The 57,671-nt window shown below is 46.7% G+C and carries 59 protein-coding genes and 8 pseudogenes (2 of these 67 only partly in view); 45 read left to right on the forward strand and 22 right to left on the reverse strand.

Annotated elements, in window-relative coordinates; all coding sequences use genetic code 11:
* The 7 genes from PXT33_RS12145 to PXT33_RS12175 all read left to right on the forward strand — a co-directional run.
* Window positions 1–173, forward strand: partial view of a DUF3846 domain-containing protein gene (locus PXT33_RS12145; RefSeq protein ID WP_291018193.1) — the 3' portion only. Its footprint begins 268 nt before the window's first position; the window shows 173 of its 441 coding nt (coding positions 269–441); its start codon lies off the left edge, out of view; it ends in the stop codon at window positions 171–173.
* Between the two features lie 30 nt (window positions 174–203).
* Complete coding sequence (locus PXT33_RS12150; RefSeq protein ID WP_350339883.1) at window positions 204–662, forward strand: PcfB family protein; 459 nt, start codon at window positions 204–206, stop codon at window positions 660–662.
* Window positions 663–664: 2 nt separating this feature from the next.
* Window positions 665–2,425, forward strand: a complete 1,761-nt coding sequence (locus PXT33_RS12155; protein WP_345786158.1) for a VirD4-like conjugal transfer protein, CD1115 family — start codon at window positions 665–667, stop codon at window positions 2,423–2,425.
* A 134-nt stretch (window positions 2,426–2,559) separates the two neighbouring features.
* A complete protein-coding gene (locus tag PXT33_RS12160; protein WP_015565202.1) occupies window positions 2,560–2,718 on the forward strand; it encodes a Maff2 family mobile element protein in 159 nt (52 codons plus the stop codon).
* A gap of 64 nt (window positions 2,719–2,782) precedes the next feature.
* Window positions 2,783–3,145, forward strand: coding sequence for a helix-turn-helix domain-containing protein (locus PXT33_RS12165; protein ID WP_332376653.1), 363 nt, complete (start codon window positions 2,783–2,785; stop codon window positions 3,143–3,145).
* Window positions 3,105–3,482 carry a TnpV protein gene (locus PXT33_RS12170; RefSeq protein ID WP_002584333.1) on the forward strand — a complete coding sequence of 126 codons (378 nt, stop codon included), beginning with the start codon at window positions 3,105–3,107 and terminating at the stop codon, window positions 3,480–3,482. Before PXT33_RS12165 ends, PXT33_RS12170 begins: the two co-directional genes overlap by 41 nt.
* A 51-nt stretch (window positions 3,483–3,533) precedes the next feature.
* Window positions 3,534–4,025, forward strand: a complete 492-nt coding sequence (locus tag PXT33_RS12175) for a nucleotidyltransferase domain-containing protein (protein WP_002584332.1) — start codon at window positions 3,534–3,536, stop codon at window positions 4,023–4,025.
* A gap of 118 nt (window positions 4,026–4,143) precedes the next feature.
* Here PXT33_RS12175 and PXT33_RS12180 read toward each other — a convergent pair whose 3' ends face one another.
* Window positions 4,144–4,950 (reverse strand): helix-turn-helix transcriptional regulator, encoded by an 807-nt coding sequence (locus PXT33_RS12180; RefSeq protein ID WP_002584331.1) that lies wholly within the window; start codon window positions 4,948–4,950, stop codon window positions 4,144–4,146.
* Between the two features lie 483 nt (window positions 4,951–5,433).
* On the opposite strand from PXT33_RS12180, the gene PXT33_RS12185 reads away from it, so the two are divergent.
* From PXT33_RS12185 to PXT33_RS12200, 4 genes are all read left to right on the forward strand, one after another.
* Window positions 5,434–5,622, forward strand: coding sequence for a hypothetical protein (locus PXT33_RS12185; protein ID WP_002584330.1), 189 nt, complete (start codon window positions 5,434–5,436; stop codon window positions 5,620–5,622).
* The gene (locus PXT33_RS12190; protein ID WP_002584329.1) at window positions 5,619–5,960 is read left to right on the forward strand and encodes a DeoR family transcriptional regulator; all 342 of its coding nucleotides are present in this window, start codon (window positions 5,619–5,621) and stop codon (window positions 5,958–5,960) included. The genes PXT33_RS12185 and PXT33_RS12190 overlap by 4 nt, the downstream gene beginning before the upstream one ends.
* Window positions 5,953–6,249: a DUF3847 domain-containing protein gene (locus PXT33_RS12195; protein WP_002584328.1), complete on the forward strand. Its 297-nt coding sequence runs from the start codon at window positions 5,953–5,955 to the stop codon at window positions 6,247–6,249. Before PXT33_RS12190 ends, PXT33_RS12195 begins: the two co-directional genes overlap by 8 nt.
* A gap of 746 nt (window positions 6,250–6,995) precedes the next feature.
* Entirely contained in the window at window positions 6,996–8,456 is a 1,461-nt protein-coding gene (locus tag PXT33_RS12200; protein WP_002584327.1) for an Lsa family ABC-F type ribosomal protection protein, read from the forward strand.
* A gap of 453 nt (window positions 8,457–8,909) precedes the next feature.
* On the opposite strand, the gene PXT33_RS12205 is transcribed toward PXT33_RS12200, so the two are convergent.
* Both PXT33_RS12205 and PXT33_RS12210 read right to left on the reverse strand, forming a co-directional pair.
* Window positions 8,910–10,085 (reverse strand): IS91 family transposase, encoded by a 1,176-nt coding sequence (locus tag PXT33_RS12205; RefSeq protein WP_041253954.1) that lies wholly within the window; start codon window positions 10,083–10,085, stop codon window positions 8,910–8,912.
* Window positions 10,082–10,929: pseudogene (locus PXT33_RS12210) on the reverse strand (tyrosine-type recombinase/integrase). The gene PXT33_RS12205 and the pseudogene PXT33_RS12210 overlap by 4 nt, the downstream one beginning before the upstream one ends.
* A gap of 277 nt (window positions 10,930–11,206) precedes the next feature.
* Between PXT33_RS12210 and PXT33_RS12215 the strand changes: the two are divergent.
* The 13 genes and pseudogenes from PXT33_RS12215 (at window position 11,207) to PXT33_RS12275 (ending at window position 23,024) form a co-directional block, all read left to right on the forward strand.
* Window positions 11,207–11,752: an AAA family ATPase gene (locus tag PXT33_RS12215; RefSeq protein WP_332376657.1), complete on the forward strand. Its 546-nt coding sequence runs from the start codon at window positions 11,207–11,209 to the stop codon at window positions 11,750–11,752.
* A gap of 196 nt (window positions 11,753–11,948) precedes the next feature.
* Window positions 11,949–13,529 (forward strand): MobQ family relaxase, encoded by a 1,581-nt coding sequence (mobQ, locus tag PXT33_RS12220; protein ID WP_002584325.1) that lies wholly within the window; start codon window positions 11,949–11,951, stop codon window positions 13,527–13,529.
* A gap of 65 nt (window positions 13,530–13,594) precedes the next feature.
* The gene (locus PXT33_RS12225; protein ID WP_002584324.1) at window positions 13,595–14,239 is read left to right on the forward strand and encodes a CHC2 zinc finger domain-containing protein; all 645 of its coding nucleotides are present in this window, start codon (window positions 13,595–13,597) and stop codon (window positions 14,237–14,239) included.
* Window positions 14,208–15,545: a virulence-associated E family protein gene (locus tag PXT33_RS12230; RefSeq protein ID WP_002584323.1), complete on the forward strand. Its 1,338-nt coding sequence runs from the start codon at window positions 14,208–14,210 to the stop codon at window positions 15,543–15,545. Before PXT33_RS12225 ends, PXT33_RS12230 begins: the two co-directional genes overlap by 32 nt.
* A gap of 241 nt (window positions 15,546–15,786) precedes the next feature.
* A complete protein-coding gene (locus tag PXT33_RS12235) occupies window positions 15,787–15,984 on the forward strand; it encodes a hypothetical protein (RefSeq protein WP_002592708.1) in 198 nt (65 codons plus the stop codon).
* Complete coding sequence (locus PXT33_RS12240) at window positions 15,985–17,655, forward strand: recombinase family protein (RefSeq protein WP_002584321.1); 1,671 nt, start codon at window positions 15,985–15,987, stop codon at window positions 17,653–17,655. It begins immediately after the preceding gene.
* Between the two features lie 91 nt (window positions 17,656–17,746).
* Window positions 17,747–17,830, forward strand: a pseudogene (locus PXT33_RS12245) (Maff2 family mobile element protein); the annotation flags it as partial.
* 209 nt (window positions 17,831–18,039) lie between these two features.
* Entirely contained in the window at window positions 18,040–18,906 is an 867-nt protein-coding gene (locus PXT33_RS12250) for a VirB6/TrbL-like conjugal transfer protein, CD1112 family (protein WP_347070334.1), read from the forward strand.
* Window positions 18,907–18,919: 13 nt separating this feature from the next.
* Window positions 18,920–19,285, forward strand: coding sequence for a PrgI family protein (locus tag PXT33_RS12255; protein ID WP_347070335.1), 366 nt, complete (start codon window positions 18,920–18,922; stop codon window positions 19,283–19,285).
* Window positions 19,257–21,650, forward strand: coding sequence for a VirB4-like conjugal transfer ATPase, CD1110 family (locus PXT33_RS12260; RefSeq protein ID WP_347070336.1), 2,394 nt, complete (start codon window positions 19,257–19,259; stop codon window positions 21,648–21,650). The genes PXT33_RS12255 and PXT33_RS12260 overlap by 29 nt, the downstream gene beginning before the upstream one ends.
* A gap of 27 nt (window positions 21,651–21,677) precedes the next feature.
* Window positions 21,678–22,021, forward strand: a pseudogene (locus PXT33_RS12265) (C40 family peptidase); the annotation flags it as partial.
* 15 nt (window positions 22,022–22,036) lie between these two features.
* Window positions 22,037–22,303 (forward strand): DUF4315 family protein, encoded by a 267-nt coding sequence (locus tag PXT33_RS12270; RefSeq protein ID WP_291016615.1) that lies wholly within the window; start codon window positions 22,037–22,039, stop codon window positions 22,301–22,303.
* Window positions 22,293–23,024 carry a DUF4366 domain-containing protein gene (locus PXT33_RS12275; protein WP_291016618.1) on the forward strand — a complete coding sequence of 244 codons (732 nt, stop codon included), beginning with the start codon at window positions 22,293–22,295 and terminating at the stop codon, window positions 23,022–23,024. The genes PXT33_RS12270 and PXT33_RS12275 overlap by 11 nt, the downstream gene beginning before the upstream one ends.
* Before the next feature lie 37 nt (window positions 23,025–23,061).
* Here the strand turns inward: PXT33_RS12275 and PXT33_RS12280 are convergent, their stop codons facing one another.
* On the reverse strand, window positions 23,062–24,285 hold the full coding sequence (locus tag PXT33_RS12280) for an ATP-binding protein (protein ID WP_291016621.1): 1,224 nt from the start codon (window positions 24,283–24,285) through the stop codon (window positions 23,062–23,064).
* A gap of 161 nt (window positions 24,286–24,446) precedes the next feature.
* Between PXT33_RS12280 and PXT33_RS12285 the strand changes: the two are divergent.
* Window positions 24,447–24,725, forward strand: a pseudogene (locus tag PXT33_RS12285) (DNA topoisomerase III); the annotation flags it as partial.
* Window positions 24,726–24,814: 89 nt separating this feature from the next.
* A complete protein-coding gene (locus PXT33_RS12290; protein WP_015536560.1) occupies window positions 24,815–25,096 on the forward strand; it encodes a DUF6061 family protein in 282 nt (93 codons plus the stop codon).
* Between the two features lie 776 nt (window positions 25,097–25,872).
* Here the strand turns inward: PXT33_RS12290 and PXT33_RS12295 are convergent.
* The 6 genes from PXT33_RS12295 to PXT33_RS12320 form a co-directional block, all read right to left on the reverse strand.
* Window positions 25,873–26,799: a serine protease gene (locus PXT33_RS12295; protein ID WP_005924705.1), complete on the reverse strand. Its 927-nt coding sequence runs from the start codon at window positions 26,797–26,799 to the stop codon at window positions 25,873–25,875.
* A 210-nt stretch (window positions 26,800–27,009) separates the two neighbouring features.
* On the reverse strand, window positions 27,010–27,717 hold the full coding sequence (locus PXT33_RS12300) for a hypothetical protein (RefSeq protein ID WP_015536562.1): 708 nt from the start codon (window positions 27,715–27,717) through the stop codon (window positions 27,010–27,012).
* Window positions 27,718–27,728: 11 nt separating this feature from the next.
* Window positions 27,729–28,121, reverse strand: coding sequence for a hypothetical protein (locus PXT33_RS12305; protein WP_223383318.1), 393 nt, complete (start codon window positions 28,119–28,121; stop codon window positions 27,729–27,731).
* A gap of 156 nt (window positions 28,122–28,277) precedes the next feature.
* The gene (locus PXT33_RS12310; RefSeq protein WP_223383317.1) at window positions 28,278–28,664 is read right to left on the reverse strand and encodes a hypothetical protein; all 387 of its coding nucleotides are present in this window, start codon (window positions 28,662–28,664) and stop codon (window positions 28,278–28,280) included.
* Between the two features lie 171 nt (window positions 28,665–28,835).
* Window positions 28,836–29,531, reverse strand: coding sequence for a DUF4367 domain-containing protein (locus tag PXT33_RS12315; protein WP_005924698.1), 696 nt, complete (start codon window positions 29,529–29,531; stop codon window positions 28,836–28,838).
* The gene (locus tag PXT33_RS12320; RefSeq protein WP_223383315.1) at window positions 29,524–30,063 is read right to left on the reverse strand and encodes an RNA polymerase sigma factor; all 540 of its coding nucleotides are present in this window, start codon (window positions 30,061–30,063) and stop codon (window positions 29,524–29,526) included. The genes PXT33_RS12315 and PXT33_RS12320 overlap by 8 nt, the downstream gene beginning before the upstream one ends.
* A gap of 80 nt (window positions 30,064–30,143) precedes the next feature.
* Here PXT33_RS12320 and PXT33_RS12325 point away from each other — a divergent pair, with 80 nt between their 5' ends.
* The 10 genes and pseudogenes from PXT33_RS12325 (at window position 30,144) to PXT33_RS12380 (ending at window position 40,692) form a co-directional block, all read left to right on the forward strand.
* Window positions 30,144–30,467 carry a DUF3847 domain-containing protein gene (locus PXT33_RS12325; protein WP_055191833.1) on the forward strand — a complete coding sequence of 108 codons (324 nt, stop codon included), beginning with the start codon at window positions 30,144–30,146 and terminating at the stop codon, window positions 30,465–30,467.
* A 269-nt stretch (window positions 30,468–30,736) separates the two neighbouring features.
* Window positions 30,737–32,322 (forward strand): annotated as a pseudogene (mobQ, locus tag PXT33_RS12330) (MobQ family relaxase).
* A gap of 898 nt (window positions 32,323–33,220) precedes the next feature.
* On the forward strand, window positions 33,221–33,460 hold the full coding sequence (locus PXT33_RS12335) for a replication initiator protein A (RefSeq protein WP_005945119.1): 240 nt from the start codon (window positions 33,221–33,223) through the stop codon (window positions 33,458–33,460).
* Window positions 33,461–33,683: 223 nt separating this feature from the next.
* Window positions 33,684–33,866, forward strand: a complete 183-nt coding sequence (locus tag PXT33_RS12340; protein ID WP_005945116.1) for a hypothetical protein — start codon at window positions 33,684–33,686, stop codon at window positions 33,864–33,866.
* 93 nt (window positions 33,867–33,959) lie between these two features.
* Window positions 33,960–35,585, forward strand: a complete 1,626-nt coding sequence (locus tag PXT33_RS12345) for a recombinase family protein (protein ID WP_242699672.1) — start codon at window positions 33,960–33,962, stop codon at window positions 35,583–35,585.
* Window positions 35,572–37,393: pseudogene (locus PXT33_RS14855) on the forward strand (DNA topoisomerase). The gene PXT33_RS12345 and the pseudogene PXT33_RS14855 overlap by 14 nt, the downstream one beginning before the upstream one ends.
* On the forward strand, window positions 37,393–38,310 hold the full coding sequence (locus PXT33_RS12365; protein ID WP_291018007.1) for an LPD16 domain-containing protein: 918 nt from the start codon (window positions 37,393–37,395) through the stop codon (window positions 38,308–38,310). Before PXT33_RS14855 ends, PXT33_RS12365 begins: the two are co-directional and overlap by 1 nt.
* Window positions 38,300–38,491: pseudogene (locus tag PXT33_RS12370) on the forward strand (transposon-transfer assisting family protein); the annotation flags it as partial. The gene PXT33_RS12365 and the pseudogene PXT33_RS12370, both read left to right, overlap by 11 nt.
* A gap of 121 nt (window positions 38,492–38,612) precedes the next feature.
* Complete coding sequence (locus PXT33_RS12375; protein ID WP_332376697.1) at window positions 38,613–40,088, forward strand: AAA family ATPase; 1,476 nt, start codon at window positions 38,613–38,615, stop codon at window positions 40,086–40,088.
* 214 nt (window positions 40,089–40,302) lie between these two features.
* A complete protein-coding gene (locus PXT33_RS12380; protein WP_291018014.1) occupies window positions 40,303–40,692 on the forward strand; it encodes a hypothetical protein in 390 nt (129 codons plus the stop codon).
* A 320-nt stretch (window positions 40,693–41,012) separates the two neighbouring features.
* Here PXT33_RS12380 and PXT33_RS12385 read toward each other — a convergent pair whose 3' ends face one another.
* On the reverse strand, window positions 41,013–41,543 hold the full coding sequence (locus PXT33_RS12385) for a hypothetical protein (RefSeq protein WP_332376698.1): 531 nt from the start codon (window positions 41,541–41,543) through the stop codon (window positions 41,013–41,015).
* Window position 41,544: 1 nt separating this feature from the next.
* On the opposite strand from PXT33_RS12385, the gene PXT33_RS12390 reads away from it, so the two are divergent.
* Entirely contained in the window at window positions 41,545–41,901 is a 357-nt protein-coding gene (locus tag PXT33_RS12390; RefSeq protein ID WP_332376699.1) for a TnpV protein, read from the forward strand.
* A 368-nt stretch (window positions 41,902–42,269) separates the two neighbouring features.
* A pseudogene (locus PXT33_RS12395) lies at window positions 42,270–45,558 on the forward strand (N-domain protein, SNF2 family); the annotation flags it as partial.
* Here the strand turns inward: PXT33_RS12395 and PXT33_RS12400 are convergent.
* The 10 genes from PXT33_RS12400 to PXT33_RS12445 form a co-directional block, all read right to left on the reverse strand.
* Window positions 45,553–45,693 (reverse strand): hypothetical protein, encoded by a 141-nt coding sequence (locus PXT33_RS12400; RefSeq protein WP_332376700.1) that lies wholly within the window; start codon window positions 45,691–45,693, stop codon window positions 45,553–45,555. The pseudogene PXT33_RS12395 and the gene PXT33_RS12400 sit on opposite strands and share 6 nt — an antisense overlap.
* Window positions 45,684–46,241 carry a hypothetical protein gene (locus PXT33_RS12405; protein WP_347070341.1) on the reverse strand — a complete coding sequence of 186 codons (558 nt, stop codon included), beginning with the start codon at window positions 46,239–46,241 and terminating at the stop codon, window positions 45,684–45,686. The genes PXT33_RS12400 and PXT33_RS12405 overlap by 10 nt, the downstream gene beginning before the upstream one ends.
* 103 nt (window positions 46,242–46,344) lie before the next feature.
* Window positions 46,345–47,346, reverse strand: a complete 1,002-nt coding sequence (locus PXT33_RS12410) for a hypothetical protein (protein WP_347070342.1) — start codon at window positions 47,344–47,346, stop codon at window positions 46,345–46,347.
* Window positions 47,286–47,639: an AAA family ATPase gene (locus PXT33_RS12415; protein ID WP_347070343.1), complete on the reverse strand. Its 354-nt coding sequence runs from the start codon at window positions 47,637–47,639 to the stop codon at window positions 47,286–47,288. Before PXT33_RS12415 ends, PXT33_RS12410 begins: the two co-directional genes overlap by 61 nt.
* Window positions 47,620–47,787 carry a hypothetical protein gene (locus PXT33_RS12420; RefSeq protein ID WP_298637539.1) on the reverse strand — a complete coding sequence of 56 codons (168 nt, stop codon included), beginning with the start codon at window positions 47,785–47,787 and terminating at the stop codon, window positions 47,620–47,622. The genes PXT33_RS12415 and PXT33_RS12420 overlap by 20 nt, the downstream gene beginning before the upstream one ends.
* Window positions 47,780–49,828, reverse strand: a complete 2,049-nt coding sequence (locus tag PXT33_RS12425; RefSeq protein ID WP_298637538.1) for a DEAD/DEAH box helicase family protein — start codon at window positions 49,826–49,828, stop codon at window positions 47,780–47,782. Before PXT33_RS12425 ends, PXT33_RS12420 begins: the two co-directional genes overlap by 8 nt.
* Window positions 49,819–51,444, reverse strand: coding sequence for a hypothetical protein (locus PXT33_RS12430; RefSeq protein ID WP_347070344.1), 1,626 nt, complete (start codon window positions 51,442–51,444; stop codon window positions 49,819–49,821). The genes PXT33_RS12425 and PXT33_RS12430 overlap by 10 nt, the downstream gene beginning before the upstream one ends.
* Window positions 51,441–52,658 (reverse strand): DNA-directed RNA polymerase subunit alpha C-terminal domain-containing protein, encoded by a 1,218-nt coding sequence (locus PXT33_RS12435; RefSeq protein ID WP_347070345.1) that lies wholly within the window; start codon window positions 52,656–52,658, stop codon window positions 51,441–51,443. Before PXT33_RS12435 ends, PXT33_RS12430 begins: the two co-directional genes overlap by 4 nt.
* A 14-nt stretch (window positions 52,659–52,672) precedes the next feature.
* Window positions 52,673–53,674: a YafY family protein gene (locus PXT33_RS12440; protein WP_298637536.1), complete on the reverse strand. Its 1,002-nt coding sequence runs from the start codon at window positions 53,672–53,674 to the stop codon at window positions 52,673–52,675.
* 163 nt (window positions 53,675–53,837) lie between these two features.
* Window positions 53,838–54,068, reverse strand: a complete 231-nt coding sequence (locus tag PXT33_RS12445) for a hypothetical protein (RefSeq protein ID WP_291018896.1) — start codon at window positions 54,066–54,068, stop codon at window positions 53,838–53,840.
* A 221-nt stretch (window positions 54,069–54,289) separates the two neighbouring features.
* Between PXT33_RS12445 and PXT33_RS12450 the strand changes: the two genes are divergently transcribed.
* A complete protein-coding gene (locus PXT33_RS12450; RefSeq protein ID WP_347070346.1) occupies window positions 54,290–54,529 on the forward strand; it encodes a helix-turn-helix transcriptional regulator in 240 nt (79 codons plus the stop codon).
* Window positions 54,530–54,788: 259 nt separating this feature from the next.
* Here the strand turns inward: PXT33_RS12450 and PXT33_RS12455 are convergent, their stop codons facing one another.
* A complete protein-coding gene (locus PXT33_RS12455) occupies window positions 54,789–55,124 on the reverse strand; it encodes a hypothetical protein (protein ID WP_332376703.1) in 336 nt (111 codons plus the stop codon).
* Window positions 55,125–55,448: 324 nt separating this feature from the next.
* On the opposite strand from PXT33_RS12455, the gene PXT33_RS12460 reads away from it, so the two are divergent.
* From PXT33_RS12460 to PXT33_RS12485, 6 genes are all read left to right on the forward strand, one after another.
* Window positions 55,449–55,577 carry an XRE family transcriptional regulator gene (locus tag PXT33_RS12460; RefSeq protein WP_347070347.1) on the forward strand — a complete coding sequence of 43 codons (129 nt, stop codon included), beginning with the start codon at window positions 55,449–55,451 and terminating at the stop codon, window positions 55,575–55,577.
* A gap of 60 nt (window positions 55,578–55,637) precedes the next feature.
* A complete protein-coding gene (locus PXT33_RS12465) occupies window positions 55,638–56,075 on the forward strand; it encodes a sigma-70 family RNA polymerase sigma factor (RefSeq protein WP_332376705.1) in 438 nt (145 codons plus the stop codon).
* Window positions 56,076–56,210: 135 nt separating this feature from the next.
* Entirely contained in the window at window positions 56,211–56,354 is a 144-nt protein-coding gene (locus PXT33_RS12470; RefSeq protein ID WP_291018905.1) for a hypothetical protein, read from the forward strand.
* Entirely contained in the window at window positions 56,344–56,664 is a 321-nt protein-coding gene (locus PXT33_RS12475) for a helix-turn-helix domain-containing protein (protein ID WP_291018908.1), read from the forward strand. Before PXT33_RS12470 ends, PXT33_RS12475 begins: the two co-directional genes overlap by 11 nt.
* A gap of 510 nt (window positions 56,665–57,174) precedes the next feature.
* The gene (locus PXT33_RS12480; protein ID WP_298637534.1) at window positions 57,175–57,420 is read left to right on the forward strand and encodes a hypothetical protein; all 246 of its coding nucleotides are present in this window, start codon (window positions 57,175–57,177) and stop codon (window positions 57,418–57,420) included.
* Window positions 57,398–57,671, forward strand: the start of a protein-coding gene (locus PXT33_RS12485) for a hypothetical protein (RefSeq protein ID WP_291017575.1). Its footprint extends 752 nt past the window's final position; the window shows 274 of its 1,026 coding nt (coding positions 1–274); its start codon is at window positions 57,398–57,400; the stop codon falls past the right edge of the window. The genes PXT33_RS12480 and PXT33_RS12485 overlap by 23 nt, the downstream gene beginning before the upstream one ends.

Consider the following 57,671-nt stretch of genomic DNA (forward strand, 5'->3'; position numbering starts at 1 on the left):
ATTTTGCATCCCTCACCCCGGAATTGGCTGAAAAGTTTGAGAAGAAATTTCACCAGCCCGAAGATTTTATCCGGCTGGGACATCGGATGATGGTCATTCGTGTACCCGATGAGGCAGTCCGCCCTGAGAAAAACAAAGCTGCGCCATCGAAGAATGCAGGTCTTGACCGCTGATTCCTATTTTCTGCACAGGGGGTGATGCAAATGCAGGAAGAAATCGAGCAGAAATCATTCAACATTATGATCTCCACCACAAAGCTGTCCGCCCGGACACTCCTGCGGGCGGTAAAGGCAGCGCTTCGGCTGTACCAATCCAAGGCATCCCAAGGCAAGCAGAGCGTCCGTACCCTTCTGCGGCAAAACCGGGGCGTATCCAGCGTGGAGATCAGCAAGACCGGCATCCGTGGCTTGGAACGCTATGCCAAAAAGTACGGCATCGACTATGCCATCCGCAAAGACACCTCCGAAGTGCCGCCCCGGTATCTGGTCTTTTTCAAAGCCCCGGATGCAGAAGCATTTCAATCGGCGTTCAAGGAGTATTCGGCATCTCTGCTGAACAAGGATAAACGCCCCTCGGTTCTGGCACGATTGCAGGAGTTGGTGCAGGCGGCGGCAGAACTCCCCGGCAAAGTCCGGCACAAGGAACAGGAGCGTGGACTGTGACCATGAAAAAGCTGACAAAGCTGCTGGCGCTCTATCTGCCCTATCTTCTGCTGGGGCTGGTGGCAACCAACTTTGGCGAGGCGTGGCGGCTTGCCGAGGGCAAGGAGCTGGGTGAACGCATTATGTCCATAATGGGCACCATCCCGGTGGCGTTTGCAAACCCTCTGCCCAGCCTGCATCCGCTGGATTTGCTGGTGGGTTTGTGCTGCGGCGCAGGGTTACGGCTTGCAGTCTATTTGCGTGGAAAAAACGCCAAAAAGTACCGCCATGGCATGGAGTACGGCTCTGCCCGGTGGGGCAATGCCAAGGACATTGAGCCGTTCATGGCTCCTAAGTTTGCCGACAACATCATCCTGACTAAAACAGAACGGTTGATGATGTCCAACCGCCCGCCTGACCCCAAGAACGCCCGAAACAAAAACGTGCTGGTAGTGGGCGGTTCCGGCAGCGGTAAGACGCGGTTTTGGCTGAAACCGAATCTGCTTCAGTGCCACAGCTCCTATGTCGTCACCGATCCGAAAGGTAGTATCGTGGTCGAGTGCGGGAACGCACTTCTGAAAAACGGCTACAAGCTGAAAATCCTGAATACCATTAACTTCAAAAAGTCGATGCACTACAATCCCTTCGCCTATGTCCACAGCGAAAAGGACATTCTGAAGCTGGTTACGACCCTGATGACCAACACCAAGGGCGAAGGGTCCGGCGGGGACCCCTTCTGGGAGAAAAGTGAACGTCTTTTGCTGACCGCCCTGATCGCCTATCTGCATTATGAAGCCCCGGTGGAGGAGCAAAACTTCGCTACTCTGCTGGAAATGCTCAACACCATGCAGGTGTTGGAGGACGACGAGGAATACCAGAACCCGGTGGATCTGCTGTTTGAAGAACTGGCAAAAAAGAAGCCCAACAGCTTTGCCGGTCGGCAGTACAAACTTTACAAGCTGGCTGCCGGAAAGACCGCAAAATCCATCCTGATTTCCTGCGGTGCCCGGCTTGCGCCCTTCGACATCCAAGAATTGCGTGACCTCACCATGTACGATGAGCTGCAACTGGACACGTTGGGTGATAAGAAAACGGCGCTGTTCCTCATCATGTCGGACACGGATTCCACCTTCAACTTCCTCATCAGCATGGTCTACACCCAGCTTTTCAATCTGCTGTGCGATAAAGCAGATGATGTGTACGGCGGCAAGCTGCCCGTCCATGTGCGGTGCCTGATCGACGAGTGTGCCAACATCGGGCAGATTCCCAATCTGGAAAAGCTGGTGGCCACCATCCGCAGCCGTGAGATCTCCGCCTGTCTTGTTTTGCAGGCGAAAAGCCAGCTAAAGGCTATCTACAAGGACAATGCGGATACCATCATTGGCAACATGGACAGTCAGATTTTTCTCGGCGGCTCGGAACCCGGTACACTGAAAGACCTGTCCGAAATTCTGGGAAAAGAAACGATTGATTCTTTTAACACTTCGGACACGCGCGGTAATTCGCCATCCTACGGAACATCGTTCCAAAAACTTGGTCACGAATTATTGAGCCGGGACGAGCTGGCGGTGTTGGACGGCGGCAAGTGTATTTTGCAGCTGCGTGGTGTCAGACCGTTTCTTTCTGACAAGTACGACCTGACCCAGCACCCTAACTACAAGCTGACCTCGGATTACGACCCCAAAAACACCTTCGATATTGAAAAATATCTGAACCGAAAAGAAAAAATCAATCCCAATGATGAATTTGTTGTGATTGACGCTGATTCGCTTCCGTCTGCCTGACCCGGTAGGCGGTTTTATTTTTGATCGGAGAGGTACACCAGCAAGCCAACTTCCGCCGCAGTTTGCGGCTTCAATATGCAGCTTCAGGTGTGTACGGACGGTCTACAACTTTCATTTATAAAGGAGAAACGACTATGGAATTCTTTAACTCTGCTATCGAAGTCCTCCAGACCCTCGTTGTTGCCCTCGGTGCCGGTCTCGGCGTGTGGGGTGCTATCAATCTGCTGGAGGGCTATGGTAACGACAACCCCGGCTCCAAGTCTCAGGGCATGAAGCAGTTCATGGCTAATTAAAGGGAACAAAAAGAAAGGAAAAGCCAATCCAGACGGTATCAGCGGCAGGCTACAAGAATAAATTGTGATTTCACAAGATTGGTGCTATAATAAGAGAAAAGTTCCTGCCGGGGCAGCCGCTCCGGTGGTATGGATAGAAAGGCAGGAAAACAATATGCACATCAGCTATAAACCACTCTGGCACACACTGTTAGAGCGTGATATGAGAAAAGAGGATTTAAGGCTTGCCGCTGGTATGACAACAAATATGATTGCCAACATGAGCAAAGAGGGAAAGCACATCAGCATGGATACATTAGCCCGTATCTGCGAAACGCTGAATTGTGAGATTACCGATGTGATTGAGTTAGTACCAGACGAGCCTGCTTCCACAGGAGGTAAGGAACATGAGCGAATTGAAACCAAGAATAAAAGAAAATGGAATTGATTATATCCTTGTTGGAGATTACTACATCCCGGACTTGAAGTTGCCGGAGGAACACCGCCCCATCGGAAAGTACGGACGGATGCACCGGGAATATTTAAGAGAAGTCTGCCCAGCCAGATTACACACATTGACCCTGACCGGGGAATTGTGGACATATCTTGCAGACCTGAACGAACAGGCACAGAAACGGTTAGACACCATCATGGAGCAGATGAAAGCTGCCGAGGGCGTGACCGAGGAATTGAAGCGTACCCGTCAAATGGAATGGGTGCAGCGTTGCAATAACATTCACAACCGGGCAGAAGAAATTGTTTTACATGAGATGATTTATTCATAACGGTATGGTAGAATGATTATTACAAATTAGAAGTTGTAAAGGAGACTTTGTATGGGTAGAAAAGAAATAACAACAAAAGAAGATTTAATGAAAGTAATAGAATTATTCGAAAATACTGGAATTACATACTGGTTGGATGGCGGATGGGGTGTAGATATTTTAGCTGGTAAACAAACAAGAATTCATAGAGATATAGATATAAATTTTGATGCTCAACATACGGAAAAATTGTTAAATGTGCTTTTGAATCTGGGCTATAAAATTGATACAGACTGGAAACCGGTTAGAATAGAGTTATATAGTGATGAACTTGGTTACTTAGACATTCACCCGTTCGTTTTAAGTGAGGACGGAACTTCAAAACAAGCTGATTTAGAGGGTGGCTGGTATGAGTTTGAAAAAGATTACTTTGGTAGTGCTTTTTTTGAAGGAAAAACAATTCCTTGTATATCCTTAAAAGGCCAAAGAGTTTTCCATTCAGGTTATGAATTAAGAGATAAAGATAAGCATGATATTTCAATTCTTGAAAGTTTATCAAAATAACATTGCTGTAATTTCTAAGATAAATTCCACTTTATCGCTTTGAAATTTTAACTGAATAAGTATAGCACCAACCGCTGCTACATGGAAGCAAACACAACCATGCAACAGCGGTTTTTCTTTACCGTTTTTTCCTTTGACTGATAGGAGTTCCTGTTTTCTTTGATTTTTGTAGAATCCGAATGAGCCAGCGAAATTCTTCGTCTGACAGATTTTTATAGTTGATGCCGAGCTGCTTGCAGTAAAGGACAACCAGCTTTTCATCCCGACTGCCCTTGAAATTTTCAACCGCTTCCAAATTTTCTTTCAATTCATCGGCAACGGTGGTCTGGGGCGCACTCTCGCTGTCCTTTTTGTGGGCTTCCCGAATATCCCGGATAATGAGATTGAGGTCATCAAGAACCATGTGGCTGAAATATTCATCATCGCTGATATGGGCGGCTTGCAGCACTTTCAAATGCGGGTCGTCTTCGCCGGGGCGATACCGTTCAATGATTTCATGCCGGACAGTATCGACAAGGGCGTTGAGGTTTTGAATCTGCATGGTGGCAATCCCATCTACATAAATCTCAATGTCCGCAAGAAACTTGATAAAGTCCTTATGAGTGGCAAGCTCACAGAGCAGACGGTTGTTAATCCGACCGCCTTTCAGAAGTGCCACCATCTCATCATTCAAATGCAGCTCTGTTAGTGGCGTGTTGATCTGCTCCCGGTTCTCTGTCCGGCACAGCAGATAATCAACGGAAACCCCATAGAAGTCTGCCAGCGTGATAAGGTTGCCATGATTGATTTCCTTATAATCCTCTTTTTCATAACTGCCAAGAGCTGATTTGGAAATGCCCGTCAGCTCTGATAATTCTTCCAGATTTAAGCCTTTGTCCTTGCGGAGTTCCCAAAGGCGTTCCTGTATGCTTGTCGCTCCTTTCATGGGCGCACGCTCCTTTCCGGCGGTTTCATTACTGCCGCTTAACTGGATTATATCATACTTTCCGCAATCGTGGAAATTTCTGATTTTTACCCTTAATTCCTACTTTGTGGACATACGGCACAGGGCACAAAAATGTTCTATGATACAGGTAGTTCATCGATGGATTATTCCAATCGAATGACCAGCCTGTGTGGGATATGCTTCCCCGGCGATGTAGCGCCATGACTTTTGGCAGGGATATGGAGGAACCCTGACCGAAACGAGCGTACCAAAGGGAGCAATACGCCGCTGTGAGATTCAGGGGAGGAACGACACCGGGGAGAACTGGCGAACTGATACCGAAATGATACCGAAACACGACAATCTGATAGGGGGATAGTCTACCCTATTGCTGATACTTCTGGAGATTTTAGACGGCTCTATGACCGTAATTTTGCCGAAAATCGCCCCGAAACTATACACTAAAACGGGAGGAAACGCAATATGCCGAGAATGAGCAAAAAGAGGAAGCATGAGCTTTCTTTTTACCTCAATGACCGGGGGCGTGTCACTTACAACGAATTATGCCGGAAATGCAAGCATGGGTGCAAGCAGAGCTTCCGGGCGGTTGTGGTTGACTGCCCCCGTTATTTATCCAAAAGAGCAAAGAAAAAGGAGGAACACACCGAATGAATTTTGAATTTATGACGATAGGCACACCGTTGCCGCCCTGTATGCCCTTTCCCAGAGCGTTGACAGGATTTCCAGTCAGCAGCACCGCAAAGGTCATGTACTGCCGGATGTTGGACGCTATGCTATCCAACGGACAGGAGGACGAGAACGGAATCCTGTTTATCTGCTTCCCTGTCACAGCCATTGCCGCAGTCCTGTCCCGCAGCCCCATGACGGTCAAGCGTTCTCTGAATGAACTGGAAACCGCCGGACTGATCATGCGAGTGCGTCAGGGCGTTGGAGAACCAAACAGGATTTATGTGCTGATACCGGGAAAGGAGGACGCTGCCCTTGCCTGATACCTCAAAGCTGGAAAAGCTCAACCGAGAGTTGGAAAAGAGTGAAAAGAAACTGCGGAAAGCCATCAATGATGAAAAGGCATTGCAGCACCAGCTAAAGCAGCTTACCCGAAAAGAACGGACACACCGGCTCTGTACTCGTGGCGGTATGCTGGAAAGTTTTCTGCAAGAGCCGGAACGCCTGACAGATGATGATGTCATGCTGTTGTTGACACTCATTTTTCACAGGCAGGACACGCAGGAACTATTGAAGAAACTGCTGGAACGTGAGAAGCCGGAAACCCCTTAGTTTACTAAGGGCGCAATTATACACCACCCAAAGGTTGGTGCATTGCGTTCTCCGAAGGCTCCTTGCCGGAGGGCTGTGATTTTTCGCAGTCATGGTCTGCTCCAAATCATACAGGGGACGCTACGCTTCCCCTGCGCTGGCTACCGCCAGCTACCCTTTTGTGGACTTGTCATCTGGGGACACCTTGCGTTGCAAGCTGTTCCCAGCCGACAAGTTTCATAAAATATGCTATCTTTTCGATAGGCAATAAAGTATAATAAAGTCAGCAATAAATCGGAATTTTACGGTCAGTAAGGAATGCGTAAAGTTATATGATTGTATTATAAGCGATTTGTTAAATTTTTATAACCACTTGTATTTGCCTGCGATTTATGGTATAATATTTTGAAATTTAGAAAGAGGTGGGAAGATGATTAACTTTTCTTGCAAATAAAATCAAAATATGCGGTAGTGCTATACTTTGGCATTATTGTGTCTATTGCAAGAAAGTTATATGTCTATCTTACTCAATATAGTGCTGTTGCCACTTTTGCTTAGTGGTGTTATTTTATGCTATGACGAGCTGCAAGGATAAACTTTCTTGTGGCTCTTATTTTGTTTTGGAGGTGCTTTATGAATAGTGCAGAACAGATAGTTACACATGATTCACTCCGTATAGTGTCGGTTCCTTTTGGTGAAATCTATACGTAGTAAACATTCACCGAACCGACTTTGTATCGTATGACATGCAAAGGAGGATAATATTTATGTCAATGATTAAAATTGAAAACCTTACGTTTTCATATCCGACAAGTTATGATAATGTTTTTGAAAATGTCAGTTTCCAGGTTGATACCGATTGGAAGCTTGGTTTTGTGGGCAGAAACGGACGAGGTAAAACAACCTTTCTGAATCTTCTGCTTGGGAAATATGAGTATAGTGGAAAAATCCTATCATCCGTACAGTTTGATTATTTTCCTTATCCCGTTTCAGATAAGAATCGTATTACAGAGGATATATTGCAGGAGATTTGCCCACTTGCGGAAGAATGGGAACTTATGCGAGAACTTTCTTATCTTGATGTTGATGTCGATGTGCTTTGGCGACCTTTTGAAACACTTTCCAACGGAGAGCAGACAAAGGTTTTGATTGCCGCTCTTTTTCTTAATGAAGGGCATTTCCTACTGATTGATGAACCTACCAACCATTTGGATGCCAAAGCGAGAAAAAGTGTGGCGGCATATCTGAAAAAGAAAAAGGGATTCATCTTAGTTTCTCACGATCGTCGCTTTCTTGACGATTGTGTTGACTATATTCTATCGATTAACCGAGCGAATATCGAAGTGCAAAGAGGAAACTTTTCATCATGGATGTCAAATTTTGAGCGACAGCAAGAATTTGAACTGGCTCAGAACGAACGTTTGCAAAAGGACATCAGACGATTACAGCAGTCGGCAAAACGCGCTGCAGTATGGTCTGAACGTGTAGAAGCTTCCAAAATTGGGGCAGCAGATAAAGGTTATGTCGGTCATAAAGCCGCCAAAATGATGAAGCGTTCAAAATCTATAGAAGCGAGACAACAACAGACAATCGAACAAAAATCAGCATTGCTGAAAAATATGGAAACCGCAGAAGCCCTCAAGATACAACCGCTTAATTACCATACAGATTTGCTTGCATCATTATCGAATGTAGTAGTTTATTATGATGGCATTTCAGTTTGTGAACCCGTTTCGTTTGAAATAAGACAGGGAGAACGCATTGTGCTTGATGGAAAGAACGGCAGTGGCAAAAGTAGCCTGTTAAAGTTGGTAGTCGGGCAGTCCATAGATTATACGGGTACAGTAACACTTGGCTCTGGGCTTGTAATTTCTTATGTGCCACAGGATACATCGTATTTATGTGGAACCCTTTCCGAGTTTGCAGAAGAAAACAACCTTGATGAAAGTTTGTTCAAGGCAATTCTTAGGAAAATGGACTTTGAGCGTGTACAGTTTGAAAAGGATATTAAAGACTTTTCTGGCGGGCAAAAGAAGAAAGTCCTAATTGCGAAAAGCCTTTGTGAAAAGGCACACTTGTATGTATGGGATGAACCGCTCAACTTTATTGATGTGTACTCACGTATGCAGATTGAACAACTCATAACGGAGTTTGCCCCGACCATGCTCCTGGTAGAACATGACAGTGTTTTTCGAGATACTGTGGCAAGTAAAATTGTGAATATCTAAATTGGTTCTTCCGCAATTTTACGTTTTTCGCTTTAATAAAAATGGAGAATGCTGATTTACACTGGCATTCCAGTATTGAAAAATTACAAAATACGGATAATTGCGTAAGAACCTCTAAATTAAAATAATTGTATGGGTTAATTCCAGCTTTACAGAGACTCAAATTCCAGTTTGTAGAATTAAGAAAATCGTTAAGGAAAGAATCGAAGGTGGTGCAAACGAAAAAGCAGTATTGAGACTTTTCATTAACTGCCCTTTCGTTTGCATCAATTTCGATTTTTTCTGGTTGAACAAAGCGCGTCAACTCTATATGGACTTTTAATTCTGACACTCTATTTATAATAGGATAGCATGTACACATAGAAACACATAGAATTTATAATTCAGTCCTGTATTATGACACCAGAAATAAGCCTCCCTAAGGAAGCTAAAAAAATATACAGTTATGATACGTTAACAGAGCATATGTGGTTTTGGTTTTATAAAATGTTGTTCTGTAGGCAGAGGAATAATCTTACCACCACAGGAAGAGCACTTGCATATATCTTTATTATAAAGAAGACGGATAATGGCAGGTGCATCCATATCTTTCAGCTTGGAAATATATTTTTTGCAACCAAGGATGTTTCTGCATAGGGTAATCTTTTTCTTCTTATTTCTGGATGAAAGAAGACCATAGTGCCTGATACGTACAAAACGTTTTGGAGGAACATGCATTAAAAATCGACGGATAAATTCCTCGCCGGATATGGTGATCTCTTTCCAAAGCCCTTGGTTTTTGTAATCTTTAGCAGAAAATGTAACTGTAGATTCTGTCATGTCTTTGATACGGTAGTTGCTGATAGCAATCCGGTGGGTGTATTTTCCAAGGTATCTGATGACAGATTCGGCACCGTCAAATGGTTTCTTGCAATAAGGAATCCATTCCTTTGCATAGCAGGTATTTAACAATTCCTTGAAAGTATAGTGATTTTTGTAAGGTGCAGCCGATCCATGAAATTCAAGCCTGTCATTTTCCCAGAGCTGCTTAAGTTCAGCCATGTATTTTCCACGAAATGTTTTTGAGATTACCTTAATCGGAAGGAAAAAATCTTTCCCATTGTCTTTCCAATGATTTTTCACATCCAGCCCTCCACCAAGAACAATCGCATGGATATGAGGATGAAAGTTCATGGTACTTCCCCATGTATGGAGGATACAAATATAGCCGATATCAGTCCCAAGATATTTACTGTCAGCAGCAAGTTCACTGAGAGTATCTGAAGCCGCATGATAAAGAGCAGCGTATAAGAATTTCTGGTTGCTGTAGATAATGGGATTGAGTTCTTCCGGAACTGTAAAAACCACATGGAAATAAGGAGCATCTAAGATATCCTCCCGCCGTGCATCTACCCATTTTTCTTTTGGAAACTCCTGACACATAGGACAGCATCTGTCACGGCAGGAGTTATAGTGGACTGATATGCAGCCGCAGTCCTCGCATACGCTTACATTCACACCAAAGGCGCCGGTTTTGCAATTCATGATGTGATAAGCGGCCTTTCGCTGAGCGGGAGAAATACTATGTGTGGATTCAAAAGATGAATAAAAACGATGAAAAACATCCTGAATCGTACAATCCTTACTCATGATTCACCACCTTCCGGGTTGTCGAACGGGCTGCGGATACCAAGAAGTGTCTTGTTGCTCACATGAAGGTAAACATCTGTAGAGCGAGGATCAACATGTCCCAGAAGTGACTGGATATATTTTATATCTGTGCCACTTTCGAATAAGTGGCTGGCAAAACTATGACGGCACGCATGAGAGGAAACATGACGGGTAATGCCGGCGAGTTTAGCACTTTTCTTAAAGAACTGGTTAACACCGGTTATATCAAGATATCCACCGGTCCAGGAACTTGGAAAAAGGATATCTTTAGGGCGACCACATTTGTACCAATACTCAGTGAGAAGGTCTAAATTTTTTGAGACAGAATCGTATACCTGTCAATTCTGCCTTTGGTTTCACGAACATGAATTGTCATGTTGGTACGGGAAATGTCATCATAATGGAGATGAACGACCTCCGATACACGTAATCCAGAAGAATACATAGTTGCAATAATCGCTTTATGTTTCAGATTCGGAGTGGCATCAATGATTGCATTTATTTCATCGCGGGACAGAACAGCAGGAAGATTGCGCTCTCTTTTCATAGCTGGAACAGTGTCATCATCCCAGACAGTCTTCAGCACCTTTTTATATAAGAACTTTATTGCAGACCGATAGTGATTGTGAGTTTCAGGAGACCTTCCTTCCAGACGTTTGGCTGTAAGAAAACTTTCCGCATCTTCAAGCGTAAGATCAGAAACGTTTTTTCCAATCCAACGAAGGAAGTAACTGACATCAGAGCAATACAGTTGAATAGTTCTTTCACGCAGGTTACGTTTTTCCGCTTCATTGCGGATAGATTCAAAAATATCTTTATACATAATAAAACCTCCAGAATAAGTAGTGTTAATAATTACATCTACCTATTCGGAGGTGCATTAGCGTCATAATTCCGATTGCGGAAGAGACTGGAAAATGTTATTCTTATCATAGGCAGTGGAGCTTTCTTAGTTCAGTTGTTTCGTGTGGTAACTTAACAATAACGGATTATGAAAAGTAATTCCACTGCTTTTTAATAAAAATAAAACTGCGCCACAGCCTTGGCAGGCCATCGCGCAGCGATTTTGTTCAATCGTAATTTGTGGAGGTAAAATATAGATGAATCAAGGTAAAATTATTGTAATCACAGGTGCGCCGGGGACAGGAAAAACTACAACGGCATCTGCTGTTGCAAAAGAATCAGATTTGGAAAAGTCTGTGCATATGCACACAGATGACTTTTATCATTATTTGAGTAAAGGGGCAATACCACCGCATTTGCCAGAATCAAATGAGCAAAATTTGATTGTCATTGAAGCGTTTTTAGAAGCTGCGAAGCGATATGCTCGTGGTGGATATGATGTAATTGTTGACGGTATTATCGGACCGTGGTTTTTAAAGCCGTGGCAAAGTCTTGTTCGGGAACATTATGAGGTGCATTATATTATTTTAAGGGCAAGTAAGGAAGAAACCTTGAAGCGAGCTGTTGAACGCTCAAAGTTAGACCGAAAGACAAATATCGAATTGGTAGAAACCATGTGGGAGCAATTTTGCAATCTGGGAATATATGAATCGAATGTTATAGATACGACCACTTATTCCATTCAAGAAACTGTTTCCGCAGTACAAGAAAAAATCGCAAGTAGGGCAGCGTTGTTGTCTTAGATTGTTTTGGTGCAATTCCAGTTTGTTAGCTTTACATCGGGTCAACTTGTCCCGAACTTTTACAACTAAATACCCGCCGCTCACACAGTGGCACACCGAGCAGGAAATCTGAAAAAGGTCTCCTGCTTTTTTTCTGCCCAAAATGAGGTGGTAAAACGCCACCCCATCCACCAATTAGCGAAAGGAGGGACACGAAATGCCTTGTCCACACAACGAAATCACGATTGTTCAGCGCAGCCAGCGGCAGTCTGCGGTTGCCGCCGCTGCTTACCAAAGCGGCGAAAAGCTGTTCTGTGAATACGACCAGCAAGTAAAGCACTACCCGGAAAAGCGTGGTATCGTCCACAATGAAATCCTGCTCCCGGCAAATGCTCCACAGGAATATGCAGACCGCAATACTTTATGGAATGCCGCCGAAGCGGTGGAAAAGCAATGGAACTCCCAGCTTGCAAGGCGGTGGGTGCTTACCATTCCCAGAGAGATACCGCCCGACCAGTACGCTGTCCTTGTACGGGAGTTTTGTGAACAGCAGTTTGTTTCCAAAGGCATGATTGCTGATTTTGCCATCCATGACCCCCATCCGCCGGGACACAATCCCCACGCCCATGTCCTGCTGACCATGCGGGCAATGGATGAACATGGAAAATGGCTTCCCAAGAGCCGCAAGGTTTATGACCTTGACGAGAATGGGGAACGGATAAAGCTGCCGTCCGGCAGGTGGAAAAGCCACAAGGAGGATACGGTGGACTGGAACGACCAGAAGTATTGTGAAATCTGGCGGCATGAATGGGAGGTTATCCAGAACCGCTATCTGGACGCCAATGACCGCCCGGAGCGTGTGGACTTGCGTTCCTATGCCAGACAGGGGCTTGATATAGTCCCCACTGTCCATGAGGGGACTGCTGTCCGGCAGATGGAAAAGCGAGGTATCCAGACGAATATCGGCAACCTGAACCGGGAAATCAGAGCCGCCAACCGCCTGATGAAGTCCATCCGGCAGCTTATCCAAAACCTCAAAGGCTGGATTACCGAGCTGGGAGAAAAACGGAAGGAGCTGCTTGCACAAAAGGCGGCGGAGGAAGCGACACTTCTTCCCAATCTGCTGATGAAGTATATGGAGATACGAAAGGAAGAACGGAAGGACTGGACAAGGGCTGGACAGAACCGGGGAACTTCACAGGACTTAAAGGCAGTCAGCGAAGCCCTGTCCTATCTCCGGCAAAAGGGGCTTTCCACTGTGGAGGACTTAGAAGCGTTTCTGGAATCTTCCGGGAAATCAGCCGCAGATTACCGCAATCAGATGAAGCCAAAGGAAGCCCGGAGCAAAGTGATTGACGGGATTCTTGCCAGCCGGACAGACTGCAAGGAATGTAAGGCTGTCTATGAGAAGTACCAGAAGATATTTTTTAAGAAAATAAAGGGGAAATTCAAACAGGAACACCCGGAGGTTGCCCGGTATGAGAAAGCCGCTGACTACCTTGCCAAGCACCCGGACGATAAGGATAAAACGAAAAATGAGTTGCAACAGGAGCAGGAAACGCTTCTCAGCGAAATCGCAGAGCTGAAAGTACCACTGACCGAGGTACAGGAGGATTTGAAGAAGCTGCGGGACATCCGCTACTGGGTACGGAAAGCCACACCCGGCACAGAGGAAAGCAAAGAGCCGCCCAAGAAGCAGCCCATCAAAGAAGTCTTGCAGGATAAGACTGACGAGAAAAAAGCACAAAGAACCGCCCCGGCACAGGAGAAACACAGACAACAGGATATGGAACTTTAACAGGCACTTGCCATTTTCAATTAGAGAATGTCAGGTGCTTTTCTTATTTTCAAGGAGGGATAGATTTGAATGTATTCGAAGCTGTGAAGCAGTCCGTCACAACAAGACAGGCTGCGGAGTATTATGGAATCCATGTAGGTCGGAACGGGATGGCTTGCTGCCCGTTCCATAACGATAAAACCCCAAGCATGAAGCTGGATCGGCGTTACCATTGCTTCGGCTGCGGTGCGGATGGGGATGTGATTGATTTTGCCGCCGCCCTGTATGGGCTGGGAAAGAAAGAAGCCGCCGTACAGCTGGCACAGGACTTCGGGCTTTCCTATGAGGACTGGAAACCGCCGGGAAAGGTAAAAAAGCCCAAGACCCGGCAGAAATCCCCGGAGGAACAGTTTCAGGAAGCAAAGAATCGCTGCTTCCGTATTCTTGCCGATTATCTCCATCTGCTGATGGCATGGAGAACGGACTACGCCCCGCACTCCCCGGAGGAAGCCTTTCATCCCCGGTTTGTGGAAGCCTTACAGAAGCAAGCCCAAGTGGAATATCTGCTGGATGTGCTGCTGTTCGGGGAAACAGAGGAAAAAGCGGATTTGATTACGGACTACGGAAAGGATGTGATACAGCTTGAACAGCGAATGGCAGAACTTGCAGCCGCAGACGCAGCAAGAACTAAAAAACACTATGAACGCCATGCAGCCGCCCCAGAGCGTTGAGGAAATCAAGGCGGGGCTGGAAACCACCGAGAAAGGCGGTGTCCGTCAGAGCATACGGAACTGCCTGACCGTATTCCAACGTGACCCTCTGCTTTCAGGGGCTATCGCATACAACATCCTGACTGACCGCAAGGACATCATAAAGCCCATCGGTTTTCACAGAGAAAGCACCGCCCTGAACGATACGGACATGAAGTATCTGCTTCTTTATCTGGAAGAAACCTACGGGCTTACCAATGAGAAAAAGATTGATAACGCCATCGGGATTGTGGCGAATGAAAACAAGTACCATCCCATCCGGGACTATCTCAATACCCTTGTGTGGGACGGGACAGAGCGAATCCGCTTCTGCCTGCGGCACTTTCTGGGGGCTGACGCAGACGATTACACCTATGAAGCGTTGAAGCTGTTCCTGCTGGGTGCAATCTCACGAGCCTTTCAGCCGGGGTGCAAGTTTGAAATCATGCTCTGTCTGGTAGGCGGTCAGGGGGCTGGAAAGTCCACCTTCTTCCGGCTGCTGGCAGTCCGGGACGAGTGGTTCTCCGATGATTTGCGGAAGCTGGACGATGACAATGTGTACCGCAAGCTGCAAGGTCACTGGATTATTGAAATGTCGGAAATGATGGCAACCGCCAACGCCAAGAGCATTGAGGAAATCAAGTCATTTTTAAGCCGGCAGAAAGAGGTCTACAAGATACCTTATGAAACCCACCCGGCAGACCGCCCCCGTCAGTGCGTGTTTGGCGGCACTTCCAATGCCCTTGACTTCCTGCCCCTTGACCGTTCCGGCAACCGCCGCTTTATCCCGGTCATGGTGTACCCGGAGCAGGCGGAAGTTCACATTTTGGAGGATGAAGCCGCTTCCAGAGCCTATATCGGGCAGATGTGGGCGGAAGCGATGGAGATTTATAAAAGCGGCAGGTTCAAGCTGGCTTTCAGCCCCGCCATGCAGCGGTATCTCAAAGAACACCAGCGGGATTTTATGCCGGAGGACACCAAAGCCGGGATGATACAGGCGTATCTTGATAAATACACCGGGAGCATGGTCTGCTCCAAGCAGCTCTATAAGGAAGCCTTGAACCATGCTTTTGACGAGCCGAAGCAATGGGAAATCCGGGAAATCAACGAGATTATGAACCAGTGCATTTCCAGCTGGCGGTACTTCCCAAACCCAAGAATGTTTTCCGAATATGGCAGACAAAAGGGCTGGGAGCGTGAAAACCCGGCAACGGACTCCGGCAACCCGTCTGAAAAAACGATGGACGGTTTTGTGGAGGTCACAGAACAGATGGAGCTTCCATTCTGAAAAGGACAGCCCGTTGCACCCCCTGTTGTTATCCCGTTGCCGAGCCGGTTGCCGGGAAAAACCCCTTATTTCCGGGCTTTTCTCCCTTATAACAACCAAAACAACAAAAAAATAAAAGAAAAGTATAAATAGTAACCATCGCCAGATTGAGATTGTTTGCAAGGTCTTTTGAAGTCCGTTGCCGGACTTCGTTGCCGACACCCTCTGTCTGGCTATTTTCATGTATGGAGGATAACTGCCTATGGCAAAAAACAAAACAGAGATTCATGTGACCACTGTATTTGACGGGGAGCTTGACGCCACTGATGTGTTCGTCAGCCTGATTTCCCAGAAATACGGAAAGACAAATGCAAAAGAATATCTTGCTAAAAAGAAAGATATAGGCTATAATGAAGATGAGGTTCAAAAGAGCCAGATACCGTCTGGATTGTGTGGGTAAATGGCTATGATGAACGAAATGGAATACAGAACAATCGGTTCGGCACTTGCCGGGGGTTATCGTGCGGCGGTCTATTGCAGGCTGTCAAAGGACGATGACCTGCAAGGCGAAAGTGCCAGTATCGCAAACCAGCGTGATATGCTGGAAAAATACTGCGAAAAGCAGGGATGGGAGGTTGTGGCAGTCTATCAGGACGATGGCTTCACAGGTCTTAACATGGAGCGTCCTGACCTACAGAGAATGTTGAGAGCCATTGAGCGCAGGCAGATCAACCTTGTCATCACGAAAGACCTCAGCCGACTGGGGCGTAATTATCTGCAAACCGGGCATTTGATTGAGGACTTTTTCCCAAGAAACGGTGTCCGCTATATCGCCATGAATGACGGCATCGACACCCTGCGGGATAACAACGACATTGCCCCGTTCAAGAATATCCTGAACGAGATGTACAGCAAGGATATTTCCAAGAAAGTCCATTCCTCTTATCTTCTGAAAGCGCAGAAAGGACAGTTTACCGGGTGTCTTGCCCCGTTTGGGTATCGGAAAGACCCGGAGGACAAAAACCATCTGCTCATTGACGAGGAAACCGCCCCGATTGTGCGGCTGATTTTCGGATATGCCCTGAACGGTCATGGTCCGAACTATATCCGCAGACGGCTGGAGAAAGAAAAAATCCCCTGCCCTACATGGTGGAACCGGGAACGGGGGCTTCGCAATACCCGCACCAAATGGGAAAAGAAAGACCCAGAAAACGGGCGGTATATGTGGGACTTCTCCGTTATCAAAGACCTTTTGATGAATCCCGTCTACACCGGGGCGATTGCTTCCCAGAAAAAGGACTACCGCTTCAAAATCGGCACGATTGGGGAAAAGAAGCCGGAGGACTGGATTGTGGTGGAGGGACAGCATGAACCGCTGATTGACAGCATGAGCTTTGACATTGTGCAGAACAAGCTGAAATCCCGCCAGCGTCCGGGGCAGACCAATGAAATCAGCCTGTTTGCCGGACTGTTAAAATGCGGCGAGTGTGGGAAGTCGCTGACGGTACGCTACACAAACGCTAAACATCCCCAGCGGATTTACTCCTGCAAGACCTACAATGCCTTTGGAAAGAACCACTGCACCCAGCACCGGATTGATTATGACACCCTTTACAGCCATGTGCTGCGGAAAATCCGGGAATGTGCCAGAGCTGCCCTGATGGACGGGGAAGCGGTTGCCGACCGCCTGACCAATACCTGTGAAGCCGAGCAGCGGGAACAGCGGGAAGCAATGGAACGCTCCCTTACAAGGGACGAGGAACGGATTGAGGTTCTGGACAAAATGGTCATGCGGCTTTATGAGGATATGATTGCAGGGCGTATCAGTGAGCAGAATTTCAACACCATGCTGGAAAAGACACAGACCGAGCAGACGGAGCTTAAAACAAAAGTGTCCGAGGGCAGAAAGCGGCTGTCCGATGAAGTCCAGCTTGCCAATGATGCAAAACAATGGGTGGAAGCCATTCAGGAATACGCCAACATCACAGAGCTGGACGCAGCCACCCTCAACCGCTTAATCAAAGAAATCGTTGTGCATGAGCGCATTGACGAAGATAAAACAAGACACATTTCTATCGAAATTCATTTTAATCTCAAACCCATCCCGGAGGTGGAACAGGTCACTGCCTGACCTGTCCCGCCGGGACGGTTCTCTTAACAACACCATATAGATTTTTTGTACGCCGCCGCCCGCCATCGAGCAGAGTTTTTACACCTAATTGGGGATGAAACAGCTCATGGCTGGCGGCGGTGTCGCTCTGGTGGGCATCACCCTCATTCCTCTGCTGTCTGGTCTGTTCGGCTAAGAGCCGCAGGCGGGTTTTCCCGCCTGTACATACGCAATCGCTCTATCTTTGCTGTGGATAACAGCCCTTTATCATAAGGAGCGCATTGCGGTACGAATCTCCACCCATCAATGAAAGGCGGTGTCTTATGCAGTTTTTGACCCACATTATTTTTCTCCTGAACCTTCTCAAGACCCTCATCAACCACTTCAGCTAAGGACGGTGACTGAATGGAAACCGTTCTCAAAGCCATTGCCGACTGGATCAAAGGCATCCTGACGGCAGGCATTATGTCAAACCTTTCCGGGTTGTTCGATGATGTGAACACGCAGGTGGGAAACATCGCACAGCAGGTGGGCACTAAGCCCTCCAGTTTTGAGCCGAGAGTGTTCGCCATGATCGAAGCCCTCTCTCGGAATGTGGTGCTGCCCATTGCAGGCATCATTCTGACCTTCATCGCCTGTTATGAACTCATCGAGATGATCACCCAGCACAACAACATGGCGCAGTTTGAGCCTGCCCTCATCATGCGCTGGATTTTTAAGACCGCTGTTTCGGTCTGGCTCATCAGCAATACTTTTGATATTGTGATGGCGGTATTCGATGTCACCCAGAAGGTAGTGTCCGATTCCAGCAGCATCATTGCCGGAAACACCCGTGTCAACGACATTGGGCTTTCCATGCTGCAATCCAGCCTGATGCAGATGGATGTCGGACCCCTGTTCGGGCTTTTCCTGCAAAGTTTCTTCATCGGCATCACCATGCGCATCCTGTCCATCGTGATTTTTGTCATCGTCTACGGAAGAATGATTGAAATTTACTGCATGGTGAGCCTTGCTCCCATTCCCATGGCAACATGGGGCAACCATGAACAGTCGCACATGGGACAGAATTACCTGAAATGCCTGTTTGCGCTGGGCTTTCAGGGGTTTCTAATCTTGATTTGTGTTGCCATTTATGCCGTTCTGATACAGTCGGTAGCGATTTCCGGGGATGCCATCAACTCTATCTGGAGCATTGTGGGCTACACCGTTCTGCTCTGTTTCAGCCTGTTCAAGACCAGCTCCGTGACAAAATCTGTCCTCGGAGCGCATTAAAGGAGGTGCTTTATTGGCTGCTTATATTTCCGTTCCCCGTGACCTGACGAAAGTGAAATCGAAGGTCGCATTCAATCTGACGAAACGGCAACTGCTTTGTTTCGGCACAGCGGCTCTCATTGGAGTGCCGCTGTTTTTTGTTCTCCGGGATTCCGGCGGCAACACTGCTGCCACCCTCGGCATGATGGCGGTGATGCTGCCGGCGTTCTTCCTTGGGATGTACGAGAAAAACGGTCAGCCCTTGGAAAAGCTGCTGTCGTACTATGTGCAGTCCCGGTTTGTCCGCCCGAAGATTCGCCCCTACAAGACCAACAACTACTATTCGATTTTGATGAAGGGAGGCGTGACCCATGATCCCGTTTTGGAAAAAGACCGGTAAGCACAGCAAGCCCCAGTCTGCGCAGAAGCGCAGGCAGAACACAAAGCCTGCTGTTCCCCGGACCGCCCAGCAGTCCATCCCCATGCAGCGGATGTTCGAGGATGGCACCTGTCGGGTGAAGCCCAACTATTACACCCGCACCATCCAGTATCAGGACATCAATTACCAGCTCGCCCAGCAGGAGGATAAGACCGCCATTTTTGAGGAATGGTGCAGTTTTCTGAACTTCTTCGACAGCTCCATCAAATTTGAACTGTCCTTTGTGAACATGGCAACCGACAGCACCGAGTTTGAAAAGAGCATCCGCATTCCGTTCCAGAAGGATGGCTTTGACGATGTTCGTGCCGAGTATTCCCAGATGCTGCGCCAGCAGCTTGCCAAGGGCAATAATGGTCTGACCAAGACCAAGTTCATCACCTTTGGCGTGGAGGGCGAGAGCATGGCACAGGTCAAGCCCCGGCTTGACCACATCCAGAATGACCTGCTGAACAACTTCCACCGGCTGGGTGTGCAGGCAAAGCCCTTGAACGGTGCCCAGCGGCTGAAACTCATGCACGATATGTTCAATATGGACGGTGCCAGCAAATTTCATTTTGACTGGAAAGACCTTGTGAAAAGCGGACTTTCGGTGAAGGATGCCATTGCGCCCACCGCCTTTGCCTTCAAAAACTCCCGGACGTTCCAGATGGGCGGTATTTTTTGTGCCGCCAGCTTTCTGAGCATCACGGCATCCGACATCAGCGACCAGCTGCTGAAGGATTTTCTGGACATGGATTCCAGCCAGATCGTCACCATGCACATCCAGTCCGTTGACCAGAACCGTGCCATCAAGACGGTGAAGCGCACCATCACCGAACTGGACCGCAGTAAGATCGAGGAGCAGAAAAAAGCTATCCGTGCCGGGTATGATATTGACATCATTCCGTCGGATTTGGCAACTTACGGACGGGATGCGAAAGCCCTGCTCAAAGAGTTGCAGAGCCAGAACGAGCGGATGTTCCTAGTCACTTTTCTGGTGCTGAACACCGGGCGCACGGAACAGGAGTTGGAAAACAATGTCTTTCAGGCCAGCTCCATCGCCCAGAAGCACAACTGCAATCTGTGCCGGTTGGATTTCCAGCAGGAGCAGGGGCTGATGAGCAGCCTGCCGCTGGCAGATTGCCAGATCGAAATTCAGCGGGGACTGACCACCAGCAGCACGGCCATCTTCATTCCGTTCACCACACAGGAACTTTACCAGTCTGGCAAAGAAAGCCTGTATTACGGCCTGAACGCCCTGTCCAACAACCTCATCATGGTGGATCGTAAAAAGCTGAAAAACCCGAATGGCTTGATTCTCGGCACTCCGGGAAGCGGCAAAAGTTTCTCGGCAAAGCGTGAAATTGCCAACGCCTTTCTGGTGACGGACGATGATATTATTATCAATGATCCCGAAGGCGAATACTCGCCGCTGGTGAACCGGCTGAAAGGTCAGGTCATCAAAATCAGCCCCAACAGCACCCAGTTCATCAATCCCATGGACATCAATGCCAACTACTCCGAGGAAGATAACCCGCTTTCCCTGAAGGCTGACTTTATTCTTTCTTTGTGTGAACTGGTGGTGGGCGGCAAAGAAGGGCTACTGCCGGTGGAGAAAACCGTCATTGACCGCTGTGTGCATCTGATCTACCGCAAATATTTTGCGGACCCCTGCCCGGAGAATATGCCCATCCTTGAGGATTTGTACAACGCCCTACTCCAACAGGACGAGAAAGAAGCCCATCATGTTGCCACCGCACTGGAAATCTATGTGAAAGGCTCCCTGAACCTGTTCAACCACCGCACCAATGTGAACGTCAACAAGCGCATCGTCTGCTATGACATCAAGGAACTGGGCAAGCAGATGAAGAAACTCGGTATGCTCATCGTGCAGGATCAGGTCTGGGGACGTGTCACCGCAAACCGCAGCAGCGGAAAGTCCACCCGGTATTATATGGACGAGATGCACCTGCTTCTGAAAGAGGAGCAGACTGCGGCGTATTCCGTGGAGATCTGGAAGCGTTTTCGCAAGTGGGGCGGCATCCCGACCGGATTAACACAGAACGTGAAAGATCTTCTTTCTTCTCGTGAGGTCGAGAATATTTTTGAAAATTCCGACATGATCATCATGCTGAATCAGGCGGCAGGAGATCGCCAGATTCTCGCAAAACAGCTCAACATCTCGCCCCATCAGCTTTCCTATGTGACCCACTCCGGCGAGGGCGAAGGGCTGCTGTTCTTCGGCAATGTGATTCTGCCCTTTGTTGACCGGTTCCCCACCGATCTGGAACTCTACCGCATTATGACCACCAAGTTGGGTGAAGTCTCGGAGGGTGCGCAGAAATGAGTGAACCGAAGCTGAACATCAAAGAGGAAGAAATATGTCGGTACGCCCTACGTCTGGGGCGGTTCCACCCCGAAACCGGCTTTGATTGCAGCGGCTATGTCTGCTGGGTCTACAACCAGAACGGCTACGATGTGGGCAGAACCACCGCCAACGGATTATGGCAGAAAAGCCAGCACATTTCCGAAGCAGAAGCAAAGCCCGGTGATCTGGTGTTCTTCAAGGGAACCTATGACACCCCCGGTATGAGCCATACCGGGATATATCTCGGCAACGGGATGATGGTGTCTGCCGGCGATCCAATCAAGTACGCAAACATTCACTCGTCCTACTGGGAGCAATATCTCGCAGGTTTTGGACGGCTTTCAAAATGAAACGGAGGATTATTTATGGGTGAAAGACTGGAAAGACTCAAGGTGATGCTCAAAAAAGAGCAGGAACGCCGCATCAAGCTGAACAACCGCATTGCGATTCTGGAACGGCGCATTCAGGAGGAATCGGCGGCAGAGGTTGCCGACATGGTGCGCACTGCAAACGTGACCCCGGAACAGCTTGCGATCCTGCTGCGGCAGGCGGCAACTACGCCCCCGACCCCGGCTGCACTGTCCGCAGTCGGCGCAGAATTCGACAAGGAGGATATGGAAAATGATGATTAAGAAATTCGGCGCACTGCTGCTGTCGGCGGTGCTGTGCATTGGCATTGCGGTTCCCGCTTTTGCCTTTGAGGGCGATACTGCCACGGTGGAACAGCCTGTTCTGCCGGAAGTCGTGGAGGAAGATGTTGTCACCATCACGGATGAAACCTCCGGCGCACTGACCCCGGAGGGCAATCTGACGTTGGTGGACGATTACTACACCAATTATTCGGATGGCAGCGGCCAGCAGTTCATCACGCTGGTGTCGAAGTCTGGTGCGACATTTTATCTGGTAATCGACCGAAATAGCAAAGGCGCACAGACCGTACACTTTATGAACCTGGTGGATGAAGCCGACCTTCTGGCTCTGATGGAGGAAGAAGCTGCCGATGCCTACACTGCGGAAAAAGAAGCGGCGGCACAGGCGGAACTGGACAGGCTGAAAGCCGAGGAAGAAGCCAAGAAGGCTGCGGAAGCAGCGGCGTCATCCGGCACGGAACAGCCCAAGGAAAATAAGGTCACAAAAATCGCATCCGGCTTTCTGGGCGTGGTGGTGCTGATTGCGCTGGCGGCAGGCGGCGGCTTCTATTTCTATCGCCAGCAGATGCAGAAGAAAAAAGCCGAAAAAGAAGCCCTTGACCCCGATGCAAACTACACCGAGGACAAGGGCGATTTTGAGATCCCCACCGATGTGCCGGACGAGGACGAAGCCCCGGACGAGCAGGACACTGAACCCATCTGATTTTAAGGCGGCGTTTGCCGCCGTACATAATTACGATTCAAATCGTCCAGATTGGAACGATATAGTTGTCCCGGTCGATCACGCCGACTTTGGGCTTCATGCAGACAATGGCACCTTTTCCGCGCGGAACGGATGCCTTGTCCAGCAGCGAGAACACCTTTGTCAACTCTGTTCCGGGATTGGAGGTCTTTTTGATCTCGATGGGATTCAGGACGCCATCCTGCTCCAGCACGATGTCGATTTCCTTGGCATCCTTATCCCGGTAATAGTACATGAACGGCTCCCTGCCGGTGTTCAGATAGGTTTTGGCGATTTCGGAAACGACATAGTTTTCAAGAATTGCCCCATTCATGGCACCGCATTCCAGAACCTCGGCACTGCTCCACCGGGTCAGGTAGCAGACCAGCCCGGTATCGTAGAAATAGAGTTTCGGAGTTTTTACCAGACGCTTCAGCAGGTTGTTGGAGTAAGGGTGCAGATAGAAAATGATTCCAAGCGTTTCCAGAATGTGCAGCCAGTCTTTAGCCTGTTTCTGGTTGATGTCCGCATCCTGCGCAATGTCCGAAACGTTCAGCATCTGAGAACAGCGGGCTGCAACCGCCGTCATAAAACGCAGGAACTTCAACGCATCAATGGCATCTGAAAGCTCTTTGACATCACGTTCGATATAGGTAGACAGGTAGCTGCTGTAAAAAATCTGACTGTTCGTATTCTTTCCGCTTGCAATGGCCGGCATGGAGCCTTGATAGATCCGCTCAAAAATGCCCTTGGTGTCCACCGACTTGCTTTGTCTCTCCCGCTTCAGCAGGTCATCCAGATCAACCCGGAACGGCTCTGTTTCCGCTCCGTTCAGCTCCGACTGCGAAAGCGAGGTCATGGACAGCACGGCAACACGCCCTGCAAGAGATTCCTGTACTCCGCGCATCAACTTGAACACCTGCGAGCCGGTCAGCCAAAAGGCCCCCGGCTCCTGATGGGTGTCGGCATATACCTTAATATAGGTAAATAGCTCCGGGGCGTACTGTACCTCGTCGATCAGAACCGGTGGCTTATGCAGCTGCAAAAACAGCTCCGGGTCATTTTTTGCCAGTGCCCGATCGTTCAAATCATCCAGTGATACATAGCCACGGGAACTGCCCTCCATAAGCTTTTTCAGCATAGTCGTCTTGCCAACTTGTCGGGGACCCGTCACAAGAACGACCGGGTATTCCTGTGTGACTTGCTCCACAACTTTTTCCAGACTTCTTTGAATATACGCCATCTCATTCACCGCCTTTATGCTTCGGCTGATTTTTCTTGCAATTCCATTTTAGCCGAAACGGTTGTAACTTGCAAGCACATTTTGCAATCCATAGAAACTTATAGAGGAGTTGATGCTTATTGCCTTATCGCTTAGTTGTCAGCGAAAAGCCCTCCGTTGCGATGGCTTACGCAAAAGTCCTTGGTGTAACCAATCGCAAAGACGGCTATCTGGAGGGCGGCGGCTATCTGGTCAGCTGGTGTATTGGTCATCTGGTGGAGCTGGCACCGCCCAACATCTACGATGAAAAGTACGTCAAGTGGAGCATTGCCGATTTGCCCATCCTGCCGCAACAGTGGCAGTATCTTGTGTCTGCATCCACCAAGAAGCAGTTTGGTGTTCTGAAAGACCTGATGAACCGCCCGGATGTTGACAGCATCGTCTGCGCGACAGATGCAGGATAGTGCGGTTGGGTGACTCAAGAGAAAGAAAAAAGAGACCTCATCTCGTCAAAAAACTAAATCATAAAAGCATCAAAGAGGGCATTCAAATGAAACAAAATCGAATTTTTGACCAGAATAGTTCTCAAAAAGCACGTTCTTGGCACTATAATATGGACACCAACCGAGCGGAAGCCCAGTTCGCTGATGGCTCTGCCATTGCCATTGACTGCCTTGCCATCGAGGACGAATACGGCAATACCCCGGCACAGCGAGCTGAACTTGATTGGCTACTATACAACAAGCCCTTGGAGTGCGTCCAGCTTGTGCTGAGTGGTGAGATTGAGCATTATCTCTCACTTGGCTGTGACCATGGCAAACTGAAAGACTAACCTCTAAATAGGCCAAACAACCCGCTACTTGCAGTCGCTGCAAATGGCGGGTTGTTTGCTTATTTTAAGTTTTTCCTTTGCTCATAGTAGTGCAAAATCAATGTAGTGCAAAATCAATGGCCCAACGGTCAAAGAAATCACAAATATCAGGCAAATCTACTGGTTTCTTATAAATGTCATTCTAAAATTCAATGGATTTTGCTATTTCTAGCACTTGTTTTTTCGACACGAAAGTCGATTTAACCCTATATTTTATGTATCTCTCGATGATTTCAAGTTTGCCATTTTGGGGGCTTGATTATTGAGAAAATTCTAAATTCCAAAAAGGTCTATCATTTTCATCAATCGCATCGTTATTGAGAATAAGCACTGCACCACCACTTAACAGAGGAGGCAGCTGTAAATAGCTTATATTATTTATTGAGAAAATGAAACGCTATTGCAACAGTTGAATACTGTATATTTTATCAAATTGATACGGATCTGATAGCAACACCTTACCGTTTGATATCACAAGAATGCTTTCGCCTTCTTTAAGATACGACAACTGAAGATTTCCTTTCAAGTAGTTTGATACGCCATAAATTATATAATTGTCATCCGTATCATATAATTGATTTTTTGCAGTCGCATAAATACAATTGTTCTTCAGGTCAACTTCTTCAATTATAAGTTCCGATTTTTTTCTTCCGAATGTATTCGATTGAAATAGAATGCAGAGAACCACTGCCACAAATGCTATGCCAACCATAATCTTCCGTTTGCATTTCATTTTATCAACCTCTGTATGAAAGGAACAGCGTATAAAGCGATTGTGTTATTCTCAATGCCCCTGTATAAGAAGTTGGATATGAAGAACCATCAATTGTGCTTCCATCTTTATGGATTCCGATAGCTACATACCCAGCTCCAGAAATATATTCTACAAGAGGACCACCACTAAAGCCACCTGTCAAATCCCAATCGCCCTTGAGATATTTTGAAGTCTGACTTCTAATATACCCAGAAGATTTACACATCCGATATCTCGCATCGGCACCATTTATTTGGCTCGGATAGCCATAAGCATACACCAACTGTGATGATGAATAATTGCTAGACTGCCAATGTAACCCAAGCCATCCCGTTTTCGTTCCTAAATTATTCTTGAGCGTAATAATCGCCCAATCCTCCGAACTTGTTCCAGCAAGATAAGAATCACTAACAATCATCGAACTTGCCGATACATTTTCGCTTCCAAAAGGTTTACTATTATCAGATCGAGCAGGTGCGACATTTACCGACTTAACGTAGGCTTTTTCCTTTATACTGTATAGATTATGTGCTGCTGTTGCAAGTGCATTAGGCCCAATCATAAATCCAGAACCATAATTTGTCCCTCCATTATTGGTCGTTATCTGTAGGCATACCGTACTACAATATGGTGTTGCCGTTGGATTATCAACAACAGTGATATCATTGCTTCCGATAATCGCATACAGATCGGATAGATCAATATCCGAAATCTTTCCATTTGGAAAATAGCCTGCAGTTGTCTCTCCATCCGTGAAGGAATTGGTTTCAACTATAATTTCCTCTATAGATTCTTCTTTTGTATCAAAATCGTATCTATGGTATCTCTCGATATGAGATTTGCTTCCATCACTTTGATTATCTGCAAAAGCAGTCAGCCCAGAGTTAAGCTCCATTGAAGAAAGAGCCACAATCCCACTTGCTTTCAAAAAAATTCTACGAGATATTTTTTCACTAGCTATTTTAATTTTCCTTCTTTACTTTTAGAGTATACACAAGATTTCTTATACATCAGTTGCTCTGCATTGGAAACACCTCCGTAAAATTTTTCATACGTTAGAGCCATCCTTATTTTAGATTTCAACTTTTACTTTCGCAAAAAAATAAATACCACTGATTTTTTATCCAATAGCCGTGCTAAGATTTATCTCTATGGGATTCAACACATGCGTCTGCTGGCACAACCAAGCCCAATTATTCACTGTAGTAGTAAACAAGTCGTCATAGTTGTTGTCATATGCAAAATCAAATGTGTCATGAACGGTAATCAAGTAATACATTATAGAATTACCAATCATGAAGCCTGTTCCAGAGGTGCTTACCCTATGCAATGCATAGAATAAATCTGCATTATCAGACTTTTGAATTGTAAAAGACCAACTTCCTCCACTAAAATCTTTCAAGCCACTATTAAGTACTTTGTTTTTATAATTATTAAAAACTGTTGTCGTGTTTAACTTGTCAAGCAATGGCGTCGAAGAATCCGTCACACTCTCAGAATAGTCAATATTATATACAGAGAATTCAACCATAAGAGCCGCACATTCATATCCCTTATCCCGTGCAATTTGCGCAGCTGCCAACCATGCAAGCTGTGTATTATTTAACAAATTTCCAGATGCACGTGTTTGATCTTCATCTTTCATCTTATCGATAAACTTATTTAATTCATCTATCGACATTCCCGAAAAATCAACATGATACTTATCATTCATGCTTTGAATAACAGGATTGCTAGCTTTACGGCTGCTTATGTTAGCAGCATAAGACACAGTATTTATCGAAAACAAAAAACACACTGAAAGAATTAATGATACGAACCTCTTCATAACGAACCTCCTTAAATTCTGTACTCTACTATATAAATTGTGTGCTTCTCATCATCCCAGACAACGAGACTAAAATTCACATCTTCAGAATGTAAAAGCAATGTATTCATTTCGGCTTCCGAGCGTAGTTCCTTATGCTGACTATTATCATAAAGAAAAAAATTTCCACTTGCAATTTCAGGAATCACAAAATCTAATCCAAAATATGACGACACATTTTTTAATATAGAAGATATGGTTGGAGAATCATTAATTTTCTCCCATGAATCGAGTTGATGAATAATTTTGGCTGCATCCACATCGTAGTATACCGCTAACATTATCCCATCATTTTGCAATCCGCCATAAGCCTCATATATCAACGATTCAGAGTATGTTGCTTTTCCAATTTTGAATTGTTTCAAATAATCTCGTTTTTCATATTTGCTTTTTCTTCCAAGCATAAAGCCCAAAAGCAAGCACAGTGCGACTATAGCTAGGTATCGGATAACTCGCGTTGGTCTCGCCTTTATAATTACCTCACACCTTTCTAACTTGCTGAAATATATAACAAACTCCACTTATCTACTGGTACTTCCGGTAATGGTTTCGCTCCGTCCATCGGAATAGCTAAAGGTCGCAGAATACTCAAGCCTATAAGATTTTCCGGGCTTAGTGTTAAAGCTACTGCTCACCATGCAGGTTGAGGTCGTGCTGCTGTTTGAGCAGCTACTTACTTTTTGCCATGTTCCAATTGTCCCCTTTTCATAGAGAACGCCTGAAACGCTGATTTTCTTTACTCCAGTTCGAGTCTGGGCATCAACCTGATAGTATGTTTGGTAAATAGATCCGTTGACCGTACTATCGCCTACATACCGTTCAGACTTTTCAGCGGCCATTGCGGTGCAGGCAAAGCTCAAGAGAATCACCGCTGAAACAACAATGGACAACAAACGCTTTTTCGACATAGACATACACCTCCGTTTTTTTGCTCCCATCAAGAGCCTTTGTATAATCAACGCAATTCGCATTCGCTTCGTTTCAATTTTCAGGAGAAAATTTTTCAAATTTTCCATCTTTGTAAGTTCAGACAAAAAGAAAGCCAGACATTTGTGAACTCTCACAAGTGTCCAGCTTTCTTAACGGATACCTTCCGCAATTTTCATAATCTCATCGTATGGAATGTTTCCCATAACGGTATGTGTAATCCCCCGATGTTCCCAACTTAGAGTATAAACATTCTTTCCATGTTCATCCGTACTGGTTCCAAGTACACCATCTGCTTCTCCGACCTTTACGGTTTCGTACACTGTATGCTCATTATCAAACAGGGACTGCTGCCCTGGCTGGATAATTGAGCAACGGACTGTGTAGCTTTCCTCTGTTTCTTTTGACGAGTAAACATGTAAAAAGTTTTCTGCTCGCTCAAATTTCTGCACATCGTCCATTTCAAAGCCGTTCGGCACATAATGGTCGCTGTATCCATCCGGGAGCCACTCCAGCGGTTCGCCATCCACCTGATAAGTCAGCTGCATCTCAATGGGCAGAAATTTTTGAATCATCGTATAGACTGCCCTGCGGAAATCAGCGCTGACCGCAAGAGCACCAACCGTCAGCATTACGAGTGTCAATGCCGCAATTAGTACTCGTTTCAACACTGGGTGGTGCTTTTTCTTCTTTAAGGCCTCTGTCATTCGTTCGTCCCATTGGGACGTATCTGGGTAGATTTCCTCAAACTGCTTTGGCGTTGGAAGCGAATCCAGTTCTCTTTGCGCATCTGCACGAAGTGCCATCATCAAAGCCGCATCAAATGAAATGTCTGTCCGCTCACTCATGGCTGTTCATCTCCTTCCATAATAGTTTTCGTCCTCGAAAGAGCCGTGTTCGTACCACTTCATCCGTTAATCCCAGCGATTTTGCAATCTCACGGTTTGTATATCCCATTGCCAAAAGGCGTAGCGGATCACGGTACATCGGTTTCATTTGGCCAATCAGTTCTGTTAGACGTTCAATGTTATCGGTGCTAACTGCTGCATCATCCGGCACCGGAGCGGCATCTGGTTCGTTTGGGACATCTTCCAGCAATTCTTCTCGTTGTTTGCGAAGCATATCATATGCACGGCTTCTACTACAACTAACGAGATAAGCAGCGAGTTCGTGACAGTTTTCTCGATGAATTTTAGAAAAATTTTTTGCAACGTACAAAAATACCTCTTGTAGCACATCCTCTGCCAGATACGAATCATCCATGATTTTGTAAGCGGTATGGTAAACCAGCCGTTTGTATGTATTGTACACCTCGGTAAAATCTTCTTCAAAGTTTCGATCATCAAGCACACTTAGATATAACGCAAGCAACGCAGTCACCTCTATTCACATTGATTGTGTGTAGTGTACCACGAACCAATAAAAATGTCGAATACAACCAACTTTTGAAAAGGAGCGTGATGCCATTGACCCAACCGAAAACCGATCTCGCCTATCTCCGCAGCGAGAAAGCCAAAGCAGAACAGCAGCTGCGCTACTACCAGCACCGGGAGAAAATTCTGGAACACCAGATACCGGAGCTGACCCGCAAGGCCCGTGTGCATCGGCTGTGTACCCGTGCCGGAATGCTGGAAAGTTTTCTGATTGCGCCGGAAGAACTCACCAACGATCAGGTGATGGAGCTGCTGAAAATCTCGTTCCGCCAGCCTGAAGTCGTGCTGGCACTTGCAAAGATGGTGCATGATGTTCACGAACGCAGCAACGTCCAAAAACCTTTAGAATAAAGGGCGCAATTATACACCGTTCCGGTGAAATTGCGGTCTTGCAGACGGCTCGATGAAATCGAAGCTGGCGTTTGTGCGCCAGCCCGATTCCATCCCAAGGAAAACTGCATTTTCCTTGCGCTGCTTTGCAGCTATCCTTTTGCGGCTCCCGCCTGAGATCGAAGCGCATGGCACTCCGTTCTAAGGCGGCGAGCAAAACCGAATACAATTCCAGACCGTTCACCAAGAGCAATCTTGCTGGGCGGTCTTTTTGTTTGGGGGTGATGCCTATTCCGTGTCCGCATTTCAAAATTACCATCGTCAAGCGCAGCCAAGGGCAGTCCGCTGTTGCCGGGGCCGCTTACCAAAGCGGCGAACGGCTGTTCAGCGAGTACGACCAGAGAACGAAATTCTACAACAAGAAGAAAGAACTTGTCCACGCTGAGATCATGCTGCCATCCTATGCGCCGCCCGGATATGCAGACCGGGCGACCCTCTGGAACGCCGTAGAAGCTGTGGAGAACCAGTGGAACTCCCAGCTTGCCCGGCGCATCGTGCTGGCGTTCCCGGTGGAGGTGCCGAAAGAACGGTATCTGTCCATGATAAAGGAGTTCTGTCAGGAGCAGTTTGTTTCCAAAGGGATGATCGCTGACTTCGCCATCCACGACAAGGAGATGGAAACCCACACGCCCACATTCTGCTGACCATCCGGGCAATGGATGAACACGGCAAGTGGCTTCCAAAAGCCAGAAAGGTTTACGACCTTGACGAGAACGGCGAGCGCATCCAACTTCCCTCCGGCAACTGGAAATGTCACAAGGAGAACACGGTGGACTGGAACGACCAGAAGTACGCCGAAATCTGGCGGCATAGCTGGGAAACCATCACCAACCGCTATCTGGAAGCAGCTGGCAGGCCAGAACGTGTTGCCCTGCGCTCCTTTGAGCGGCAGGGCATCCAGCAGATACCGACCGTGCATCTCGGCCCCGCTGCACACCAGATGGAAAAGCGTGGAGTAGAAACCTTTCTCGGCAATCTGAATCGTGATATTCGAGCCGCCAACAGCCTGATGCAGTCCATCCGCAGTGCCATCCGTGGGCTGCAACGCTGGATCGCAGACCTGAACGAAAAGAAGCAGCTTCTTCTGGACGCTCTGGAAAAGGCAAAGGAACCCACATTGTCCGACCTTCTGGTGGACTATTTCAATCTCCGCAACGAACAGCGCAGCGATTGGTCTGGCAAGGCAAAACTGAAATGCACAGTCCGGGACTTTGAGGAAGTCAAACAGACGGTGGACTATCTGAAAGCCCATTCCCTGAACACCATCGAGGATTTGAACCAAGCCATTGACAGCTTAAACCAGACCGCCGCCCCTCTCCGCAGGCAGTTGAAGCAGAACGAGAACCGGATGCGTTCGATTGCCCAGATCAAAGACGCTGCCGCCGTCCATGCCAAGCTGAAGCCCATCCACGATACCTTTATAAAGAAGAACTTCAAGCTGACAAAGAATGCCTATGCCAGCCAGCACAAGGAAGAACTGGACGCTTTCAATAAAGCTGTCCGCACTCTGATGAAACTGAACGGCAGCACAGCGGTAGATTTTTCGGCATTGGATGCCGAATTTTCTGCGCTGCAATCCAGCAGCGCAGAACTGCGTACCCAACTGGAAACCTTGCAGCCGGACATCTCCGCCCTGAAAAACATCCGCAAATATATCGACATGGTGCTGAATAAGCAGCAGCTTTCCGCACCGGGCGGTAAGATGCCGGAGAAGGAATCGGTGCTGAAACAGCTGGAGCAGCTTCAGCAGCTTCAGCAGAAAAAGTCCAACTACAAAACGATTTCTACCACCCCAAACCGCGAAGAATCGCTCTAAACGATCTTTCTGTCACCGATATGCCGTTGCAATCAGTGGCAGAAGTACATAATTCATTTGTTTTTTGCTGGCTTTTGGCTATTCTCGCTGGCTAGTGAGTAGAGGCGTACTTTTAAGGCAGAAATTTTCTCCAACACCCCCCATTTTAGGCCACTTTTTCTGTTAATAGTAGAAGCGCCTCTTTGAAAGCCGGTCATTTGTGACCTTTTTGTTAATTCTCAAAAAGATGGTTGTCTTTGGGCTGTTTTCGTTGCCTACCTATTGAGAGGATTTTTTCAAAAGCGGAGATTTGGTCTCAAGAATTACAATTCAATTACAAGTTTCTCACCAATGCTACGAAACAGGCGTTCTCGATGCCTACCAAGTGTAGGGCATCTTTTTCAAGACCATTCTCGGACTATTATGACGTTTTGTTTACAAAATTGCTTGCAATGCTACGAAATGGCCTTTTTCATCGGCTACCAAGTAGAAGGATGTTTTTCGTCCGTCAAAGTCCAGAAATCTTCCATATGTTCCTTGACAAGTGAATAGTTCAATCGTCCGGTACTTCACAAAAGGTACTTCTGTAACTCGCAGCCCGGTCATAACGAAGACGGGGTGGCTGAAATGCCAATGGTGCGGTGCAAGCCCGCCGCCGGACGATTCCCCACTCCTAGGGAAGTCGAGGACCAATATGGGAGACCTTAACTTATTAACGCAGTTGAGCACTTGTTTCGTGCTTTTCTGCGACTGGAGAATTGGAACCCTCCAATTCTCGTTACATACTCTTTGTTCCTGATTTCTGCTTCAGCTGGAGGTGATCAACATTTCAGAATATCTTACCACGCAAACTCCGCTGCCGCCGTTTCTCCCATACCCATGCTTCCTTTTGGAACTTGACCTGAGTCAGACTGCAAAAATGACTTATGTGTTGCTACTCGACCGTGCCACACTCTCGCAGAAAAATCTCTGGATAGATGAACGTGGATTCGTGTTTGTCATTTTTACGATTTGCTCTTTGGCTGAGCAGCTAGGGCGCAGCACTGTCAGTGTTTCCAGTGCGCTTAAGGAATTGGACGCTGCGGGATTGATTGAGCGCAGACGAACGCGGTTTTCTTCGCCCAATCACATCTTTGTGAAAATTCCAAATGTTGAATAGTTCTGCGTTTTTCACGATTCAAGAACCGCCAAAATCACGATTCTGTGATGCAGATTCTTAATGGCATCTGCAAAAGATATTTTTCCTATGCAGTATAGCAGCCTTTAAGACTGTATCGAAGAAAACTTTCACCTAACCAACGTAATAAAACAAAAAGAGAAAAACGAATAGAATCCATCCATTCCTTTCCGTATTTGCACCACATGAATGAGGAGGTCTGCCCTTGAACAAAGAAAAATCTGAGAAGAAGCCCACCACACGCAAACGTGCGCCGAGAAGTCCGAAGTCCGTGCGCCTGATCGTGGAACGCCATTATATCGGCAATGTGCCGATGAATACGCTTTTTCAGCGGCTTGTGGAAGAAGAAATTCGTAAAACTGCCGAATCGTATCTCGCCGCTGGCTAATTGGACGTTTTACTGCGGAAAAGGGCTTGCATCGTCACGCAACATCCGCTACAATGTGATTGATGAGGTCTCTTTTCCATTATGGAGGTACACATGGAAAAGGACAAAAAAGTAACTGCTTTATACTGCCGACTGTCAAAAGATGACGGTTCAAACAGCGAAAGCCTGAGCATCCGCACTCAAAAGTCAATGCTTATGGAGTATGCCACACGCAACGGTTTCGGGAATTGCCAGTACTATGTTGATGATGGTTACAGCGGTACGAACTCTGACCGCCCTGCCTTTCAGGAACTTCTGGATGATATCCGGGAAGGAAAGGTGGCAACAGTCATTACCAAAGACCAGTCCCGACTTGGACGCAACCACATCGAAACCGGAACGTATATGGAAATCTTCTTTCCTGAACACGGTGTCCGCTATATTGCAATCAACGATGGTTATGATTCCAACGAGCAATCTCAGATGGATATTGCCCCGTTCCGAAACATCATCAATGAAATGTACGCCAAAGACACTTCCCGAAAAATCAAGAGTGCCCTTCGGACACGCAAGAAAAGCGGAAAGTATATCTCCAGCGGCGCACCGTTTGGCTACCAGAAAGACCCTGCCGACCACAATCACCTTGTGATCGACCCGAACACCGCCCCCGTTGTTGAGTATATCTATTCAATGGCAGAGGAAGGGCTGGGGCTTCACCGCATCGCCAAGCGGCTCCACGATGAAAAAGTCTTGAAGCCGTGTTACTACAAGAAAGAGATGTTTGGCCGCTTTATTGATGATGAAAAGATGTATGATTGGGACAGTGCCTATATCAGTCAGGTTCTGCACAGCCCAGTCTACGCCGGACACATCATCTACGAAGCCAAGCCCACCGTGTCCATGAAATCCAAAAAGCGGCGTTATATTCCGTTTGAAGAACGCGCTATCGTTCCGAATACACATGAAGCAATCATCCCACAAGACCGTTGGGAGAACGTGCAGCGAATCCTTTACAGCCGTTCCAGTAGTTTTATGTGCGATAAGACCGACTACGACAATATCTTCAAAGGCATCGTCCGCTGTGCAGACTGCGGCAGAACGATGTTAGTCAAGGTCGAGCACAGGCGCAAACGTAACAGTGTTCTGGATCAGACCTTTTATTGTTGCAGCACTTATCGGAAATATGGTGCGAAAGCCTGTGACTCGCATAATTTGGAAGCCCGTGTTCTGCATGAAGCTGTCTTTGCGGACATTCAGGCACACGCAAAGGCCGCTGTGAGCAATCGGGAAGCCCTTGTGAAGAAGATTGCAAATCAGATGCACCTCCGGGTGTCCTCTGACCGGGCGCAGCACAAACGGGATTTGAAGCAGTGTAAAGCACGAATCGCAGAAATCGAAGACCTGTATGCAAAACTTTATGAGGACGTATCAAAGGGACTTCTCCCGGAGAAACGTTTTCAAATGCTTGCAGATCGCTACGACAAAGAACAGGCTGAACTGACCGAAAAGATTGAGCAGTACGAGCGGGAAGGCCGTGCTGAACACGATCAGCTGGACAAGATTCAGGATTTTATTGATGAAGTCAGCAAGTACGCTGGCATCACCGAACTGAACTATAAGATTCTGCATCAGCTGATTGACAAGATTCTGGTATCCAAAGCGGAAAAGGTCGATGGCGAATACGTCCAGAAAATCCAGATTTTCTACCGCTTTATCGGCCCATTGGATGCCATCGAGTAACAAAGTCAGAAAAGTCACCTCCGAGAACTATCCTACAGACGCAGGGCGCGAGGGAGAACTGATCTTCCGCTTGGTGTACCAGCAAGCAGGCTGCAAAAAGCCCTCTTCTCGCCTATGGCTGTCCAGCATGGAGGAAAACGCTATCCGGGAGGGCTTCGCCCACCTCAAACCGTCAACTGAATACGATGCGCTGTACAATGCAGCACTCTGCCGGGAACGTGCCGACTGGATGGTCGGTATCAATGCGTCCCGGCTTTTTCGTGTCTGTACGGTCAACCGCTGGCGGTGGGGCGTGTTATGACCCCGGTGCTTGCTATGACGGTAGTGCGGGAAGCCGCCATCGCCGCCTTTGTGCCGAAAAAGTTCTACACCGTAGAACTTGAACTGACCAGCGGATGCACGGCATCCAGCCGCCGCATTCCCGAAAAATCCGTTGCCGAAAACCTGCTGGAAGCCTGCCGAAAGGAGATGGTAGCAACGATCCAGCGCATCACCCGCAAGGAAAAGTCCGAGAGTCCGCCGCCGCTGTACGACCTAACCACCCTTCAGCGGGATGCTAACCGCCTGCTGGGGTACAGCGCACAGCAGACGCTGGACTATGTGCAGAGCCTGTATGAGAAGAAACTTACCACTTATCCCAGAACTGATAGCTGCTATATCACCGACGATGACGAGGAAATGCTGGAGGAACTGACCGAGGAGTTGGAAGGTTTTCTCGACATTGCCCCGGAAGATGTGGACGAGGCTGTGCCCCGGACACGGCGCACCGTCAACAGGGAAAAAGTCACCGACCACCACGCCATTCTGCCCACTCGCAGTATGCTGCAAGCCGATCTGGACTCACTGCCCAAGGGGAGCAGAACGTCCTGAAGCTCATCATCGCCCGGACGCTGATGGCAGTCAGCAAGCCCTTCCGTTATCTGGAAACCCTGCTGACCACCGAATGTGCCGGGGAGGAATTTACCGCCAAAGGCAAGGAGATTCTGGAGGAAGGCTGGAAAGCAGTGGAGCGCAAGGTGTTGGCAGACATCCTGAACCGGAAACAGGAACTCACCGCCCTGCCCAATGCGGCAGAAAACGAGTGCGGCATCCTCAATGCAGAGCTGAAGGAGGGTCAAACGTCCCCACCGAAGCATTTTACCGAGGACACCCTGCTGCACTCGATGGAGACCGCCAGTGCGGACAGTATGCCGGAGGGTGTGGAGCGTCAGGGCATCGGAACCCCAGCGACCCGTGCCGCTACTATCGAAAAGCTGGTGGCGAAAGGTTTTCTGGAACGCAAAGGTGACAGGAAAACGAAAGTGCTGCTGCCAACCGACAATGGTAAAGCCCTTATCACCGTAATGCCCGAAGAAATCCAGTCACCGGAAATGACCGCCGACTGGGAAACGAAACTGTTGCGCATCGAGCGCGGCGAGATGGAGCTGGAAGAATTTATGACCGAAATCAAAGATATGATCTCCTCGCTGGTCAATACCACCGAGGCTATGAAGGGAGCAAATGTGCTTATGAAGAACAAAATCGTTGGTGTCTGCCCGAACTGCGGCAAGTCTGTTGTGGAGCGCGAAAAGGGCTATTTCTGTGAGAACCGGGAGTGCCGTTTCGTGCTGTGGAAGGACAATGCGTTCTTCAAGCGTCTGGGAAAGCGTCTGGATTCCCATGTTGCGGACAAGCTGCTGCGGGATGGTCGCATCCGCCTGAAGGACTGCCGCAGTGCCAAGGGCAAGACCTACAATGCTACCGTCCTGCTGTCCACCGAAGCGGATGGCCGCAGCAAGTTTTCTCTGGAATTTGAGGGTGGCCGCTGATGGATCAGAAAACGGAAGCCCTCTATCTCATCAACGGAGACAAATTTCTGCATCTGCGTGAAAATGGCGCAGGGGTCGGCTTTGCCACCTACAACTGCGCCACCGGTGAACCGCAGGAGTTTGGGCAGATCTCCAAGCAGAATCTGCCTCCGGATGGTCGCAATGCCATTCCCGCCGCCCGGAACTGGTATCTGTTTGAGCTTTCCAGCGATATCCGCAAGGCAATTCAGGAGGTCAGCTTGCAGCACCTCGATACCATCCCGCAGTCTGGTGTCCGCAGGCGGCGTATCTGGGATGACCCCACGATTCCCAGAGATGATGTCCGGCTCATCAACAGCCACTACGATGATCTCTACCGGGTGCCGAATCATGGCGTGATTCAGGTTGACCGTTCCGATGGCAGCAGTTACACGGCACGGGTCGAGCATATGGATGACTATCATTTTGATCTGGGCGAGTATGGGAACGTCTATCACATCTGTCAGTTCGGCGAGATGATGGAGCGCAGCGGTTCGACCGCCTATCCCGAAATCCAGACACAGGACGAGCAGGGCGCATGGGAACTGGGTGGCAAGGGCTACCTTGCCATCCAGAGTTGCGAGGATGGCTGGGATTATACCCTGTATCACAGTGACTTTTCCGTGATGGACGGAGGACAGACCGATGCTCCCGAACTGACGATTCAGGAAGTGCGCGAGGAAATCCTTGAAGCGCACCACATGGAAAAGGGGCGGCGTGTGCTGAAAGACTATGACCTCATCATGGACAAGGTTGCCGAAGCCGAAGAACTGGGGCTGTCTGACCGTCCTTCCACACTGGAAAAGCTGGCAGAACTGGCTGGTGCAAAAGAAAAATGCGATGCCCCGGAATGCAACCCTTTTGGATGTAAGAAAGCGAGGAATGTCCATGAACTTTGACCACGAAGAACTGATGCTGATGATGCTTTACAACACCGGCACCCGGCTGGGGCTTATCCATGAACTGCGGCTCATGCAGTGCTACCTGATGCCGGATGAAACTGCCCTGCGGGAACTGTCCGAGGGCGTTATCGAAAAGCTGAAACTGCTGACCGATGCGGAGTTTTCCAATCTGGAATTTTCCCGGACTGACTTTTGCCGCCTGCAGGCGGCGTACATAAGGACTACCAATTTCTTGAAAACATGATATACTTATTGCTGTACCTTGTTTCCATCAAGGCCCGTGGGAGATGATTGTAGAAATGAATAAAATAACATTAAAAGAAATCCGTTTCAAAAAATTAAAAGGGTTGTCAAACGTAACCATCAAATTCTCAAAGCCTCTAACAGCTATTATGGGCGTCAATGGGTCCGGAAAAACAACTGTAATACATGCATTAGCATGCTTGTACAATCCAGACGGGAACGGTGAGAATCATATATTTCCTGAATTTTTTACTCCAAATACAGATGCTTCATGGTCTGGCAGTGAATTGGAAGCCGTTAACGAAATTATTGGAACCGATGGTGTTCCTACATTGCTTCCACCTAAAAAGTATTACAAGGCGTTCGACCGCTGGGCACCACGTTATCAGACTCGTTCAAAGAGAAACGTATATTATATTGGAATAGAAACCTGCCTCCCGGATATTGAAAAGAAAAACCAAACAACAAAAATTTCATATGTTTCTCAATGCCAAACCAGCAATGTGGCACGAAAAACAATTCAAGGTGCAGCGGGCATTCTAAACAAAAATTATACTGCATTGATGGACAATTGCTATAAAGGAACTCATTTTCCGGGCGTTGAGTTAAGCGATGGTCTCAAATACTCATCACTTAGCATGGGGTCAGGTGAGCAGCGCACAATTAAAATTCTTGAAAAAGTCACTCGTGCAGAAAAATATTCACTAATTTTAGTCGATGAACTTGATTTGCTACTTCATGTATCTGCTTTTCGGAAATTAGTTAAAGAACTCAATAGAATAGCTGTTGAGAAGAAATTACAAATTGTATTCACAACTCACTCATTAGAAATTCTTTCTATGTCTGAATATATCGGAATACAATATATTGAAAATGTAACGTCCCCCACAGGATCAGCAAACTCATTCGTTTATGATAGACTCAGTGAAGAACTGATTTATAACATGTCCGGCGAATGTAATAAACCCGTCAAAATATATGTGGAAGATTCCCTTGCGAAAGATATTGTTCACGAAATTGTTAGAGACTTGCAAATGACATTTCTTGTTGAGATTTGCAAATTTGGCGCAATCGAAAACGCTTTCACCCTTGCCGCAAGCTTTATCATAGAGCAAAGAGATACTAGAAACATCCTTATTGTCACTGATGGTGATAAATACTGTACTGATTCCGAAAGGATGGATCACATTGAGAAAAAATTATGTGGGACAGAAGATGATGCTGAAGACAAACGTCAGGCAGCACTTCAGTTGATTCATCAATTTTCCTTACCCACTAGCACCCCACCAGAAAAATTTTTACATCAAATAATATTGGAAACATTTCCTCAAGATAATAGTATCTATCAAGCTGCTCAAGCGATTCAGGGCGTTAATGATTCGCATGAATGGATTAGTAACATTTGTGATCGATTGGATGAAAGCCAAGAGACAATTATCAGAGAAATTTTTAAATACGCAAGCAGCCATGAACTGTTCCTTTCTTATATTGACAATATAAAGACGTGGCTGAGCCAACACCAAAACATCTAACTGTCTGAGGGTACAATCAAAAGCTGAGATTGATAGTCACTGTGCATCTTCCGAGCCTGTGTTTTTCGCCAACTGATTTTTGCCGCCTACAGGCGGCGTACATAGAAAAAAGTTACAAACCCTAAAAGATGCGGTCTTGATAGCATCACTCCGTTCGTGTTATACTATTATTACTTTACCATTTCAGATTCAAAACAGAAAGCGAGGAAAGCCAATGGACAACGAAAAACGCTCTCCCATCGACCGCCTGCTTTTTGCAACCTTCCTGAAGGGTCGCACATCTTCTCGTGACCTTTTGGATGAAAAAGGCGAAATGACCCCAGAGGACAACCAGAAAATTTTGAACGAGACCAACGAGATCATCAACGATGATTCTACCTACCCGTTCATCAGCTACCTATCCGACCTCCTTGCAAAATCCAAGCCGTCCGATGCCGCAGTCAAACAGCTGCATAGTCTCATCGACCAGATTTCCGCAGCCACCGGGCATGACAGCACAGACATTTTCCGTGTGCTTCTGGCGAAGCTGATTGAAAAGCCCGAAGAACAGCAGACATTCGACACTCTGCTGGAACTGGCTGAAAAGATTGCCGCAAAACACTAAAATAACTTTACATGGAATCCATGGCGAGTGACCTATATGGTTGCTCGCTTTTTCTTTACCCTAAAATCGGAAGGAGGAACGCAATGCCAAACAAAACCGAAGAATATCTCGCCCTTGTCCAGCGCACGGCCAACGGCCTGACACGTTACTGGGAAAGCTGGACGGACTATCTGACCACCGCATCCCGGCTGTACAAGTACCCCTTTGCAGATCAACTCATGATCTACGCCCAGCGCCCGGATGCCACCGCCTGCGCCGACTTTGACATCTGGAACAACCGGATGAACCGCTATGTGCGCCGGGGTGCCAAGGGCATCGCCCTACTGGATGAATCCAGCGGATTTCCCCGCCTGCACTACGTTTTTGACGTAAGCGACACCGGGGTGCGCCGCAATTCCCGCGACCCGGAGGTGTGGCAATACAACGACGACCTGAAGCAGCCGGTTTCGGAAATGTTGAGCAAGACCTACGGCATCAGCGGAGAGCGTGTCAGCCAGCAGCTTGCGGATGTTGCCGGGAAGTTGGTCGCTGATTACTGGGATAACAACGGTGGAGACATCCGTGCCATCGTTGACGGTTCGCTGCTGATGGATTATGATGAAGCCGGAGTGGAGATGCAGTTCAAGTCCGCCGCCGCCATCAGCGTCACCTACACGCTGCTGGAACGCTGCGGCTTTGAGCCTGCCGGGTGGTTCGACAAGGACGATTTTCAGGCAATCTACAATTTCTCCACCCCGGATGCCGTCTTTGCCCTCGGCGCAGCCGTCAGCGACATGAGCCGGGAGGTGCTGCGGAACATTGAGCGCACCGTAAAAACCACCATTCGCCGCCGCAATGCAGAAAGGAGCCAATATGAATTTGAGCAGCAGGAACGTGACCTACTCGACCGTCGGGGACTACCAGCTCCCGAACCTGACCCTGAACCAGCCCCGGAAGCCGCTGGGCAGGTACGGCAGGCTGCGCCGGACGTATCTGATGCAGCAGCGCTCGGTGCTGTACCACACGATGCTTCTGAACGGGAGCCTGTATCCGCACCTGATGGAGGTAGAGCAGACGGCAGAGAGCCGGATGCAGCAGACCATGGCGCAGCTTCTGAAACAGGACCCCGCCCCGGACAAGGAGCAGAACCAGATGGCGTGGGTGCAGCACATGAACAGCCTGAAAGCACAGGCCGAGGAACTGGTGCTGACGGAGCTGATCTACAGCTAAGTTTTCTGGATGCGAACATCCCTACCGAAGCCCAGCAAATTGAAACCATCGACCGAGCGGAGAGCGAAAAAACGCCCTCCGCTTTTGTTTTGTCGCAGGCTGAAATTGAGAACGAGTTGCGTAAGCACGGTTCGGGATTTACGGGCGGCAAGCAGCGCATTATGGCGCTGTACCAGACCCAGCCTGACCGCAAACTCCGTGCCAAAGCACTGGCAAAGGAGTACGGCATTGGTGGGCATTCCCACGATTTTCTGGACGGAAGCCGAGGTTTTGTGAATCACGACTGGAAGGGACTGGAATTTGACCACTACCCCGACCACCAGAAAATTACCCTGAAATGGGCGCAGGTGGAACAGTATATCGACCTGATGATCCAATCCGACCGCTACCTCACCGACAAGGAGAAGGAACAGCGTACTGCCAGACAGGAAGCTGAGTGTCAGCTTCCGATGCTGGATGGCACTGTTGCCGCAGAGTACACTGCTCTGAAAGAACAGTATCCCAACACCCTCGTGGGCTTTGAACTGAACGGTAACTATCTGTTCTATGACAAAGATGCCGTTGCTGTGGAGCGGATTCTGCGCACCAATTTTCTGTCACAGGAAAATGTGCTTGGCAAAGTCAAAGTAACTGGTTTTCCGAGTGAGCAGTGGGCAGCAGAATCTAAAAAGCTGTGGGCAGCGGGCAACAACGTCTATCTGGCTGGCTTGAACGAAGATGGCTCCCACCACCAGGCAAAATATCTCCGGGAAGCGGATTATCTGCCAATCGGCAGCATCATCAAGCTGGATGGCCGGGATTTTCGGGTGGAACACGTTAATTTTACGTTCAAATCCGTCAGCTTGCAGGACATGGAGCTGACGAAAAACAGACTGCCCATTTTCCGCAATGAGCATCTTCCGCACATCAGAGAACTGTACGAAGAACAGCAGGCCGCAGCCATTGATCTGGTTCCCGAAAAAGAGGTCAGCTATAAGGTCGGGGACGAAGTTGTAGTAGACCTTCCCACCAGAACGATTGAAGGAACAGTAGGCTATATCGGTGATACCGATGTGCGCATCGACACCAGTGCACACGGGCAGTCGTGGGATAACGAAGTTATCAACAAACGTCAATTCGAGGACGCTCTGCGGCAGGTTGAGCCGGAACTTTCCGATGAGGAACTGGACGAACTGCCCATCTCTGCTGTGATGGACGGAAAGGTGCAGACCTTCCCGGATGCTGCTGCCTTGGATGAAGCCCTGAATGCTGAACCTGCGCCGGAGCCTGCTGGGAACTTCCGCATCACAGACGACCATCTGGGCGAGGGCGGCGCAAAGCAGAAGTATGCCCGGAACATTGAAGCCATCCGCACCCTGTTCAAATTGGAACAGGAGCATCGTGGTGCCACCGCCGAGGAACAGCAGGTGCTTTCCCAGTATGTAGGCTGGGGCGGTCTGGCGGATGCTTTTGACCCCGGCAAAGATAGTTGGGCGAAGGAATATGCGGAGCTGAAAGGGCTGCTTTCCGAGGACGAATACGCCGCCGCCCGTTCCAGCACCCTGAACGCCCACTACACCAGCCCCACCGTTATCCGTGGTATCTACGATGCCGTGGAGCACATGGGTTTCCAGTCTGGCAATATTTTGGAGCCGTCCATGGGTGTGGGCAACTTCTTTGGAATGCTGCCGGACACCATGCAGGATAGCCGCTTATACGGCGTGGAACTGGACAGCATCACCGGGCGCATTGCGAAAAAGCTGTATCCGCAGGCAGACATTACTGTGGCGGGCTTTGAGACCACCGACCGCCGTGATTTCTACGATTTGGCGGTGGGCAACGTGCCATTTGGTCAGTACAAAGTCAACGATAAGGCGTACAACAAGCTGGGATTTTCCATCCACAACTACTTTTTCGCCAAAGCCATCGACCAAGTGCGTCCGGGCGGCGTGGTGGCGTTCGTCACCAGCCGCTACACCATGGATAGCAAGGACAGCACCGCCCGCAAGCACATGGCAGAACGTGCTGATCTGCTGGGTGCAATCCGTCTTCCGAACAATGCGTTCCGTGCCAATGCTGGCACAGATGTTGTCAGCGACATTATCTTTTTGCAAAAGCGTGACCGCCCTGCGGACATTGAGCCTGCATGGGTGCAGCTTGGCAAGACCGAGGACGGATTTGCCATCAACCAGTATTTCGTAGACCACCCGGAGATGGTGCTGGGCGAGCTGACCACAGAAAGCACCCAGTACGGACGGGAGGAATTGACCGTTGCCCCCATCGAGGGTGCAAACCTTGCCGACCAGCTTGCCGAGGCAGTGCAGCATATTGAGGGGCAATACACCGAAGTTGAGGTGGAAACACCAGATATTGCGGATGCCGAAAATGAGAAGCACATTCTCCCGGCTGATCCCGATGTAAAAACTTCTCCTACACTGTGGTGGACGGAGAGGTGTTCTACCGGGAAAATTCCGTGATGACGCAGGTGGAGCTGTCCGGCACCGCCAAGGGCGTGTCACCGGTATGGTGGAGCTGCGGCAGATCGTCAACGAGCTGATTCAGCAGCAGTTGGAGGATTCCCCGGACGAGGACATCAAGGCAACGCAGGAGCGTTTGAACGCGGCCTACGATGCCTTTACCGCAAAGTACGGTCTGTTGAACGACCGCAAAAATGGGCGACTATTTGAGCAGGATTCCTCGTATTATCTGCTCTGTTCGCTGGAAAATCTGGACGAGCAGGGACAGCTGAAATCTAAGGCGGATATGTTCTCCAAGAGGACGATTCGCCCGGAACGGATTATCACCAGTGTGGATACTCCCAGTGAAGCACTGGCAGTATCTATGGGAGAGCATGGCAGAGTAGACTTGCCCTATATGGCAGAACTGCTCGGCACTCCCGGCGAGTATGACCGCATCACCACCGAACTGCAAGGCGTGATCTTCAAAGACCCCAGTGCAGACCCGACTGACCCGGAAGCGGGCTGGCAGATGGCAGACGAATATCTTTCCGGTGATGTCCGTGCGAAACTCCGCTTTGCCCGACTTGCCGCCGAAACAAATCCTGAATTTGCAATCAACGTGACTGCACTGGAAAAGGCACAGCCCAAAGAACTGGAAGCATCCGAAATTGATGTGCGGCTGGGTGCAACGTGGCTTGCCCCTGAAATTATCCAGAAATTCATGCAGGAGACCTTTCAGGTTCCGTACTATCTGCGCCGTGATGTGAATGTGCGGTTCTCTCCGTATACGGCAGAATGGCGTGTGCAGGGAAAATCCGCATTGGGGCATGGCGATATTATGTCCACGGAAACCTACGGAACGCACCGTGCCAATGCCTACAAGATTCTGGAAGATACGCTTAATCTCAAAGATGTCCGCATCTATGACACAATCGAAGATGCCGAGGGCAAACCAAAACGCGTGCTGAACAAAAACGAGACCACCCTCGCCCAGCAGAAACAACAGGCAATCAAGGATGCTTTTGCAAACTGGATTTGGCAAGACCCCCAGCGGCGTATCTCACTGGTGAAGCAGTATAACGAATTATTCAACTCCACTCGTCCCCGCGAATACGATGGCTCGCATATTCATTTCGTGGGGATGAACCCTGAAATCACGCTCCGAGAACATCAGAGGAATGCCATTGCTCATGTGCTTTATGGCGGTAATACGTTACTTGTCGTACATAATTCCTAGAGAAAGAGAAAGCATAAACAAGCTGTAATTCGTGCGTGTTCTAAAAATATCAGAGAGGTTCTGCACGGCAGTTGCCCAAGCTGCCCCACGCAGGTAAATATCTCTCGTCAGTTCCACAAGAATCCCTCCTCTACATGAGCCACATTCTTTTCCTCATTGCTCTGGATTGTCCATACAGAGCCGATGCTCTCTTTACTGAACACTTCCTGCAAATCATCCTTGGAAAACAGGATTACCTGCGGAGCAAATTGAGGGAGTTCATCGACAACATTCTGGCGCTGAATCATATCCAGTTTCGAGAATGGACCGTCCAAAACCAACGGATATTCTTTTCCTTTGAGACTTCCCTCACTTTGAAGCATCTTTAGAATGCCGCCAATGTATGCAAACGAAACGACCGCAAACTGTCCTTCTGACTTTGACTCATCATTGTAGCTATCCGTAATCCGAACAGAAAACTCTGGAGTGACAGATACTTTTCTCTGGCTTGTCAGCATACGGTTGATAAGATCCTGAATATTTATCTCAAGTTTTTGGCTAAAGGCCAAAGACTCCTTCTCCAGCTGACTCTGAAATCCTTCCGAAACAGTTTTCAAGATTTCAATTCTACGCTGTGCAATCTTTCCAGCCTGACTTTGCTTTGTCTTTTCGTCAAATTCGTTCATTTTTTCTTCAGAAGCGCATTCCAAGCCTTAATCTTTGTTGAATAGTCTGTAAGTCGCTTATCAAGTTCTCTGATTTCCTGCTCTGCCTGCTGCCGCTGTACAATCAGGTCTTCAACATCAGCACTCTTTTTTCTTCCTCGTCGAGTTGACGGATTGCCTGTTCACAGGCTTCAGCTTCAGCATTGTTATGGGATACTGCAATGATTTTTGCATCAATAGTACCCTTATCGTATCCCTTTCCCCACAATCTAGCCGTTTGAACAAACTCATTATAGAGATTGGTATACGATTTCGGAGGTAGCATATCCAAAAATCCTTCTAAGTGCTTTCGCTCATCCTCTCCTAATGGTCTTCCACAAATGCACTCTGTGGTACTTTTGGATAGGAGATAGTGTAAGAGCCTTTTCTGCAAACCGGCAGGGAGCTTATTCTGAGCGATTTTTAGATTGATTTTATTCTTCGCATCATCAACAGATTTTGAAATCAGCAGCGGAGGAAACATATCCATTACCGCATCACCAAACTGTTTTTTGCTTTCATCGGCATTGCTCAGGAACACATCTCTCTGACGTTTCAATTTACGCCGCTCTGCCTCATATTCTGCCTTTGATTTATGCTTTCCGATCTGTTCCGATACGCTCTGAATAGCCTGCTGAAGTTCTGATTTACGAGTATTATCTTTTTCGAGTGCATCTTTCAGTCGTCCAATTTGGGATTGAATCCCTTCAATGTCCGTTTTCAATGCTTTTGTTTCACTATCACTTGCAATCGTGCCTTTGCTCAAAAACAGCTTTCCCAACGCCGTTGTCTTCAAATCATCTCGACCAATATCATTTAGAGCTGCTTCAATTACATCAAGGTCAAACATCGAATAAAGTGCCGACTTCAGCTTATCAGCCGAATCCCTCCCTTTAACGCGAAGGTCGGCAATCATGCTCTCGCCATCAAAAAAGAAATAATCGGAAAGTCCAGAGGGAATCAATTTTTCAATAACATCTCGTGGGTTATCCACTCTGCGCCAGTTATGATCCTCATCCTCTACACTCACCGAAAAATCTTCCGCAACCTTAACAGATTCCTGCAAACCTTTTTTATAGGTATACATCCGCCTTGCAGAATACTTTTTCCTTCGTGCTCAAAGTCAATGCAGCCTAAAACCGGGAATTCCTCTCCAAGAGCAGCTTTGCTTTCATACTGATGATTGTAAAGTCTATCAGTGGTAGTTTTATTGAAATGAACTTTACCATAAAAGACCCACTGGAACAGCTGGTGCAAGGTGGTTTTGCCATCACCGTTTCTGCCATAGATGATTGTCACCTTTCCGTCTGTTGAGCAACGAATCTCTCCATGATCCTTAAAATTTCTGAAGTTTTCAAATTCAATTTTGCTGATCTTCATCTGTTACCACCTTCTCAAGCTCTCCCAAGATTGAGTTTACAATACTGCTTTTGCTCTGTGTCCCAGAAATCAATTTGTTTCGTAGCGCAGTCTGCTCCAATTCCCTTATGTACTCTGTCATGTGGGCTACTGCCTCCTGATCATTCATCTACATCAACCTCCATATCTTCATAGTCATAAGCATTTACATCTTCCTCAGTCAATCCATATTCCATCAATCGACCGTTCAAATCATCCTGAAGTTCATTCCAGTTCAGTGCGAGGTGTGCATATTCTCTATATCGGCGCAATTCAATTTTCGCCCATGTACTCATATCGTTAGGCGGCAACACAATGACATCATAGATTTTTGCATACTGCTTATTCTTATACAATCGAAGGATACGACCTCTACGTTGCACGAACTCACGATAATCGTCATTGCTTGATAAAATCAATGCACTTTTAATCGACGGGATATTTATGCCCTCATCCAAACAGCGAATTGCCGCCAACGCAGTAATTTCTCCCTTATTAAAAGCGTCTACCAACTCCATACGGTCATCCATGCTTTCAGTCGCTGTAAATTGACTTGCCTTGTACTCATGTTGAGCCAGTACCTTTTTTATAGCTTGGATGTGTCGGAGTTCAGCACCTGTTTGATTATCAAAGAGTTTTCCATCACCGCAGTAAACCACTATATGATCTTTCTCATCAATTTGGTCAACAATTCGGTCGATGTTTTCCATTTTCTCGCTCGACATAGAAATCACTCTCAAACGACCTCTGAGCGACTTCACGAGCAAATCCGGGTTAATGCACCTTCCATTCTTGAAACAGGATAATATTTTTTGATTGAACGATCGGAATTGAGCAACTTCAGAATCTGTTGCATTCACATAAATCGGATAGTAATAATATGGAACCAGAAATCCTCGTTCCAAGGCGCTTTCAATCGGAAGACTAAACACCTGTCCGCCGAAGAACTTCATAAGTTCTTGTCCTTTTTGTGCCGAGCTTCCGCTGAAAGGTGTCGCACTCAATCCGAGCATATACTGAAATTGTTTATGCAGCGCATCCGGTCGCTCTGTAAAACGATGTGCTTCGTCTACAATCAGCAGCTTCTGCTCTCTTGAATATCCAAGAGTCTTGTTAAAACGTTGCATCTTAAACGATGCAATCGTAGAAATAACAATAATCTGTAGGTCTTTCTGATACTTCTTGCGAATTATCAAATCCGAGAGTTGACTTTCCCATTTTGCATTTTCCGAGGACACCATAACAATTTTTGCATCTGGAAACGCCTTTATTACGTCATCTGCCCATTGGCGAACCAAATGTTTGTATGGCGCACAGATTACGACCATCGCAGGGTGCTGTTCTAATAATTTTTTTGCAGAAAAAATTGCTGTCCAAGTTTTTCCTGTACCAGTTGCCATAACATAAAAGCCATGGTAGTCATTTGCAACCCATGCTGCGATGGCTTCTTCCTGATAATCTCTAAGTTTAATAGGATCTTTAGCATCTTCCGCTTCAGTTTTTTTGTTGTGAATAATCGTAATCAAATTTTCTTTTGCGGACTCACTATAACTCAGGACATTAACATATGGATTTTTCCCTTGCCAAAGGGATTCAAACTCGTTTTCTTCCTCCTCAATTACATCATTTTCCGTTTCGTCCCAGCTCTTTACTACACGAATTTTCTCATAGTTGTTTTGATAGGCATTGATGCTTGAATTGGCTGAGCCGAAAAAGACGATAGCATTCCCCTCAAAGTCTTTTATAATACCTAGTTTATCATGGTAAATTCCAACAGAAGTCAATGTTGCGATCTTGATGTCTAATGTGCCTGAAGCGATGAGGTCAACCAACAACTGTAACTTCACCTCATCAAACTCTTGGAAACTACTCATAAAGTCGCGCGTTGCCGCATCCGTTATAACCTTATCTCTTTTTTCATATCCAAGGTTGATTGCCTGAATATCTTCTTCGCTTAACTGCGGACTTGCAATCAGCTGAATTTTTCCACCATTTCGGAACAGAGACACAATTCCATCCATAATGGGGAGAAACACACTGGATGAAAAAAAGCCAACACTTCTCTGGTAGGACTTTGCATACCGCAACGCTGGAACAAGAAACGCTTTTGGAATATTATCATCCCCGTAGCTGATATAGCTGCGTTTAATGTCCAGATTTTTTAATCCCATAGATTTTCCTCCAAAATAGAATCGCCATACTCTCCCGCAAGCAACTCGTCAATATCAAAAATCGGTATTTCTCCTTTATAATCCGGGTCTTTATAGGCATACTCAAACGATTCTGCACACATTTTCCCTTTTGGCGAAGCCAAAGGAATTGCATATCTAAATTGTTTATTTGAAGCCGCAAGATCAATTTTGTGAGACCACTTTTTTAGAACGCTGTACACAAGCCAATCCGTCCATGGAACATTAACTTTAGGAAGTTCTCTCAAGCCAATTATCTTATAGATTGGTGTTGTTTCTTCAATCTCACCGACAACAATATTTTCAACTTGCTGCGCAATCTGTTCATCCACGCCAATAGATACTATTCTCATCATCTTCTGATCGCTAATCATCAAATATTCATCATTGCAGCTGTCAATAAAATCCAATGTAGAATTTATTACAAGATGGTTTTCATTTGCAAAAGAACTCAATTCTTTTAGATCGTAGGATTCATGTGAGTAGACTTCTTCGCGCAGAACATCCGATGTTCCGGTAATTTCCACTCCCTGTTGTGCAATAAATGGTCTTGTGAACTTATAGTCATCTCTGAAAAGATACTCGATCAAGCTATATGCCGAGAACGGATAAAACACACCATTTCTTGTAAAAATTTCCGGGCGTTCGATCGAAACCAAATTATAGAGTTCTTTAATGTGATGCTGTGCCCCATCAGCAATAATTGCGTCAATGTTTTGTTTCAGATACTCCCTCTCGCTCTCACTTATGCGCAGTTTACTGGCATGGATATATTTGCCAAAGCAGTTGATGATTTCAGGACTTTCAATCGCAAACTGAATCACAATATCGGGCACACCGGGAAAATGTTTTTGAATTTGAGCACGGTCAACCTGAAAAGCTGCTTCTTTAATAAAATCAATGATAGTGGGGTACAGAGAAGTGTCCTCACCATCTTTGGACAGATAATCTCGTGTGAAAACAAACTCATCCCCATAGAGTTCATGTAAGATACCCTGCAAATAGTATTTGTTATCGACTCCCTCTTTTTCCAAATCTTCCTTAAAAACTTCATACAGCGTATTCATAAGGAAGATCGAAGATTGGCTTTCCTCAATATAGCTGTGAATCCGATTTGCAAGTTCCTTGGAAATATATTCTTTTTGTTTTAATTTATAGCAGCCCTTTCCACAGAGCACTCCGATTCGGGAAACTGCTGCAACTAATGCATGGTCATTCACAGGAAGGTTGACATCGCCATATTTTTCTTTTATGTTATCTCGGAACGTTTTAATTTCTGTTGCAGAACCCGTGCAAAAGCCGTTTGGGTATTTTTCTGAAAGAATGTCTCGATAAATCGAAGCCAGCGACAGACGAGAACGATGGTATGTTTCACCTGTTAATTTGTACAACCCATCAATTTCTTTAATAACAAGATCCTCTGGAAGACCCATCTCTATCGCATCAGTAATATAGCTGACCATCTTTTTTGATGTAAACACATCAGGAAGCGATTCAATATATGTCGAAATCTTTTCAGGGATGCTATTATTTCCTACAATTAGAACATCTAATCCCTTGTCATAAATGAAATTTCCGTTGTGGCTACCTTCCATCAAAAGAAAAATTCTCGTGCGTGTAAAGGAAAATACTTTTCAATATCCTCACGATGGATTACAGGGTCTCCACCTTTTTCTGCTGAAACTTTAGCAATAAATCGTACCTGACTTTCCTTTCTCTCGAATATTCTAACAGCCTTACTTTCAATCTGGCGAATTCTTTCTCTGGTGATGCCATGCTTGCTGCCAATTTCTTCCAATGTGCGTCCATGTGCTCTTAAATGAAGAACATCCTTGACATTATCTCTCGGACACGAAGCGTCCCAAAGCTCCTGAGCTTCTTGGGTGAGATCAAATGTGCACCAAGACAAGAAACTTTTCAAAATAACATAATCGTTATAATCCAAATCATTTATCAAATCGGGCGTTTTCAGAATTGTTGAGTTTGCAAAGAATCGACAAAGAATATCCTGTGTTTCCTTATCGTCGGTATATGCAACAATATAATATTTAGCCAAGCTATTTTTTCTGGACGAAGGAATTCTATCAATAACCTCATAGATTTCCTCTTTTCTTTTTTGTCTTTTTGAGAAATCCAGAAGGCAACCAATAATTAAAGCTACACTTTGTGGATTATTTTTGCATTGCTCTAAAATATCACCATCCAGAAGTTTATATCCATCCTCATATATTTTCACTTTGTCAGCGTACTGTTCCGGGAAACCATCTTCTTCCGCAAAGGAAAAATCACCATTAAAAATTCGATCTCTGTACTGATAAAAATATGCCTTTTTCAAAGCCGAAGCACTTCTATCATCATACCTGAGCGACTTAGTATCCGCTGCATCCGATTCTTTGCCCATCAGATTACTTCCATTCGCCTTAGAAAATCCGTTTTTTAATTCAGAAACGAACTGATCAACCTCTGACAAAGAAAGTTTTCCAAAGCCCTTAATATTGCACAGATCACTTTCTGTACAATTCAGTAAGTCTTCTACTGTAAACACACCGATTTTTTTAAGGCAATTTGCAGTCCTAACAGAAAACCGAGGCGTATCTATTTGTATCAAGCGAAAATTATCTGGGTCTAAACTGTTTTTTTCGCCGTAGGTCATTTCGACTTGATGCACATTTATTCCATGACGACTCAGGATTGCAATAACTTCTCGACCTCTTATATTCAAGCCATGCGCAATATCCACAATCGGCTTTCCTTTTTTATACAACTCAACGATTGTCTCTGGGGTAAACTGTTCCATATTATTGTATTTCATCTACTGCTCCAGCTTCAATTAGAATGCAGAAATATTTTTTGCTGTTCTATAATGGACTCAACCATTTTCCGATACTGGAAAACAACACTTTCAGGGGATCTAATAACGATTCTGCCGCCCCACCCGAAAATCCATCTGAAAAAATTCGGACTTGCGCTGACCGTTACCTGCGCGGAAAAATGATCATCATCATACCTCTCAGTATGAACATCTATTCCAAACTGATCTATGATATATTTCATCAGAGCATTTTCAACTATTAGCGTGATTTTTTCCGACTTATATGTGTCAAACATTTGAAACACTCCAAGTGCATACTCCGAAGTGTCAAAATCTGCTGGCATGGGATAGGCATCCTCACTCAAGATTTCCGGTTGACGCGCTATTCTGTCTATACGGAATGTATGAACGCGGTTTCTCGCTTCATAAAAACCTACAACATAATAATAGTCCCCGTTCCAAATTAATGAATATGGGCTTATGCAGTAAGGCTTTCCCCCATTTTTTATGATAAGATTCTTTTGCTCGTCGTATTCAGTATAATAGAAAGAAATTTTTTTGCCAGAATTAATTGCGGAATTGATTGCATCAATTATGTAATACGTCTTTTCATTTTCGGATTTAACCTTACTTGTATTGATAAGGTTTCGCCTGAGTTCTTCCTTGCTTTCCTCGCTTGCAAGGCTTGTGAGTTTTTCTACAAGTGCCTCGCTCTTTTTTGCAGATATGAATCGGGATGCTTGAACCGCATCTATTAGAAGTTTTAATTCTGGGAGATCAAATGTTCGATCGTTGACATAATACTTCTTGCTACGCGACCTGATTTCTACAACGTCTATTCCACTGCTGCATAATAGTTCGACATATTTTGAAACAGTCGTTCGATGCATTCGGATACCATACATGGAATCAAAATACTGAAGAATCTGATTGGTTGACAGAGGATGATCTACATCCGAATAGCGCATAAGTATTTTGTATAGGTACAGAACTCGAAGCGATGTTTCATTTTGCATTTAAGATTCACGCCCCTGCCATCTTCATTTCGCACAAAATTGACAATACTATATTTATAATAATACTTCATTCTCCACAACAATGCAACCATGAGATGTCATCATATGGTGACATCTCACAAGTAAAGTTGTTCAGCATTGCTTTATTAGACACCATATTGTTTTACGGCAAGGCTTTTTCCTCGTCGGATTCTGCCTGGGGGACATTTTTCAAAATCCTTTTATATTCTTTATACAACCGTCTTGCCCTTTCTGGAAACTTTCCGTTAGCATCCCGTAGCGCGTCAAATTCCCTCTCAGCGTATCCCTGCCAGTACGAACTGAGGTTTCCTTCTCTCGCATCAATTATGCAATCCTCTATTTCAGAGTAACCAATTTCATCGTAGTCAAGCATTTTCCACCTCTCAGCGACACATTTGATTTTTTCGTTCTCATACAAACAGTCTATCACGAATGACTGATTATATCAATTAAAAATTGTAGATAGAATCGTCCGGTTTTGAGCCTTCTCTCGACTACAATAAGATAGAGAAGGAGGGCGGCAGTTATGTACGAGAAACTTTTTCAAAGAGGCTTGCTGAACTACGGATACAAAAAGGTGTCTCCGCAAGGGATATGAGTCTTTCCCTCGGACAGAATCCCGGATACATTCGTGCTATCGAGAGTGGATCAGCGTTTCCTGCCATGTCGAGCTTCTTCTATATTTGCGAATATCTCAACGTAACTCCGCAAGAATTTTTTGATTTCAATGAAGACCATGCAGATGGAATCAATGCACTTGTAAATCAACTCGATAAACTTGATGAAGAACAGATTCAAACTCTCACAGCCTTTATAAAGACTATTGTTAAGTAGGTAAGAACAACAGCAAAAATGCCCACCAGCTTTCAAGCCGGTGGGCATTCTCTTATTTGTACCGTATTACAGGTAGCTGCTTTACTTTGCCGCTAACCATTTTACGTTCAAGTGCAAAGACCATATCTGGAGTGCGTTCAAAGAAACCAATATCACGCTTCCAGCTTGTTCCGCACTTGCAATGAAACAGACCTATGAACTGCTGCTTCATCTTGCGCCCGCAATTCGGACAGATACGCTTGCTTGCGCCCATAACGCATCACTGGAGCTTGGCAAGGATTTCTTCAGCAGTCATACCACTGGCCAACAGCTTCTTCAGCACATCCTCGGCTTCGCCTTTCTTGGCTTCCTCTGCTGCCTTTGCTTCAACAGCAGCCTTCTTTACTTCAGCCTTCGCCAGATCTTTAGTCGCAGCCTTTAGATTGGCCTTTTTGGTTTTCAGCTGCGCCTTCAGATCATCGATATTGGCAATCAGCGCAGCAACCTCAGATTCGAGTTTTTCCTTTTCTGCGGCCTTTTCTGCAACGACTGCTGCATAATCAACGGTAACTTTTACGGTACGGGTCTTGTTCTTGCTTCCCTTGGGTCTTGCCATGATAATGTCCTCCTATACGGTGGAATGATTTGGTACTTATAAGTATATTTCTATATAGTTAAAATTGCAATAGACAATTCGTACTGCCTAAGACATTGATGAAATATTGTCATCTTTTCGTCAATATACGCAGGTGCGTACACGAAAAATTTCAATATCCGTTACTATCATGCAAAGGAGGCGCAGCATGATAGTAAAAGATGTTATTGAGCTGTCTGTAAAGGACGCTGTGGCGATTCGTTTCAAAGAGATTTGTGACCAGCGGGGATTTGTCCAAATGAACTTGCTGTCCGTTCCGGTGTTACGCCATCTACCGTTTACAGTATGCTCGATTCCTCCCGACACAGTGTTTCTATCGGGACGATCAAAAAACTCTGCGACGGCCTTAACATTTCTCTTGGAGAGTTTTTCTCCTGCCCTTTGTTTGATGATCTTGAGCAGGAAATTCAATAGGAGTACTTACACTCCCTTGATTCGATTTCGCCAACAACCTGACCGGATTTGAGGAAGCCTATGCCTACGATTAACTTGAAAGAGCATTATCCCACCACATACACTGAGGATTTTTTTGCTGAAGTTTCGGAGGAAATCCATCAGTTATTTATTGATTTTAAGCATCAAGAAGATGCTTTTCTACGTCAAGTAAGCCGATATCATGCATATCATTCACTGGATGATCCGACTTTTCCAGTAGAGCAATGTGTCCTTTTTCAGAAACCGGCTCTCGTGGATTCTGTCGAACAGCGGCATTCTGCTATGAGCATTTATGAAGCCATTCTGTCCCTCCCACCCAAACAGGCCAAACGGTGCTACGATCACTATTATCAGGGATTTAAGCTATCAGATATTGCGCAAAAAGAGGGTGTAACAGCAGGAAGTGTCTCGGAGTGTATTAAATCCGCTTTATCTACACTTCGAGAAAGATGCAACTTCTTTAACTTTTGCGATTGAACCCTAACTTTTATCCGTTTTTTGTCCTATATAATATAGGGATGTTTTTCTCTATCATGGAGAGCGCACCGTGCATTCTCCATGCTCCGCCCCATAACATTGCCATAATCGACAAAGGAAAGGACGAAGAAAGCAATGAAAAGAAGATTGATTGAGTACGAACCCAGCCCCGGCAGTCAAGCGAACTGCCAGTGTCGAATGTCCGCCCGCGCTCTGACCCTGTGGTGTGGCCTGTGGCTGCACTCCTGCATGGTCGGAGGGCTGGCTTATGTACTTTAATCCTTACGCCGCTGGTTATAGAATCCAGAAATTACGCAAAGCACATGGACTGACACAAGAAGAAGCCGCAATCAAACTGAACATTAGTGATCGGCACATGAGAAGTCTGGAAAAAGGCACTTATGCACCGCTGGACTTGTTTGTTGAGATTGCAGTACATTTTGATGTCACTCTGGATTACCTCATTCTTGGGCAAGTTGAAACAAAAACTGAGCTGGCACTCAGTAAAAAAATCAATGACCAGAAGCAGGCTATGAAATCGTTGAGGGAACATCTTCTGGCATTTGCAATGGAGATTGAGGTCGAATAACAAATCTACGGGAAGTCGGAGAGTGATCTCCGGCTTCTTTTTTGTTGTCAAAAAATCAAACGTGTCTATGTGATACCGGAAGGAAAGCTTCCGGTTTTGCTGCTTTTTCAGTTGAAAAAGCCCAAAAAGCGGAAGGAATGCATCCTAAAAAGGCAATCGGTTTTCAGGTACACTATGGTCACAGCAAGGGCAACACCCCAGACGGGGAGAAACCCAAATCTGGAAACCGTACCTTGAAAATTGAATATCATTCCCTCGGACAAAATAATGAAACTTCCGTAACTCGCGGCCCGGTCATAAAGAAGACGGGGTGGCTGAAGAAGCCAATGTGGAGTGGGGTGCAAGTCCCCACTTACCGAGGTGTATTCCAAATCCAACGGGGGTCGAGGACAAATAGGTTGGAAAAACTTAAAGCAAAACTTCAAAGCCCACCACCGGGATTCTTCTGAACCACGGCGATGGGCTTTTTCCATACCGAACACTCACCTATACGAAACGGAGGTAATGATTATGAGCCGTAATTTTACTCGCAAGCCCGATGAATCGACCCTGACCACCCTCTGCCCGCACTGCCTGAGTGCTTTCCGCAATGCGCGCGGCATCCGTGTCCGTCGTGCTGACCCCTACCAGCTCACCAAGGAACCCTGCACCTACTGCCAGACCCGTTTTGGCTACGACTACTACATCCAGCCCACTAGCCCGAAAGCCACCTATTTTAAGAAAGGTCGGTTCGATGATGAAATTGACTGCGCTTAAGATTGACCCGGAGTTTCAGGGCAAGATTCCGCCGCTGACATCTGAGGAGCTGGATCAGCTCGAAAAGAACATCGTCAGCGATGGCAAGGTCATCAACCCCATCATCGTGTGGAATGGACTGATTATTGACGGTCATAACCGTTACGCAATTCTTCAGAAGCATCCCGACATCCCATATACCGTCCACGAGAAAACGTTTGCAGACCGTTATGAAGTAATCATTTGGATTTGCAAGAATCAGCTAGGGCGGC

It is taken from the genome of Faecalibacterium taiwanense (genome assembly GCF_036632915.2).
Taxonomy (GTDB): Bacteria; Bacillota; Clostridia; order Oscillospirales; family Ruminococcaceae; genus Faecalibacterium; species Faecalibacterium taiwanense.

Coding starts and splice junctions, on each gene's coding strand:
- PXT33_RS12150 (WP_350339883.1), top strand. CDS start 204: ATGCAGGAAGAAATCGAGCAGAAATCATTCAACATTATGATCTCCACC.
- PXT33_RS12155 (WP_345786158.1), top strand. CDS start 665: ATGAAAAAGCTGACAAAGCTGCTGGCGCTCTATCTGCCCTATCTTCTG.
- PXT33_RS12160 (WP_015565202.1), top strand. CDS start 2,560: ATGGAATTCTTTAACTCTGCTATCGAAGTCCTCCAGACCCTCGTTGTT.
- PXT33_RS12170 (WP_002584333.1), top strand. CDS start 3,105: ATGAGCGAATTGAAACCAAGAATAAAAGAAAATGGAATTGATTATATC.
- PXT33_RS12175 (WP_002584332.1), top strand. CDS start 3,534: ATGGGTAGAAAAGAAATAACAACAAAAGAAGATTTAATGAAAGTAATA.
- PXT33_RS12180 (WP_002584331.1), bottom strand. CDS start 4,950: ATGAAAGGAGCGACAAGCATACAGGAACGCCTTTGGGAACTCCGCAAG.
- PXT33_RS12185 (WP_002584330.1), top strand. CDS start 5,434: ATGCCGAGAATGAGCAAAAAGAGGAAGCATGAGCTTTCTTTTTACCTC.
- PXT33_RS12190 (WP_002584329.1), top strand. CDS start 5,619: ATGAATTTTGAATTTATGACGATAGGCACACCGTTGCCGCCCTGTATG.
- PXT33_RS12200 (WP_002584327.1), top strand. CDS start 6,996: ATGTCAATGATTAAAATTGAAAACCTTACGTTTTCATATCCGACAAGT.
- PXT33_RS12205 (WP_041253954.1), bottom strand. CDS start 10,085: ATGAGTAAGGATTGTACGATTCAGGATGTTTTTCATCGTTTTTATTCA.
- PXT33_RS12215 (WP_332376657.1), top strand. CDS start 11,207: ATGAATCAAGGTAAAATTATTGTAATCACAGGTGCGCCGGGGACAGGA.
- mobQ (WP_002584325.1), top strand. CDS start 11,949: ATGCCTTGTCCACACAACGAAATCACGATTGTTCAGCGCAGCCAGCGG.
- PXT33_RS12230 (WP_002584323.1), top strand. CDS start 14,208: ATGAACGCCATGCAGCCGCCCCAGAGCGTTGAGGAAATCAAGGCGGGG.
- PXT33_RS12235 (WP_002592708.1), top strand. CDS start 15,787: ATGGCAAAAAACAAAACAGAGATTCATGTGACCACTGTATTTGACGGG.
- PXT33_RS12240 (WP_002584321.1), top strand. CDS start 15,985: ATGGCTATGATGAACGAAATGGAATACAGAACAATCGGTTCGGCACTT.
- PXT33_RS12250 (WP_347070334.1), top strand. CDS start 18,040: ATGGAAACCGTTCTCAAAGCCATTGCCGACTGGATCAAAGGCATCCTG.
- PXT33_RS12260 (WP_347070336.1), top strand. CDS start 19,257: ATGATCCCGTTTTGGAAAAAGACCGGTAAGCACAGCAAGCCCCAGTCT.
- PXT33_RS12270 (WP_291016615.1), top strand. CDS start 22,037: ATGGGTGAAAGACTGGAAAGACTCAAGGTGATGCTCAAAAAAGAGCAG.
- PXT33_RS12275 (WP_291016618.1), top strand. CDS start 22,293: ATGATGATTAAGAAATTCGGCGCACTGCTGCTGTCGGCGGTGCTGTGC.
- PXT33_RS12280 (WP_291016621.1), bottom strand. CDS start 24,285: ATGGCGTATATTCAAAGAAGTCTGGAAAAAGTTGTGGAGCAAGTCACA.
- PXT33_RS12290 (WP_015536560.1), top strand. CDS start 24,815: ATGAAACAAAATCGAATTTTTGACCAGAATAGTTCTCAAAAAGCACGT.
- PXT33_RS12300 (WP_015536562.1), bottom strand. CDS start 27,717: ATGAAGAGGTTCGTATCATTAATTCTTTCAGTGTGTTTTTTGTTTTCG.
- PXT33_RS12310 (WP_223383317.1), bottom strand. CDS start 28,664: ATGTCGAAAAAGCGTTTGTTGTCCATTGTTGTTTCAGCGGTGATTCTC.
- PXT33_RS12315 (WP_005924698.1), bottom strand. CDS start 29,531: ATGAGTGAGCGGACAGACATTTCATTTGATGCGGCTTTGATGATGGCA.
- PXT33_RS12325 (WP_055191833.1), top strand. CDS start 30,144: ATGCCATTGACCCAACCGAAAACCGATCTCGCCTATCTCCGCAGCGAG.
- PXT33_RS12335 (WP_005945119.1), top strand. CDS start 33,221: ATGACTTATGTGTTGCTACTCGACCGTGCCACACTCTCGCAGAAAAAT.
- PXT33_RS12345 (WP_242699672.1), top strand. CDS start 33,960: ATGGAAAAGGACAAAAAAGTAACTGCTTTATACTGCCGACTGTCAAAA.
- PXT33_RS12365 (WP_291018007.1), top strand. CDS start 37,393: ATGGATCAGAAAACGGAAGCCCTCTATCTCATCAACGGAGACAAATTT.
- PXT33_RS12375 (WP_332376697.1), top strand. CDS start 38,613: ATGAATAAAATAACATTAAAAGAAATCCGTTTCAAAAAATTAAAAGGG.
- PXT33_RS12380 (WP_291018014.1), top strand. CDS start 40,303: ATGGACAACGAAAAACGCTCTCCCATCGACCGCCTGCTTTTTGCAACC.
- PXT33_RS12390 (WP_332376699.1), top strand. CDS start 41,545: ATGAATTTGAGCAGCAGGAACGTGACCTACTCGACCGTCGGGGACTAC.
- PXT33_RS12405 (WP_347070341.1), bottom strand. CDS start 46,241: ATGAACGAATTTGACGAAAAGACAAAGCAAAGTCAGGCTGGAAAGATT.
- PXT33_RS12410 (WP_347070342.1), bottom strand. CDS start 47,346: ATGTATACCTATAAAAAAGGTTTGCAGGAATCTGTTAAGGTTGCGGAA.
- PXT33_RS12415 (WP_347070343.1), bottom strand. CDS start 47,639: ATGAAGATCAGCAAAATTGAATTTGAAAACTTCAGAAATTTTAAGGAT.
- PXT33_RS12420 (WP_298637539.1), bottom strand. CDS start 47,787: ATGAATGATCAGGAGGCAGTAGCCCACATGACAGAGTACATAAGGGAA.
- PXT33_RS12425 (WP_298637538.1), bottom strand. CDS start 49,828: ATGGGATTAAAAAATCTGGACATTAAACGCAGCTATATCAGCTACGGG.
- PXT33_RS12435 (WP_347070345.1), bottom strand. CDS start 52,658: ATGAAATACAATAATATGGAACAGTTTACCCCAGAGACAATCGTTGAG.
- PXT33_RS12440 (WP_298637536.1), bottom strand. CDS start 53,674: ATGCAAAATGAAACATCGCTTCGAGTTCTGTACCTATACAAAATACTT.
- PXT33_RS12445 (WP_291018896.1), bottom strand. CDS start 54,068: ATGCTTGACTACGATGAAATTGGTTACTCTGAAATAGAGGATTGCATA.
- PXT33_RS12450 (WP_347070346.1), top strand. CDS start 54,290: ATGAGTCTTTCCCTCGGACAGAATCCCGGATACATTCGTGCTATCGAG.
- PXT33_RS12455 (WP_332376703.1), bottom strand. CDS start 55,124: ATGGCAAGACCCAAGGGAAGCAAGAACAAGACCCGTACCGTAAAAGTT.
- PXT33_RS12460 (WP_347070347.1), top strand. CDS start 55,449: ATGCTCGATTCCTCCCGACACAGTGTTTCTATCGGGACGATCAAAAAA.
- PXT33_RS12465 (WP_332376705.1), top strand. CDS start 55,638: ATGCCTACGATTAACTTGAAAGAGCATTATCCCACCACATACACTGAG.
- PXT33_RS12470 (WP_291018905.1), top strand. CDS start 56,211: ATGAAAAGAAGATTGATTGAGTACGAACCCAGCCCCGGCAGTCAAGCG.
- PXT33_RS12475 (WP_291018908.1), top strand. CDS start 56,344: ATGTACTTTAATCCTTACGCCGCTGGTTATAGAATCCAGAAATTACGC.
- PXT33_RS12480 (WP_298637534.1), top strand. CDS start 57,175: ATGAGCCGTAATTTTACTCGCAAGCCCGATGAATCGACCCTGACCACC.